This window comes from Staphylococcus sp. HMSC34C02 (genome assembly GCF_001838705.1).
GTDB classification, from domain to species: domain Bacteria; phylum Bacillota; class Bacilli; order Staphylococcales; family Staphylococcaceae; genus Staphylococcus; species Staphylococcus borealis.
Genome location: NZ_KV838592.1, coordinates 141,732 through 199,402, shown reverse-complemented (window position 1 = coordinate 199,402; position 57,671 = coordinate 141,732). Strand labels below are relative to the sequence as shown.

Annotated in this window: 57 protein-coding genes and 1 tRNA gene (1 of these 58 only partly in view); 5 read left to right on the top strand and 53 right to left on the bottom strand. The window is 33.9% G+C overall.

Going from position 1 to position 57,671, the window contains the following annotated elements:
* Positions 1–1,091, bottom strand: partial view of a fatty acid kinase catalytic subunit FakA gene (fakA, locus tag HMPREF3239_RS09665; protein ID WP_070855494.1) — the 5' portion only. Its footprint begins 568 nt before the window's first position; only the first 1,091 of its 1,659 coding nucleotides appear in the window; the start codon lies at positions 1,089–1,091; its stop codon lies off the left edge, out of view.
* 20 nt (positions 1,092–1,111) lie between these two features.
* Entirely contained in the window at positions 1,112–1,480 is a 369-nt protein-coding gene (locus tag HMPREF3239_RS09660; RefSeq protein ID WP_011275975.1) for an Asp23/Gls24 family envelope stress response protein, read from the bottom strand.
* A gap of 282 nt (positions 1,481–1,762) precedes the next feature.
* On the opposite strand from HMPREF3239_RS09660, the gene rpmB reads away from it, so the two are divergent.
* Positions 1,763–1,951 (top strand): 50S ribosomal protein L28, encoded by a 189-nt coding sequence (gene rpmB, locus HMPREF3239_RS09655; RefSeq protein WP_011275976.1) that lies wholly within the window; start codon positions 1,763–1,765, stop codon positions 1,949–1,951.
* Positions 1,952–2,012: 61 nt separating this feature from the next.
* Here the strand turns inward: rpmB and HMPREF3239_RS09650 are convergent, their stop codons facing one another.
* The 9 genes from HMPREF3239_RS09650 to HMPREF3239_RS09610 form a co-directional block, all read right to left on the bottom strand.
* Positions 2,013–2,654, bottom strand: coding sequence for a thiamine diphosphokinase (locus tag HMPREF3239_RS09650; protein WP_070855492.1), 642 nt, complete (start codon positions 2,652–2,654; stop codon positions 2,013–2,015).
* Between the two features lie 7 nt (positions 2,655–2,661).
* Positions 2,662–3,306 carry a ribulose-phosphate 3-epimerase gene (rpe, locus tag HMPREF3239_RS09645; RefSeq protein ID WP_070855490.1) on the bottom strand — a complete coding sequence of 215 codons (645 nt, stop codon included), beginning with the start codon at positions 3,304–3,306 and terminating at the stop codon, positions 2,662–2,664.
* A complete protein-coding gene (gene rsgA / locus HMPREF3239_RS09640; RefSeq protein WP_070855488.1) occupies positions 3,306–4,181 on the bottom strand; it encodes a ribosome small subunit-dependent GTPase A in 876 nt (291 codons plus the stop codon). Before rsgA ends, rpe begins: the two co-directional genes overlap by 1 nt.
* Positions 4,182–4,385: 204 nt before the next feature.
* A complete protein-coding gene (gene pknB / locus HMPREF3239_RS09635) occupies positions 4,386–6,413 on the bottom strand; it encodes a Stk1 family PASTA domain-containing Ser/Thr kinase (protein WP_070855486.1) in 2,028 nt (675 codons plus the stop codon).
* The gene (locus tag HMPREF3239_RS09630) at positions 6,410–7,153 is read right to left on the bottom strand and encodes a Stp1/IreP family PP2C-type Ser/Thr phosphatase (protein WP_053029229.1); all 744 of its coding nucleotides are present in this window, start codon (positions 7,151–7,153) and stop codon (positions 6,410–6,412) included. The genes pknB and HMPREF3239_RS09630 overlap by 4 nt, the downstream gene beginning before the upstream one ends.
* A gap of 5 nt (positions 7,154–7,158) precedes the next feature.
* On the bottom strand, positions 7,159–8,253 hold the full coding sequence (gene rlmN / locus HMPREF3239_RS09625) for a dual-specificity RNA methyltransferase RlmN (RefSeq protein ID WP_053029227.1): 1,095 nt from the start codon (positions 8,251–8,253) through the stop codon (positions 7,159–7,161).
* A 1-nt stretch (position 8,254) separates the two neighbouring features.
* Positions 8,255–9,562, bottom strand: a complete 1,308-nt coding sequence (gene rsmB, locus HMPREF3239_RS09620) for a 16S rRNA (cytosine(967)-C(5))-methyltransferase RsmB (RefSeq protein ID WP_070855484.1) — start codon at positions 9,560–9,562, stop codon at positions 8,255–8,257.
* Positions 9,559–10,491, bottom strand: coding sequence for a methionyl-tRNA formyltransferase (gene fmt, locus HMPREF3239_RS09615; protein ID WP_070855673.1), 933 nt, complete (start codon positions 10,489–10,491; stop codon positions 9,559–9,561). Before fmt ends, rsmB begins: the two co-directional genes overlap by 4 nt.
* Positions 10,484–10,972 (bottom strand): peptide deformylase, encoded by a 489-nt coding sequence (locus tag HMPREF3239_RS09610; RefSeq protein WP_070855482.1) that lies wholly within the window; start codon positions 10,970–10,972, stop codon positions 10,484–10,486. Before HMPREF3239_RS09610 ends, fmt begins: the two co-directional genes overlap by 8 nt.
* A gap of 177 nt (positions 10,973–11,149) precedes the next feature.
* On the opposite strand from HMPREF3239_RS09610, the gene HMPREF3239_RS09605 reads away from it, so the two are divergent.
* The gene (locus HMPREF3239_RS09605; protein ID WP_053029220.1) at positions 11,150–11,353 is read left to right on the top strand and encodes a TM2 domain-containing protein; all 204 of its coding nucleotides are present in this window, start codon (positions 11,150–11,152) and stop codon (positions 11,351–11,353) included.
* A gap of 73 nt (positions 11,354–11,426) precedes the next feature.
* On the opposite strand, the gene priA is transcribed toward HMPREF3239_RS09605, so the two are convergent.
* From priA to gmk, 4 genes are all read right to left on the bottom strand, one after another.
* Positions 11,427–13,835 carry a primosomal protein N' gene (gene priA / locus HMPREF3239_RS09600; protein WP_053029218.1) on the bottom strand — a complete coding sequence of 803 codons (2,409 nt, stop codon included), beginning with the start codon at positions 13,833–13,835 and terminating at the stop codon, positions 11,427–11,429.
* On the bottom strand, positions 13,835–15,034 hold the full coding sequence (coaBC, locus tag HMPREF3239_RS09595) for a bifunctional phosphopantothenoylcysteine decarboxylase/phosphopantothenate--cysteine ligase CoaBC (protein ID WP_070855480.1): 1,200 nt from the start codon (positions 15,032–15,034) through the stop codon (positions 13,835–13,837). Before coaBC ends, priA begins: the two co-directional genes overlap by 1 nt.
* A 161-nt stretch (positions 15,035–15,195) precedes the next feature.
* Positions 15,196–15,408, bottom strand: coding sequence for a DNA-directed RNA polymerase subunit omega (rpoZ, locus tag HMPREF3239_RS09590; RefSeq protein ID WP_011275989.1), 213 nt, complete (start codon positions 15,406–15,408; stop codon positions 15,196–15,198).
* Entirely contained in the window at positions 15,408–16,031 is a 624-nt protein-coding gene (gmk, locus tag HMPREF3239_RS09585) for a guanylate kinase (RefSeq protein ID WP_053029214.1), read from the bottom strand. Before gmk ends, rpoZ begins: the two co-directional genes overlap by 1 nt.
* Positions 16,032–16,189: 158 nt before the next feature.
* Between gmk and HMPREF3239_RS09580 the strand changes: the two genes are divergently transcribed.
* Positions 16,190–17,887: an Rqc2 family fibronectin-binding protein gene (locus HMPREF3239_RS09580; protein WP_070855478.1), complete on the top strand. Its 1,698-nt coding sequence runs from the start codon at positions 16,190–16,192 to the stop codon at positions 17,885–17,887.
* A gap of 91 nt (positions 17,888–17,978) precedes the next feature.
* Here the strand turns inward: HMPREF3239_RS09580 and HMPREF3239_RS09575 are convergent, their stop codons facing one another.
* The 32 genes from HMPREF3239_RS09575 to bshC form a co-directional block, all read right to left on the bottom strand.
* Complete coding sequence (locus HMPREF3239_RS09575) at positions 17,979–18,383, bottom strand: VOC family protein (protein ID WP_070855476.1); 405 nt, start codon at positions 18,381–18,383, stop codon at positions 17,979–17,981.
* A gap of 338 nt (positions 18,384–18,721) precedes the next feature.
* Positions 18,722–18,949, bottom strand: coding sequence for a hypothetical protein (locus tag HMPREF3239_RS09570; protein ID WP_070855474.1), 228 nt, complete (start codon positions 18,947–18,949; stop codon positions 18,722–18,724).
* A gap of 30 nt (positions 18,950–18,979) precedes the next feature.
* Positions 18,980–19,588, bottom strand: a complete 609-nt coding sequence (gene pyrE, locus HMPREF3239_RS09565) for an orotate phosphoribosyltransferase (protein ID WP_070855472.1) — start codon at positions 19,586–19,588, stop codon at positions 18,980–18,982.
* Between the two features lies 1 nt (position 19,589).
* Positions 19,590–20,282, bottom strand: a complete 693-nt coding sequence (pyrF, locus tag HMPREF3239_RS09560; protein WP_070855470.1) for an orotidine-5'-phosphate decarboxylase — start codon at positions 20,280–20,282, stop codon at positions 19,590–19,592.
* Between the two features lie 94 nt (positions 20,283–20,376).
* Positions 20,377–23,550, bottom strand: coding sequence for a carbamoyl-phosphate synthase large subunit (gene carB, locus HMPREF3239_RS09555; protein ID WP_070855468.1), 3,174 nt, complete (start codon positions 23,548–23,550; stop codon positions 20,377–20,379).
* A complete protein-coding gene (locus tag HMPREF3239_RS09550; protein WP_070855466.1) occupies positions 23,543–24,643 on the bottom strand; it encodes a carbamoyl phosphate synthase small subunit in 1,101 nt (366 codons plus the stop codon). The genes carB and HMPREF3239_RS09550 overlap by 8 nt, the downstream gene beginning before the upstream one ends.
* Positions 24,644–25,918 carry a dihydroorotase gene (locus tag HMPREF3239_RS09545; protein WP_070855463.1) on the bottom strand — a complete coding sequence of 425 codons (1,275 nt, stop codon included), beginning with the start codon at positions 25,916–25,918 and terminating at the stop codon, positions 24,644–24,646.
* Between the two features lie 3 nt (positions 25,919–25,921).
* Positions 25,922–26,815, bottom strand: coding sequence for an aspartate carbamoyltransferase catalytic subunit (locus tag HMPREF3239_RS09540; protein WP_053029205.1), 894 nt, complete (start codon positions 26,813–26,815; stop codon positions 25,922–25,924).
* Positions 26,816–26,847: 32 nt separating this feature from the next.
* Positions 26,848–28,158 (bottom strand): uracil-xanthine permease family protein, encoded by a 1,311-nt coding sequence (locus HMPREF3239_RS09535; protein ID WP_053029204.1) that lies wholly within the window; start codon positions 28,156–28,158, stop codon positions 26,848–26,850.
* A 227-nt stretch (positions 28,159–28,385) separates the two neighbouring features.
* A complete protein-coding gene (pyrR, locus tag HMPREF3239_RS09530) occupies positions 28,386–28,913 on the bottom strand; it encodes a bifunctional pyr operon transcriptional regulator/uracil phosphoribosyltransferase PyrR (protein ID WP_053029203.1) in 528 nt (175 codons plus the stop codon).
* A gap of 338 nt (positions 28,914–29,251) precedes the next feature.
* Positions 29,252–30,169: an RluA family pseudouridine synthase gene (locus HMPREF3239_RS09525; protein WP_070855461.1), complete on the bottom strand. Its 918-nt coding sequence runs from the start codon at positions 30,167–30,169 to the stop codon at positions 29,252–29,254.
* An 11-nt stretch (positions 30,170–30,180) separates the two neighbouring features.
* The gene (gene lspA, locus HMPREF3239_RS09520; protein ID WP_053029201.1) at positions 30,181–30,657 is read right to left on the bottom strand and encodes a signal peptidase II; all 477 of its coding nucleotides are present in this window, start codon (positions 30,655–30,657) and stop codon (positions 30,181–30,183) included.
* Positions 30,658–30,772: 115 nt separating this feature from the next.
* A complete protein-coding gene (locus tag HMPREF3239_RS09515) occupies positions 30,773–31,252 on the bottom strand; it encodes a CHAP domain-containing protein (protein ID WP_070855459.1) in 480 nt (159 codons plus the stop codon).
* A gap of 4 nt (positions 31,253–31,256) precedes the next feature.
* Positions 31,257–32,051: a VOC family protein gene (locus tag HMPREF3239_RS09510; protein WP_070855458.1), complete on the bottom strand. Its 795-nt coding sequence runs from the start codon at positions 32,049–32,051 to the stop codon at positions 31,257–31,259.
* A gap of 579 nt (positions 32,052–32,630) precedes the next feature.
* Positions 32,631–34,136 (bottom strand): NmrA family NAD(P)-binding protein, encoded by a 1,506-nt coding sequence (locus HMPREF3239_RS09505; protein ID WP_070855456.1) that lies wholly within the window; start codon positions 34,134–34,136, stop codon positions 32,631–32,633.
* A 205-nt stretch (positions 34,137–34,341) separates the two neighbouring features.
* Positions 34,342–37,092 carry an isoleucine--tRNA ligase gene (gene ileS, locus HMPREF3239_RS09500; RefSeq protein WP_070855454.1) on the bottom strand — a complete coding sequence of 917 codons (2,751 nt, stop codon included), beginning with the start codon at positions 37,090–37,092 and terminating at the stop codon, positions 34,342–34,344.
* Between the two features lie 228 nt (positions 37,093–37,320).
* Positions 37,321–38,019, bottom strand: a complete 699-nt coding sequence (locus tag HMPREF3239_RS09495; RefSeq protein WP_053029197.1) for a DivIVA domain-containing protein — start codon at positions 38,017–38,019, stop codon at positions 37,321–37,323.
* A 42-nt stretch (positions 38,020–38,061) separates the two neighbouring features.
* Entirely contained in the window at positions 38,062–38,859 is a 798-nt protein-coding gene (locus HMPREF3239_RS09490) for a YlmH family RNA-binding protein (protein WP_256323753.1), read from the bottom strand.
* A gap of 65 nt (positions 38,860–38,924) precedes the next feature.
* A complete protein-coding gene (locus HMPREF3239_RS09485; RefSeq protein WP_070855450.1) occupies positions 38,925–39,215 on the bottom strand; it encodes a YggT family protein in 291 nt (96 codons plus the stop codon).
* An 11-nt stretch (positions 39,216–39,226) separates the two neighbouring features.
* Positions 39,227–39,820 carry a cell division protein SepF gene (locus HMPREF3239_RS09480; protein ID WP_053029194.1) on the bottom strand — a complete coding sequence of 198 codons (594 nt, stop codon included), beginning with the start codon at positions 39,818–39,820 and terminating at the stop codon, positions 39,227–39,229.
* Positions 39,821–39,831: 11 nt separating this feature from the next.
* A complete protein-coding gene (locus HMPREF3239_RS09475; RefSeq protein WP_070855449.1) occupies positions 39,832–40,500 on the bottom strand; it encodes a YggS family pyridoxal phosphate-dependent enzyme in 669 nt (222 codons plus the stop codon).
* 97 nt (positions 40,501–40,597) lie between these two features.
* Entirely contained in the window at positions 40,598–41,389 is a 792-nt protein-coding gene (pgeF, locus tag HMPREF3239_RS09470; protein WP_053029192.1) for a peptidoglycan editing factor PgeF, read from the bottom strand.
* Between the two features lie 229 nt (positions 41,390–41,618).
* Positions 41,619–42,800, bottom strand: a complete 1,182-nt coding sequence (gene ftsZ / locus HMPREF3239_RS09465; RefSeq protein WP_053029191.1) for a cell division protein FtsZ — start codon at positions 42,798–42,800, stop codon at positions 41,619–41,621.
* Positions 42,801–42,829: 29 nt separating this feature from the next.
* Positions 42,830–44,266, bottom strand: a complete 1,437-nt coding sequence (gene ftsA, locus HMPREF3239_RS09460) for a cell division protein FtsA (RefSeq protein ID WP_070855447.1) — start codon at positions 44,264–44,266, stop codon at positions 42,830–42,832.
* 103 nt (positions 44,267–44,369) lie between these two features.
* A complete protein-coding gene (locus HMPREF3239_RS09455) occupies positions 44,370–45,701 on the bottom strand; it encodes an FtsQ-type POTRA domain-containing protein (protein WP_070855445.1) in 1,332 nt (443 codons plus the stop codon).
* A gap of 15 nt (positions 45,702–45,716) precedes the next feature.
* Positions 45,717–47,066: a UDP-N-acetylmuramoyl-L-alanine--D-glutamate ligase gene (gene murD / locus HMPREF3239_RS09450; protein WP_070855443.1), complete on the bottom strand. Its 1,350-nt coding sequence runs from the start codon at positions 47,064–47,066 to the stop codon at positions 45,717–45,719.
* 1 nt (position 47,067) lies between these two features.
* Positions 47,068–48,033 carry a phospho-N-acetylmuramoyl-pentapeptide-transferase gene (gene mraY / locus HMPREF3239_RS09445; protein ID WP_053029187.1) on the bottom strand — a complete coding sequence of 322 codons (966 nt, stop codon included), beginning with the start codon at positions 48,031–48,033 and terminating at the stop codon, positions 47,068–47,070.
* A 243-nt stretch (positions 48,034–48,276) separates the two neighbouring features.
* Complete coding sequence (locus HMPREF3239_RS09440) at positions 48,277–50,595, bottom strand: penicillin-binding protein (protein ID WP_070855441.1); 2,319 nt, start codon at positions 50,593–50,595, stop codon at positions 48,277–48,279.
* Entirely contained in the window at positions 50,576–50,977 is a 402-nt protein-coding gene (gene ftsL, locus HMPREF3239_RS09435; RefSeq protein WP_070855439.1) for a cell division protein FtsL, read from the bottom strand. The genes HMPREF3239_RS09440 and ftsL overlap by 20 nt, the downstream gene beginning before the upstream one ends.
* Positions 50,978–50,990: 13 nt before the next feature.
* Positions 50,991–51,926 (bottom strand): 16S rRNA (cytosine(1402)-N(4))-methyltransferase RsmH, encoded by a 936-nt coding sequence (rsmH, locus tag HMPREF3239_RS09430; RefSeq protein ID WP_070855437.1) that lies wholly within the window; start codon positions 51,924–51,926, stop codon positions 50,991–50,993.
* 14 nt (positions 51,927–51,940) lie between these two features.
* Positions 51,941–52,372 (bottom strand): division/cell wall cluster transcriptional repressor MraZ, encoded by a 432-nt coding sequence (gene mraZ / locus HMPREF3239_RS09425; RefSeq protein ID WP_053029183.1) that lies wholly within the window; start codon positions 52,370–52,372, stop codon positions 51,941–51,943.
* A gap of 142 nt (positions 52,373–52,514) precedes the next feature.
* Positions 52,515–54,128 (bottom strand): bacillithiol biosynthesis cysteine-adding enzyme BshC, encoded by a 1,614-nt coding sequence (gene bshC / locus HMPREF3239_RS09420; protein WP_070855435.1) that lies wholly within the window; start codon positions 54,126–54,128, stop codon positions 52,515–52,517.
* A 189-nt stretch (positions 54,129–54,317) separates the two neighbouring features.
* On the opposite strand from bshC, the gene HMPREF3239_RS09415 reads away from it, so the two are divergent.
* A complete protein-coding gene (locus HMPREF3239_RS09415) occupies positions 54,318–54,761 on the top strand; it encodes an N-acetyltransferase (protein WP_053029181.1) in 444 nt (147 codons plus the stop codon).
* Positions 54,762–54,972: 211 nt separating this feature from the next.
* Here the strand turns inward: HMPREF3239_RS09415 and HMPREF3239_RS09410 are convergent, their stop codons facing one another.
* The 6 genes from HMPREF3239_RS09410 to HMPREF3239_RS09385 all read right to left on the bottom strand — a co-directional run bounded on the left by HMPREF3239_RS09410 (position 54,973) and on the right by HMPREF3239_RS09385 (position 56,693).
* Positions 54,973–55,674: a YjjG family noncanonical pyrimidine nucleotidase gene (locus tag HMPREF3239_RS09410; protein ID WP_053029180.1), complete on the bottom strand. Its 702-nt coding sequence runs from the start codon at positions 55,672–55,674 to the stop codon at positions 54,973–54,975.
* Positions 55,675–55,783: 109 nt separating this feature from the next.
* Positions 55,784–55,918, bottom strand: coding sequence for a beta-class phenol-soluble modulin (locus tag HMPREF3239_RS09405; RefSeq protein WP_070855434.1), 135 nt, complete (start codon positions 55,916–55,918; stop codon positions 55,784–55,786).
* Between the two features lie 63 nt (positions 55,919–55,981).
* Positions 55,982–56,116 carry a beta-class phenol-soluble modulin gene (locus HMPREF3239_RS09400; protein ID WP_070855432.1) on the bottom strand — a complete coding sequence of 45 codons (135 nt, stop codon included), beginning with the start codon at positions 56,114–56,116 and terminating at the stop codon, positions 55,982–55,984.
* 59 nt (positions 56,117–56,175) lie between these two features.
* Complete coding sequence (locus HMPREF3239_RS09395; RefSeq protein WP_011276028.1) at positions 56,176–56,310, bottom strand: phenol-soluble modulin PSM-beta-3; 135 nt, start codon at positions 56,308–56,310, stop codon at positions 56,176–56,178.
* Between the two features lie 53 nt (positions 56,311–56,363).
* Complete coding sequence (locus tag HMPREF3239_RS09390; protein ID WP_070855429.1) at positions 56,364–56,498, bottom strand: beta-class phenol-soluble modulin; 135 nt, start codon at positions 56,496–56,498, stop codon at positions 56,364–56,366.
* A 60-nt stretch (positions 56,499–56,558) separates the two neighbouring features.
* The gene (locus HMPREF3239_RS09385; protein ID WP_011276028.1) at positions 56,559–56,693 is read right to left on the bottom strand and encodes a phenol-soluble modulin PSM-beta-3; all 135 of its coding nucleotides are present in this window, start codon (positions 56,691–56,693) and stop codon (positions 56,559–56,561) included.
* Between the two features lie 683 nt (positions 56,694–57,376).
* Between HMPREF3239_RS09385 and HMPREF3239_RS09380 the strand changes: the two genes are divergently transcribed.
* Positions 57,377–57,450 (top strand) — tRNA-Arg (locus tag HMPREF3239_RS09380).
* Positions 57,451–57,671 lie beyond the last annotated feature (221 nt).

Sequence of the window (57,671 nt, the reverse complement as noted above, 5' to 3'; positions counted from 1 at the left end):
CCACCGCTTATAATATGTGTCGCACCCATAGATGTAAATAATTCTGAAATACCATCACCCATAGAAATAGCAATAATTGCTGTTTCAACTGTTTTTGATTCTTCTTGTTGGTCTGATTGATGATTTTGCTTTTCTTTTCTAATGACTTCACGATGTTGTTCACGCATATTTTCAACTTTTAATTTAATAAGCTCACCATACTCTTGACCATAGTTAAACACATCACCTGGTGTTTCAGTATGTACATGGACTTTTACAATTTCATCGTCATTAATAACGAGTAATGAATCACCAAAATGACTCATATCTGTTCTAAATGTTTGCTCATCAAATTCTCTTTTATCTTTTCCAAAACGTACCATCATTTCAGTACAATAGCCATACTTAATGTCTTCAGTGTTAATTACGCCATGAAAGTCATGCTCTTCATGCACTAACTCTTCTGTGTTTAATTTTTCTTTTTTCACTTCAATCGTTTGGCCTGTTAAACCTTTTAAGAAACCTTCATAAACACATAATAGCCCTTTACCACCACTATCAACTACGCCAACTTCTTTTAATACAGCAAGTAAATTGGGTGTATTATTTAATGACTTTTCAGCTTCTGCAATTGTATATTCCATAACTTCAACACAGTCATCTGTTTCTTCAGCTTTATTAACCGCTGCCTTGGCTGCATCTTTAGCAACAGTTAAGATTGTCCCTTCGACTGGTTTCATTACAGCTTTATAAGCAGTATCAACACCTGCTTGGAAACTACTAGCAAGTTGTTGTGCATTAATTTCATTTTCAGTTTCAATATTTTTACAGAATCCTCTAAATAATTGAGAAAGAATTACACCTGAGTTACCTCGTGCACCCATAAGTAATCCTTTAGAGAATGTCTTCCCTAATTCACCAATACTTTGAGATAAATTATTTTCAACTTCCTCACGTCCAGAAGTAATTGTAAGATTCATATTAGTACCTGTATCACCATCTGGCACAGGGTATACATTTAAAGAATCTACTAAATCTGCATTATTAGATAAATTTTGTGCCCCTTGTATTATCATATCGGCAAATAATTTACCATTAATTTTGCTAATCATCCTGCTAAGTCCTCCTATACCTACTTGCCCTTATTATTAAGTCTTACACCTTGTACAAATATATTAATTGAATTCACTTTTACATTGAGTGAGTTTTCTAGTGTGTATTTTACTGATGATTGTACATTATTAGCTACCTCTGAGATTTTAACACCGTAGCTAACGATAATATACATATCTATATCAATGACACCATTGTTTTCTTTGACTTCAATGCCTCTAGCATAATTTTCATGTCCTAAAATTTCGGCAATACCATCTCGCACTTGTTGTCTAGATGCCATACCAACAATACCATAACTTTCAACAGCTTTACTGCCTACTACTGAAGCAATGACTTCATTTGAGATATCGATTTTACCATAATCATTTGAGATTTCTATTGTCATCTTTATATTCCTCCTGAATTTTGTTTAAAAATGACGAAACTATAAACATTTACAATTAAATTCATTGTAGAAATTAACCGATTCTTCCATAAATAAGTCTTTATAACCTAATTAAATGTACTACATAACTCCTCAGCTTACAATTATACCATAAATTATAAAATTCAAAACATTTTTAGAGAAATACCTTTTAATTTCATTGCTTTAAAAATTCATATATGGTATCTTATTTAAGTATATAAGTAGTCAAGTGTATTTATATTTATTAAAGGAGGTACTTTGATGGGTAAACAATGTTACGTAACAGGTCGTAAAGCATCGACTGGTAATAATCGTTCACACGCTTTAAATGCGAATAAACGCAGATTTAATGCTAACCTTCAAAAAGTTAGAATTTTAGTTGACGGAAAACCTAAAAAAGTTTGGGTTTCTGCTCGTGCTTTAAAATCTGGTAAAGTTACTAGAGTTTAATAAATATAATGCACTAAAAAATGCCTTCATATGTGGTGAAGGCATTTTTTTATGTTCTTTTTTAACTTGCATCCTTACTTCTCATTTGAAGTACTTGTCCGTCATGTAAAATGATTTCCGCGACAGCTTCTTTTACTTCATTAGATAAAGTAAGTGTCGATCCTTTTTCTAGAAGTTGCTTATTCAAATTATATTTAAAGCCCTTTAATGATAAAACAACATTTTCAGTAACTGGAATAAATGATACATATGGGAAATGAAGTGATTTTTGAATTTTATGGGTACCTTGTTTCAATAATTTAATTTCATTTTGATCATCTTCCACAATAATTGATATATTTCGTTCTATATACTTTGGTTTTTGCAATATTTGCATGACACCCATAAAATGATCTAATCTACCACCAGTTGCGCCATAAATATGTATTTGCGTAAAGCCTCTATGAACAGCTTCTTCTACACCTAATGCTAAATCCGTATCATCTTTTTCAGCTTTGACCGGCTTAATATTCAACTGATGTTTGAGTTGTTGACGTTCTTCTTCTGAAACAGAATCAAAGTCACCAATTGAGAACGTCGGTGTGATGGCATGGTTAACTAGAATCAGTGTTCCGCTATCAATGCCACCCCAATGTTCATGCTTTTGAGTGCTCAATACTTGTGGTGGTAAATGTCGGTCACTACATAATAAATTGATTCGCATATTAAAATCAGCCTTTCAGTAATTGTGTCACCTTGTTATAATCCTTTTGATTAAAGAAATAAGAACCTGTAACAAACATAGTTGCTCCATTATCAGCACACAATTGGATAGTTTCATCATTGATGCCACCATCAACTTCAATATCAAAATTTAAATTTAAAGATTGTCTTAGATCTCTAAGTGACTTCACTTTTGATGCGCATGCTTCAATAAATGATTGACCACCGAAACCTGGATTGACTGTCATCACTAATACATAATCTACAATCTCAAGAACTGGTAATAATACTTCAACTGGTGTACCAGGATTAATGACAACGCCTGCTTTTTTACCAGCATTCTTAATCATTTGAAGCGCTCTATGAATATGTTGCGTAGACTCGACGTGCACCGATATCATGTCAGCACCGTGTTCAGCAAAGGTGTTAATATACTGCTCAGGTTGCTCAATCATTAAGTGAACATCAATTGGTAATTGTGTAGCAGTTCGAATTGAATCAAGAATCGGCAAACCAATCGATATATTTGGTACAAATTGACCGTCCATCACATCAAAGTGTAAACCATCAACTTGTGCTTTTTCTAAAGCTTTAATTTCATCTTCTAAATTTAAAAAATCAGCGGATAAAAGTGATGGATAGATTTTTTTCATTAATATCTTACCTTTCTATTTGAAATTTCATTAAATAATTGAATGTAATGATCATAGCGAAATTGTGCTAAATGACCACTCTCCAATTGTTGCTTAACATGACAATGAGGTTCTTTAATATGATTACAGTTTCTAAATTTGCATGCCTCGCCATAGTGATGAATATCTATAAAATAGTGTTTCAATTCATCTTTTTCAATATGATCAAAATCTAATGCACTAAAGCCTGGTGTATCTGCAATAAAACCAGATTCCCTTTCGAATAATTCTACATGTCTCGTCGTATGTTTACCACGGTTAAGGGATTTTGATATATCATTGGTTTCTAAATTTAATTCTGGTTTAAAAGCATTTATAAATGTCGACTTACCAACACCTGATTGACCACTTAGTACAATAAGTCCTTTCGGCCAAGAAGCGACTACTTCCTGTTTAGACGTATCTTTGCCAACAAATTGAGTATTGTAGCCAATAGTTTCATAAATATTTAACCATTCATTAATTTTTTTAATGTCATCATCAGACGCTAAATCCTTTTTAGTCACTAGTATACTCGGTTCTAAATCATATGAATGCGCAATAACTAGAAAACGATCTAACAATTGTGTTGAGAAATCTGGTTCTACAGCGCTCATCACGATGATTAAGCCGTCAATATTACTAACTGGTGGTCGTTTCAATGCATTATGACGATCGTGAACATGATGAATATAACCTTCATTGGTATTTTGAATTTCAAAATCAACAATGTCCCCTACAATTGGTGAAAACTTCTTTTTTCTGAAAAGACCACGTGGTTTAGTATCATATAAAGTTCCATCTACATCTACTTGATATACACCACTAATTAATTTAATAATACGTCCAGTTTCCAAAATGACACCTCTTAATCATTATTTATATTTCATTATTATAGCAAAACCTTAGAGAATATTATATCCAGAACATATTTGTTTAAAGTCAAAGTTATCAAAGCGGAGTACGTTTAAAGTTTACATAATATTTTTATAGTTTTTATAAAGATTTAAAAAACCTTTTAGTGAATGTTTGATTGCTTTCATTCACTAAAAGGTTGAATTTTAATAATCTATATCTTTATCTGCAATAATATCGCCATCTACTCTAATGGTGTAGCCTGCGTCAGATCCTTCTTCAATTTTAAGCGGAATCGTGATCGTTCTATCACCTTTTATACTAAACGTTTGACTCGCAGATGCGCCACTATTGTCTTTATCTCTTATATAAACTTGAACTTTTTGACTTTCATCGTCTCCCGTATATGGGATATGATATGTTTCGGTGTAATTTTTAACTTTCTTTGCGTCGTCGTCCTTATCTTTACTAGAATCATTAGACTTCTCGTCTTCTTTATCTTCGTCTTTAGAAGTTGCTTTTCCTTTCGAAACAATCAGTTGAACTGTGCTTCCTTCATCAATTTCTGAATTTTTCGGACTTTGTGAAATAATATTATCTTTTTTTTCATTATTACTTGATTCAGTCGTTATTTGTACTTTTAGACCATTTTTTTCAAGTTCTTTCTGAGCAGTTTTATAATTTTTATGTTCATAATTTTTTACGTATACTTTTTTAACACCTAACGACTCAGTTAACGTGATTTGGTGATCATTCACACGTACATAACTATCCGGATTAACACTTTGTTTGGCGATAGCACCTTTAGGTATTTGATTATTGTATTCTTGATTCACTGTTACATGATCAAGTTTAAATTGTTTTAATTTATCAAGTGCATCAGCTTTTTTCATTCCTATAACATTCGGCATTTTAGCACGTTCTGGTCCTTTTGAAAGCACGATATCAACTTTTTCATGTTGATTCACTCTTTCACCTTGTTTCGGTTTTGTCTCGATGATTTTATTTTCTGGATAGTCATCACTATAGTCTCTAGAAATATTGCCAATTTCTAAATGAGATTGACGTAATATTTTTTCTGCTTCTTTTTCAGTTTTACCCTTAAGATCTGGCATTTCTGAATACTTACTGCCAAACATGCCCATCGCAATAAACCCAAATAAACTTACGACTAATAACAGTAAAATCAACGCAATGGCAAATTTTTTCTTTTTAGAACGCTTTTTCTTTGGTGGCTCGTAAATTTGCGCCTCGTTAGTTTGGAAATGGTGCTCATTGACAATAGGTATTTGCATGGTTTGAGCGATTTGTTTTTGCTCATTTTCTTCCTTTATTTTACTTCTGATATCTTGTCTATCAATGGCAACGGTATTTGTATCATCTTCTTCAATTGAATGCTTTTTTTCATTAGCACGACTAGATACAAGTACACTACTTAAGTCTTCTTTCATATCATTGACACTTTGATAACGATCCGTTGCTTTCTTTTCTGTTGCTCTAAGGACAACGTTACTTAAGGATTGAGGTATATCAGATCTTATCTCGGTTACATTAGGTATGGAATCCTGAATATGTTTTATCGCTATACTAACAGCTGTTTCGCCATTAAAAGGTGGTTCCCCAACTAACATTTCAAAAAGTACAATACCTATGGAATAAATATCTGTCGCTTCATTCGTAGTTTCACCTTTAGCTTGTTCTGGTGAAAGGTATTGTACAGTACCGAGCACGTGGTTTGTTTGCGTCATAGATGTTTCACTTAAAGCTTTGGCAATTCCAAAATCGAAAATTTTAAGTGTCTTATTCTTATCAATTAAGATATTTTGAGGTTTAATATCTCTATGTATGATAAGTTTGTCATGCGCTTGCGCCACACCTTTTAAAATTTGATTGGTAAAGTCAATTGCTGTATCAATACTTAAAGGACCATGACTATGTATGTATTCAGATAAAGTAGGTCCATCTATATATTCCATAATTAAAAAGAAGCACTCTTCATCTTCTTGAACATCATACACTTCAACAATGTTTTCATGTGAGAGTTGCGTTGCATTATTGACTTCTCGCTCGAAACGTTTCATTGTTTCTTCTTTTTCATTCTGAGGAATTGAGATTGCTTTAATCGCCACTTCACGATTTAAAATGGTATCTTCTGCTAAGTAAACGGTACTCATTCCTCCGCCACCAAGCTTATCCACTATCTTATATCGTTCACTAACTAACTTTCCAATCATAGATGATCACCTTCAATAGCTGCTATTAAAACACTAATATTGTCTTTAGAATCATGGTTTAGTGCTAATTGAATAAGCTGTTCACCATGTTCTTCTAATGATAACGACGTATTAAACGCTTCAAGAATACGTTCACTTCTGACATAATCTGTTAAACCATCAGAATTCAACATTAAAAAGTCATAATAATTAAATCGTTTCGTAAATATATCTGGACTTACACGTTTATCTGTTCCCATCACTTTAGTAATAATATTACGTTGTGGGTGTGTGAATGCTTCCTCTTCAGTAATTTGACCTGACATAACTAAATGGTTAACAAATGAATGATCATACGTAATTTGTTCGATTTCTCTAGAATTAATAAGATATGCTCTAGAGTCCCCTATATTTGCCACAACCAAGTGCTTATCGAATACAAGGGCACAAACACATGTTGTACCCATACCTTTATACGATTCATTTGTTTGAGCGTATTCAAATAGCTCACGATTAATCTCTTTTAAATTGAAACGCAACCAAGTTTCGGCTTGTTCATACTCAATAAAATTTTCAGCTTCAAAACGTTTTTGAAGCTCATACGTAACAAACTGACTTGCAATTTCCCCCGCTTTATGACCACCCATACCATCGCATAGTACTAATAATTGTTGGTGAGTTTGGTTATAAAAAATACCTCCTGCATCTTCATTTTTATTTCTATGTTGTCCAGTATCTGTGAAAAATTGTGCGTTTAGCATTGTGATTACCTCGTTTCTACTTGTCGTTCCTTCGCTCTTAATTGTCCACATGCCGCGTCAATATCTGATCCTTGTTCTCTTCTAATTGTAGCATTTATGCCCAATCGTTTTAATTCTTTTTCAAATTTGAAAATATCATCTTTAGGTGTTTTAACGTAATTACGTTCTGGAACATGGTTTACTGGTATTAAATTAACATGACAGTTTAGATCTTTAATAAGATGCGCTAAATCACGTGCATGCTCTAATTGATCATTGACGCCACCAAATAATCCATATTCAAATGTCACACGACGATTTGTTTTTTCTTGATAATATTGAATTGCTTCCATTAATTTATCTACGTGGTAAGCTCTGTTAATTGGCATTAATTTAGAACGAATGTCATCTTTGGCTGCATGCAAACTTACGGCAAAGTTAATTTGAATATCTTCTTCAGCAAAATCATAAATACGTGGAATAATACCTGATGTTGACACTGTTATATGACGTGCACCGATATTTAAACTATTGTCATCATTAACGATACGTAAGAAATCCATCATTTCATCATAATTCTCAAAAGGTTCACCAATTCCCATAATTACAATTTGAGATACACGTTCATCTGTCGCATCTAATGCTTTTTGAACTGTTAAAACTTGTGAAACAATTTCTCCTGCTTCTAAGTTACGTTTTAAGCCACCTAATGTAGAAGCACAGAACGTACAACCGATACGACATCCAACCTGAGTCGTTACGCAAACTGAATTACCATAGTCATGGCGCATTAATACGGTTTCAATTGTATAACCATCTTGTAATTCAAATAGGAATTTTATGGTCCCATCTTTACTTTCTTGTTTTACAACAGTCGTTAAAGTGGTCATAGCAAAGTTATCTTTTAGCACTTGACGAAGATCTTTGGATAAATTCGTCATTTCATCAATACTATCTACACGTTTTTGATATAGCCATTCAAATATTTGCTTAGCTCTAAATTTTTGTTGGCCATGGTCTACTAACCATTCTTGCATTTCATCATATCTAAGTGAATAAATCGACTGTTTATCAAAGTCAGGCAAGAATTTATTTTTCTTCTTTTTTTCAGTAGTTATCATCTTAACTTTCCTTTCTTTTTATTTTTGTGATGAAAAAGCCATCTGAATTAAAATCTTGGGGTAAAATCTGTATTGTTTTTACTTGTTCACCGCTAACAGGATGTGTCATTAATTCAAATTCAAAGTCTTTATTATTTTTTAAGAAGGTATAAATCACATTTTCATTTTCGAGTTGTTCAATCGTACACGTTGAATAGACTAGAGTTCCACCAGGTTTCAAGTTTTCTTTAACATTGTCTAATATCTGTAACTGTAATTCAACCAAGTCTTGAATATCTTGCTTTGTTTGAACATATTTAATTTCTGGCTTATGTCGTAATACGCCTAAACCACTACATGGTGCATCAACAAGTATTTTGTCATATACATCTTTGTATGGTTGTGTTGCATCATGATCAAATGCTTTAATGTTCTTAAGTTGTAATTTTCCAATATTTTCTTTAATTAAACCAATTTTATGCTTATGAATATCTGTCGCATCCACATGACCACTTGATGCTAATAATTCTGCAATATGACACGCTTTGCCACCTGGTGCACTACATGCATCCAAAATAACATCATTGTCTTCGACACCCATTAAATATCCTACAAACATTGAACTCTTATCTTGAATTGAAATATTTCCATTTTTAAAATTGTCGGATTCAATTATTGGACGTCCTTTTAAATGTAAACAATAAGGAATCAGTTCATCCACTTCAACGTCATATCCCTCTGCTTGTAACCCTGCTACGACATCTTCAACTTTATTTTTACTTGTGTTAACACGCACAGTACTTGCAGTTTGTTCCATAAATGAATATGCTATTTCACGTGTAGTCTCAACACCATAATGCGTAATCCAATGCTCTATAATCCACTTTGGAATACTATACTCAATAGCCATACGTTGTTTATCATTTTTAATTGAATCTAAGCTTGGCAATTCACTTCTAAAGATTGTTCTCAATATAGCGTTAACAACATTACCATTATGAGGACCACCACGACGTTTCGCAATATTAACTGCCTCATTTATAATGGCGTGATTAGGAACTTTATCTAAATAAATATACTGATACAAACTCATCCATAATAATTGTCTGACCCAACTTTTAATTTTCGTTTTTACAAAAGGTCTAAGATAAAAATCCAGCGTCATTTTCCGTTTTACAGTTCCATACACGAGTTCAGTGTACAAAGGTTTATCAATACTAGATACGTCCCCGGTAGAAAGTACCTCATTGATTCTTAAGTTACTGTAAGCATAATCATTAAAGATTTCTTGAATTGTTTGAAATGCTAATTCTCTTACTGTTTGTGTCATTTTAATAATTTCCCAACTAGCGATTCTTGAACACCGCTTAAATAATTTGCTGCTAGCATACGTTTTTTACCAGCTAATTGAATATCAGTTAAGGCAATTGCATCATCAGAGCCTGTAGCAACTATAATCGCTTTTTTAGTCGTTTCGACGATCTCCCCTGGTTGCCCTTTTTTGTTATGCACGATATGTGCAGCATACAATTTCAAGTTTGTATCATCCATCGTAGTATAGCCAACAGGCCATGGTGATAATCCACGTATATGATTATGAATATCTTCAGCGGTCATCGTCCAATCAATACGTTCATCTTCTCTACTAATATTTGAAGCGAATGTGGCTTGCGTATCATCTTGAGGCGTACTATCATTTGTACCATCGATAATTGCTGGTAATGTTTCTTTCAATAAATCTGCGCCTAATATACTAAGCTTATCATGCATCGTACCTACATTATCATCATTTTCTATATCAATTGCTTTTTGTGAAATAATATTGCCAGCATCTAACTTTTTAACCATATACATAATTGTTATACCAGTTTGTGCCTCACCATCAATAATTGCTTGATGTATGGGCGCACCACCACGGTATTTAGGTAACAATGATGCATGGACATTAATTGCACCTAATTTAGGTAATTGTAGTAATGTCTCAGGCAATAATTGACCAAATGCAGCAGTAACAATTAAATCAGGTTCTAATTGTAACAGTTGTGCCAATTCGTCAGATTGCGCTAATTTTTCTGGTTGATAAACAGGTAAATTGTGTTCTTCAGCCACTCGTTTAACAGGTGGTGGTGTCAATACACGTTTACGTCCCACTGGTCTATCAGGTTGCGTTACGACTGCGATAACGTCGTGTTCTTCTATTAACATTTCCAATACCTTAGTTGAAAAATCAGGTGTTCCCATAAATATCACTTTAGTCATTTTCAAAATACGCCTCCACTTCTTCATCAGTTAATAAATGCTGTGCACGCTTAGTAAATGATATACCGTTTAATTGGTCAACGATGTGTAACATCATTCTCGCTATATCATCATAAGCGGTTAATTCTATCGTATTACCTTCTAAATCATTGGCTTCTACAGTTATCATTTTACTTCGTTCGACTTCCCCGTAGATACCTGGTGTGTTTACTGAACCTTCAAGGTCTGTGACTTTATCTTTAGACTCCGTTTTAATTATAGGATTGATTAGTTGTAGCAATCCTTCAAGTTCCATATCAATGATAGCTACTTGCTTACTAATACCAATTTGAGGTGCGCAAAGCGCTGATGCCTCATTAGCATATAATGTATCTTCTATATCTAATAATAAATCTTTTAATGTAGCATCAAATGTTGTTATGCGTTCCGCTTGTTTCGTTAATACAGGATGCGTTGACTGGACTAATTTTTGTATCGCCATTTATTTTGCTCCTCCTGAAAAAATTCATCATACAATTATAACTTAATTCACTTTGAATTGCGACCTTAGTCTGAAATTTATCCATTCTAGCTACTATTAATTGCTTTTATTTTTCAGTCTATTAAAATAAAAGTAACTTAACTTATCATCACTTGCACAATTAAAGGAGGTGCCAAAATGGAAGTAAATAAAATTATTTATATTGTTTTAGCTATATTTTTAGGTGGTTTCGGTGTTCATAAATTCTATGCCGGTAAAACAATGTCTGGTCTTTTACACTTATTATTCTGTTGGACAGGTATTCCACATATCATTGCAATCATTAGTGCTATTCTTACATTATTTAGACCAGCCGATGAAAACGGTAATGTTGTCATGTAAAAACTAATATTTACGAAAGAAAGAGTTACGTAAGTTAGGTCTTTAAACCTAATAACTACGTAACTCTTTTTGTTTACATTAATACTTGCGGATTGATATCTATTTTTAATGCAAGTTTGTCTTTAAGATATGCCTCATGATAATAATCATCTAAATATTGAAGTGCTTTTAACAATTCCGGTTCACGCTTATATTTCACTAAGATTTGGAATCGATGTTCGTTGTTAATACGAGCAATTGCAGCTGGTGATGGTCCTAACACTAACGCACGATCTGTGAGATGCTGCAGTAAGATTTGATGTATATGTTTGGATGCTTCCATCACTTTCTTCATATTTTTATGCGAAATCGTAAAATTGATTAGAAAATAATAAGGTGGATACTTGCCCATTTTTCTGTATTCCATTTCTTTATGATAGAAAGTTAAATAATCATTTTTTTGAACATCTTCGATTGCATAATGGTCAGGATTATAAGTTTGAATAATGACGTTACCCGGCTTTTCATGTCGTCCTGCTCTTCCAGCCACTTGTGTTAACAGTTGATATGTCCGCTCACTCGCACGAAAATCAGGTAGATTCAACATAGTATCAGCATTTAAAACGCCTACTAAGGTGATATTTGGATAATCTAACCCTTTTGCAATCATTTGTGTGCCTAATAAAATATCGCCTTTACCTTGTTCAAATTCGGATAGTAATTTTTCATGCGCGCCTTTTCTAGAAGTAGTATCTACATCCATTCGTATAATACGTGCACCTTCAAATTCTTGTTGTAATATTTCTTCCACACGTTGTGTACCTGTACCTACTTGGCGAATATGAGAACTTTCACAATTAGGACATTTATTTGGAGGTACTTCATGGTAACCGCAATAATGACACTTCAATTGATCTGTTGACTTGTGGTACGTTAATGAAATATCACAATGTGGGCATTGAGGCACATAACCGCAATCTCGGCATAACATAAATGATGCATAGCCACGACGATTAAGAAATAAAACGATTTGTTCATTTTTACGTAAGCGCTCTTCAATTGCTTCTCTTAATTCGTTAGAAAACATTGATCGATTTCCTGCACTCAATTCTTCGCGCATATCAACGATATCTATCGAAGGTAATGCTTGTTGATTCACTCTGGTAGGTAATGATAGTAACTGATACACGCCTTTTTCAGCTCGTGCGTATGATTCAAGGCTTGGTGTTGCACTTCCTAATACTAAAGGACATTGATGATATTGACTTCTCCATTCAGCGATATCTCTAGCATGATACCGTGGATAATCTTCTTGCTTGTATGTTGATTCATGTTCCTCGTCAATAATAATTATGCCTAAATTTTTGAATGGTGCGAAGATACTTGATCGTGCACCAACACTGACACGTGCTCTACCGTCTCTAATCTTTTGCCATTCATCGTAGCGTTCTCCATTAGATAGACCAGAGTGTAGCACCGCTACGTCATCACCAAATCGGCGTTTAAATCGTAAGACCATTTGTGGAGTTAAAGCAATTTCAGGCACTAACATCATTGCTTCTTTACCTTCATTGAGTACTTCTTCGATTGTCTGTAAGTAAACTTCTGTTTTACCTGAACCTGTCACACCATGTAATAAGAATGTACGTTGCGCTTTATTATCGATTTTGTCTTTAATCTGTTGAAAAGCAACACGCTGTTCTGAAGTAAGTTCCCGCTTCTCTTCACGTTCAAATATACGATGTGCAAACGGATCACGTTCTACTTCGGCATCATATTTCTCAATATAACCCTTCTTAACTAACCCATCTATACTTGATTTTGAGAATCCCATCTCTTCCATATCTTTCAGAAATACTGTATTATGTTGTTCATCTAATAGATAAGCATACACGTCATACTGCTTTATTTTCTTCTCAAGTTTAGCTAAGACCTCATCTGGATGATAACCTTCTACGATACGTACCGCTCTCTGTGTTTTCTTTTTTACATTTTGAGATAATATTGTAACTTCTTTCACTGCGCCTGTTTTTAACAATTTATTTAAAACAGGAAGATGATTATTCTTTTGCGCTTCTTTATATTTATATTGCCCCGTAGCATCAAAGTATTCAATCAATTGGTCATCGATATCATTATATTTCACAACTTCAAAGACTTTCGTATACTTTGCTTTAATTGCACTGGGCAACATTACTTCAAGTACTGAAATGCGCTTAGATACATGATAGTGGCTAATCCATTCACTCAATTGAATCAATTCAGAGGTTAATTCAGGTTTCATATCTTGAATTTCTTTGATTACTTTCAATTTCTCAATATTAATATCATCACTTGGTTCATTTTCAATAGCCATGACATATCCTTGAATTGTACGCGGACCGAATGGAACAACCACCCTAACCCCTACCTGAATAAAAGCCTCTAAATGCTCTGGTATCAAATAATCAAATTTAAAGTCCACACTCTTAGAAGGAATATCTACGATTACCTTCGCAATCATTATTGCCACCTAGTTTCTAATTCATCTAAAATTTGTTCAGCTAATTGAACCTTTTTGCCTCTCTTAATATTAATCATTTCATTAGTTTTAAAATGCATGGTTAATTCATTATCATCTGATTTAAAACCAATCGTTTTGTCACCTACATTATTCGAAATAATCACATCAGCATTTTTTCGTTTTAATTTATCTTGCGCATAGGCTTCGATATTTTGCGTTTCAGCAGCGAAACCTACTAAATATTGATGTGCTTTATGTTCACCTAAATATTTTAGAATATCTTTAGTTCGTTTAAAGGTAACGGCTAAGTCGCCATCTTGTTTCTTCATTTTATGATCTAATACTTCCATCGGCGTATAATCAGATACAGCTGCCGCTTTAAATACAATGTCTTGCTGATCAAAACGTGTCGTTACTGCCTCAAACATGTCTTCCGCACTTTCAATATGTACAATGTCCATACCAATAGGATCTACTAATTGCGTTGGCCCTGTCACTAACGTAACGTGTGCGCCTCTTTTTTGTAGCGCTTCAGCTAGAGCGTAACCCATTTTCCCTGAAGAACGATTGGATACATAACGAACAGGATCAATCACTTCTACAGTTGGCCCAGCTGTAACTAATGCATGTTTACCTTTAAATGAACTATGCGCCTTTACCTTTTGTGATTTGAAAAAGTCGTTGATGACTTTAACAATTTGTAATGGTTCTTCCATTCTTCCTTTTGCTACATAACCACACGCTAAATAACCATCCCCAGGTTCAATAAAGCGATAGCCATCTTGTGCTAATACGTTAATATTGTGCTGTGTACGCTTATTCTCATACATATGTACATTCATTGCCGGAGCAATAAAGGTAGGTGTCTCAGTTGCTAACAACGTAGATGTCAGCATATCATCTGCAATACCCACACTCAATTTCGCAATCACATTTGCAGTTGCAGGCGCAATGATAATCGCATCTGCCCAATCACCCAATGCGACATGTTGAATTTCTTGCGGGTTCTCTTCTTTAAATGTATTGGTATAGACTGGGTTTCTACTAATTGCTTGAAAAGCAAGTGGTGTAACAAATTCTTGCGCATGTTCAGATAACATTACGCGTACATCGTAACCAGCTTGTGTTAATTTACTCGTTAAATCTATAGCTTTATATGCTGCAATACCACCTGTAACAGCTAGCAAAATGTGTTTCATAATCGTATTTCTCCCTTTTACTATATCGATTATTAATCATAATTTATATTAAATTTATTATACACAAATTAAAGGTGTAATTAAAAAGACACATCTTATTGAAGAAGCGTAATACTCAAATCAATAAGATGTGCATATGGATAAATTAATTTCATTTGGTTTTACATAGTGAATTCGTCAGAAACGACTGGTGTGATTTTACCGCTAGCAATTTCTTCTAATGCTTCACCAACTGGTTTAGCTGAATGATATCCACTTAATAAAGCTGTTTCAGGTCTTTCATCTAATTCACGTGCACGCTTAGCTGCAGTCGTAGCAATTAAATACTTAGAATTGATTTTCGATTGTAACTGGTTTAATGGTGGGTTTAACATTATTTTTTGGCCTCCAATAACATTTTTCTATATATAGCTTCAACACGTTCGCGTTTTAAGTGTTCTGCTTCAACAATTGATTGAATACGATCTTTCGCTAAATGGACTTCATCGTTGACTACAACGTAATCATAAAGATTCATCATCTCTACTTCTTTACGTGCTTCATTTACTCTACTTTGAATCTTCTCATCTGACTCAGTGCCACGTCCAACTAATCGTTCTTTCAAATGGTCTAAGCTAGGTGGTGCAAGGAAGATAAATAATGCATCTGGAAATTTCTTTCTTACTTGTTTAGCACCTTCTACTTCAATTTCTAAAAATACATCATGTCCAGCAGCCATAGTATCTTTAACATATTGAACAGGCGTACCATAGTAATTTCCAACGTATTCAGCATATTCAATAAATTGATCTTCCTGAATTAAAGCTTCAAATTCTTCTTTCGTCTTAAAAAAGTAATCTACACCATCAACTTCACCTTCACGCATATTACGTGTCGTCATTGAAATAGAGTACTTATATGATGTAGTTGGATCATCAAATATCTCTTTGCGTACAGTTCCTTTACCTACTCCTGAAGGACCTGAAAGAACAATTAGTAATCCTTTTTCATTATCCATGCCTTACGACCTCTCTAAGCTATTCTTCTATTCTTTAAATATAATATCATATTGTAGTGAAAATTGTATAGAGTATGTAACATAAACTTAAATCATGACGCTTTCTTTTTACCATGTTACAATATACTGAATGATTAAATTGAAGGTGGAAATTATTTATGGCATATGATGGCTTATTCACTAGAAAAATAGTTGAATCACTACAGTTTTTAGTATCTGGACGAATCCATAAGATTAATCAACCAGAAAATGATACGATTCTTATGGTTGTACGCCAAAATCGCAAAAATCATCAACTATTACTATCCATACACCCTAGTTTTTCAAGAATGCATATCACAACGAAGAAGTATGATAACCCATTTGAACCACCAATGTTCGCACGCGTATTTAGGAAACATTTAGAAGGTGGCATTATTAAATCAGTACGTCAAATCGGTAATGACCGCCGTATTGAAATCGATGTTGAAAGTAAAGATGAAATTGGGGATACCATTTATCGCACCGTTATTTTAGAAATTATGGGTAAACATAGCAATTTATTACTTGTTGATGAAAATTATAAAATTATTGAAGGATTTAAACATTTAACCCCGAATACAAATCAGTATCGTACGGTTATGCCGGGTTTTAAATATGAAGCACCACCAACACAAAATAAATTAAATCCATTTGACGTTTCTGGGGACGAAGCTTTAAAATATGTAGATTTTAATAGTGGTAAACTTGCAAAGCAGTTATTGAACACGTTTGAAGGTTTTAGTCCACTGATTACTAATGAAATAGTCAATCGCTATCAATTTATGACAACAGACACTCTACCTAAAGCTTATGATGAGGTTATCGCTCAAACGTTACAAACACCTGTACCTGTTTTCCATAAAAATCATGAAACTGGAAAAGAAGATTTTTATTTCATGAAATTAGAACAGTTTCATGATGATATGGTTGAATATGCATCCTTACATGAATTACTAGACCGGTATTATGATGCCCGTGAAGAACGCGAACGTGTCAAACAACGCGCAAATGATTTAGTACGCTTTGTTCAACAGCAATCTCAAAAATATCAACATAAATTGAGCAAACTGATTACGGAGTATGAAAGTGCTAAAGATAAAGATAAACAGCAACTATACGGTGAACTCATTACTGCTAATATTTACCGCATTAAGCAAGGCGATGATGCTGTAACTGTTCTCAATTACTATACGAATGAAGACATTACGATTCCATTAAACCCTACTAAATCACCGTCAGTTAATGCACAATATTATTACAAGCAATATAATCGAATGAAAACACGTGAACGCGAATTAGATCATCAAATTCAATTAACGCGCGAGAACATCGATTACTTTGCAAATATTGAACAGCAACTCGACCATATTACGGTTGATGAGATAGATGATATTCGTGATGAACTAGCAGAACAAGGATTTATGAAACAACGTAAAAACGTTAAAAAGAAAAAGAATGATACACTTCAACTTCAAACCTATCTTTCTACAGATGGGGATACGATACTAGTAGGCAAAAATAATAAACAAAATGATTATTTAACAAATCGTAAAGCTCAAAAGTCACATATTTGGTTCCATACAAAAGATATTCCAGGTTCTCATGTCGTTATTCTTAATGATGCACCAAGTGAACAAACGATTAAAGAAGCTGCTATGTTAGCTGGTTATTTCTCAAAAGCCGGAAATTCTGGACAAATTCCTGTAGACTATACAGAAATTAGAAATGTTCACAAACCATCTGGTGCTAAACCAGGATTTGTAACGTATGATAATCAAAAAACATTATTCGCAACGCCAGATTATGACAAAATTCAAAGTATGAAAGTTAAATAAGCTGCATCGCACAGACACTAAAATGATGAAAGTATATTTAAAAAGGGATTAGAACCGAACGCACAACTACATCCAGTTCTAATCCCATGTTTTATTTTTCAGGTAATGCCAGTTGAAAACTAACACCAAATTTATCTTGTACCCATGCAAATTCACGGAATGGCGGCATCGCAGTTTTAGGCATTAATATTGCGCCTTCTTTCTTCAAACCACTGAATAGTCGTTCCATTTCCATCGCATTATCAACCGTAATATATAAAGAAATTGACGGATTCATGGGCAAATTCTCACCATTATCCGCATCAATTGCCATAAATACTTGCCCATTTAGCGTAAATATAGAATGTTGTACTGTGCCTGGCACACCCGGTCCATCCTCTCCATATTTAACCATAGTTAAAATTTCACTATTATCGAACAGACTCGTATATAAATTAACTGCTTCTTCTGCTTGATTATTAAACATTAGAAATGTTGTTATTTTAGGTATTTCCACATTGATTCCCCTCTCTTTATCTTTAATACTTATTTTAAACTAATCTATATCATTTTAAAAAAATTTAACTATATAATTTCGTTAATCTAAATTTTTGACTTATTCTATTTTCAAGTTAAAATTAGAATAAAGTTCAATTGGAGGCTTTCAATTATGATGCATCTTGTTATTCCTATTTTATGTATGCTTATTGTTTTACTTATCGGATGGGTACTTATTAAAATTTTTATTCGCTAAGCGTTATGTATTATATTTCTAAACATATAAAACGTGGTATAGATATGACAACATGTCATCTATTACTTTAGATGATTGTGTGCGCCTATACCACGTTTTTTTTAATCGATTTTACCCTTTTGTCTAAGCGATTGCTTAGCCTTTTTAAAGAGGTCACTTGTATGTACAAATGAGTCCATGTTTACTTTAGATTGATTTTTACTTATTTCTTTAATGCTATTATCAATCGACATTGCGTTGTCTGGGGATTTGAAGTCTTCATCTCTATATAAGAATTCATTAACGTGCTTCATATTATTATAGAAACGATTCGCTTCACTATCTGTCATATTAATCAATCCCCCTTTTGACATAGCATATTACAAGTTGTCTCTCCATTCAACTAAAGTTTGTATATCATGCTCAGAAATTTTACCTTCTTCACGTGCAACTTCAATTAACTCATTATAGTTACTTAATGTGTAGTAAGGGACATTGATATCATTAAACATGTCATCTGCTTTCTTTAAGCCATAAGTGAAAATGGCTACTACGCCTACGACATTGGCCCCCGCTTCTTTTAATGCTTCAACTGCAGTAATTGAAGATCCACCTGTTGAGATTAAATCTTCGACAACGACGACATTCTTGCCTTTGCTTAAAGCGCCTTCAATTTGGTTTTGTTTGCCATGGCTTTTACTTTTCGAACGAACATAATTCATTGGTAAATTTAATTTCTCAGAGATATACGCTGCATGCGGAATACCTGCTGTTGCTGTACCAGATATAATATCTACATCACCGAATTGTTCAATAATCAACTGGCTCAATCCATCACGGATGGCACTTCGTACTTCTGGATAGCCTAATGTTACACGATTATCACAGTATATCGGAGATTTAATTCCTGAACTCCATGTATATAGGTCGTTTGGAGATAATGTTACTGCTTCGATATCTAATAAAGATTTTGCTATTTCTTTTGCCATATTAACTTAACCAACTTTCTTTAATAGTGTGATAACTTTCTACAGGATTCTCACTTTGCGTGATTGGTCGTCCAACTACAATATGTGTTGCCCCTAATTGTTTAGCGTCTTCAGGTGTAGTGATTCGCTTTTGATCATCTACAGCTGCCCCTTTTGGTCTAATTCCAGGTGTTACTTTTAAAAAGTCTGAACCTAATTCATTTGTTAATAATTCTGCTTCTAATGGAGAGCATACAACACCATCTAAACCTGCTTGTTGCGTTAATGTCGCATAGTTTAATACGGCTTCCTCGATTGTTGTTTGAATGTTTTGCTCATTACGCAACATTTCTTCAGTTGTAGATGTTAATTGTGTAACAGCAATAATCTTTGTATCATTACTAAATTTGTGCAATCCCCTTACTGCAGCTTTCATCATGGCTGTACCTCCAGCTGCATGCACATTAACTAAATCGACATCTAACTTTCCTAAGCCTTCCATTGCTTTTTCAACTGTGTTTGGAATATCATGTAGCTTCAAATCTAAGAAAATATCATGACCACGTGATTTAATAGATTTAATGAACTCTGGCCCTGCTTGATAGAAGAGTTCCATTCCGATTTTCACGAAAAGTGGTTCATCAAATTTATCTAAAAATGTATTCACTTTTTCTGCGGATTCGAAATCTAGTGCTATGATAGGTAAATCTTTCATATTATAACTCCTTTGAAAATGAACGACGCGGTCGCAGTCGTCTGACTAAGAAAATCCTGACTCAATACAACCTTGTCGTTCTTGAATTGTCATATTACATCGTTCTCATTGAAAATGTCATACTTTCAATCACATTTGTTAAAGCATTCGCAGTATCTAATGATGTTAAACATGGCACACCATTTTCAACTGTTGTGCGACGAATTTGGAAACCGTCTCTCTCTACTTCTTTACCCTTAGTCATGGTATTAATGACAATTTGTACTTCACCATTTTGGATACGTGTTAATAAATCATCATCGCCACCAATTTTGCCTACAACTTCAACTGGAATATGATGTTCTTCTAATTTTTGTGCCGTTCCTTGAGTAGCTAGAATCTTATACCCTACCTCATTTAAACGGTGAGCAATTTTTACAATTTCGTCTTTATCTTTATCACTTACTGTCATAAGTACAGTACCATGATCTTTAACTTCTACACCACTACCCGTTAATCCTTTGTAAAGTGCTTTTTCTAAAGTTAGATCTTTACCCATCACTTCACCGGTAGATTTCATTTCTGGTCCTAAAGTCACATCGACATTTTTCAATTTATTAAAACTGAAGACAGGTGCTTTTACATAGACACCTTCTGAATATGGTTGGATGCCTTGCTTATAGCCTAACACTTTAAGCTGCGTTCCCATTATAGCTTGCATCGCAAGTTGTGCCATTTGAATGTCTGTGATTTTACTTAAGAATGGTACAGTTCGACTTGCACGAGGGTTTACTTCTAGTACGTAAACACCATCATGTGCGATCACAAATTGGATATTAATCAAGCCTACGATATTAAGCCCTTTAGCTAATTTAATTGTGTAGTCTTCTAACGTATTAATATCTTCCTGGCTTAAAGTTTGTGGTGGATAAACAGCGATTGAGTCACCACTATGAACACCTGCACGTTCGATGTGCTCCATGATACCAGGAATGATGACTGTTTCACCGTCTGATATCGCATCAACCTCTATCTCCTTACCAGTTAAATATCTATCTACCAATACTGGATGTTCTGGGCTCGCTTTAACAGCTTGTTCCATGTAGTTTTCTAATTCAGCGTCGCTATTCACTATTTCCATAGCACGACCACCGAGTACATATGATGGTCTCACCACAACCGGGTAGCCAATTTCACGGGCATTTTCAAGTGCTTCTTTTGGAGAAGTCGCAGTTTTACCTTTAGGTTGAGGTACATTAATGGTATGCAGTAAGGCTTCGAATTCTTTTCTATCTTCGGCACGATTTAAATCGTCTAAAGACGTTCCTAATATTTGAACCCCATGTTTAGCTAATTTATCCGCTAAGTTAATAGCCGTCTGACCTCCAAATTGCACGACTACGCCTTTAGGTTGTTCTAAATTGATGATATTCATTACATCTTCTTCAGTTAATGGTTCGAAGTATAATTTATCTGATATTGAAAAGTCAGTCGATACTGTTTCAGGATTATTATTCACGATAATTGCTTCGTATCCGGCATTTTGAATTGCCCATACTGCATGTACAGTAGCATAGTCAAATTCCACCCCTTGCCCAATTCGAATTGGACCTGATCCAAGTACCAAGATTTTTTCTTTATCTGTCACGATGGATTCATTCTCAGTCTCATAGGTGCCATAGTAATAGGGTGTTGTTGACTCAAATTCAGCAGCACAAGTGTCAACCATTTTGTATACAGGTTTAATGCCATTTTCTTGGCGCAATTGATAAACTTCTGCTTCAGTCATACCGAATCGATGTGCAATCACTCTGTCACTAAAGCCATAGTCTTTAGCATATTTAAGGTAGTCTAAATCTCCAGGGTGTGCTTTCAACTCATGTTCGATATTAATAATATTTTGGAATTTATTTAAGAAGAAATAATCAATTTGCGTCATATTATGTATTTCTTCAAGCGTCGTACCACGTCTAATTGCTTCACCTATAAAGAAGAGTCTTTCATCATCTTGATGACTGATGCGTTCCTTAATATAATCTAAATCAAAACTTTCTCCATTTGGTAAGCCTAAATGGTGTACACCATATTCAAGTGAACGTATTGCTTTCAATAATGATTCTTCATATGTACGACCGATAGCCATTACTTCACCAGTGGCTTTCATTTGAGTACCTAATTCACGTTCGCCTTTTTCAAATTTATCAAATGGGAATCTCGGTATCTTTGAAATAACATAATCTAACGTTGGTTCAAAGGCAGCATATGATGTGCCTGTGACAGGGTTAAGCATCTCATCTAATGTTAATCCTACTGCTATTTTTGCTGCTAATTTTGCAATTGGGTAGCCAGTTGCTTTAGATGCAAGCGCTGATGATCGTGATACACGTGGATTTACTTCTATAATATAGTAATTGAATGAGTGTGGGTCTAATGCAAGTTGGACGTTACATCCACCTTCAATACCTAATGCTCGAATTACTTTTAAAGATACATCACGTAACATTTGATATTCAACATCTGATAACGTTTGACTCGGCGCTACTACGATAGAGTCTCCAGTATGAATACCAACTGGGTCAATATTTTCCATATTACAAACAACAATTGCATTGTCATTTTTATCTCGCATGACTTCATATTCAATTTCTTTGTAGCCCGCAATAGATTTTTCAATTAAACATTGTGTCGCTGGACTGTAATGTAGCCCATTGCTCACTACTTCTTTTAATTCATCATCATTGTAGCAAATACCACCACCAGTACCTCCCATTGTAAAGGCAGGACGAACAATGAGTGGATAGCCTACTTCGTCTTTAAACGCAAATGCTTGTTCAACAGTATTTACAATATCACTTTCAGGGACAGGTACATTTAAATCATTCATTAATGATCTAAATAATTCTCTATCTTCTGCTTGTTGAATTGACTTTAATTCCGTACCTAGTAATTTCACATTATTTGCTTCAAGTACACCACTATCATGTAATTGAATTGCCATATTCAAACCTGTTTGACCACCTAATGTTGGTAACAGTGCATCAGGCTGTTCTTTACGAATAATACGTGCAATAAAGTCATGTGTTAACGGTTCGATATAAACTTTATCTGCAATTTCTTTATCTGTCATAATCGTTGCTGGGTTAGAGTTGACTAATATGACACGGTAGCCTTCTTCTTTTAAAGCAAGGCACGCTTGAGTACCTGCGTAATCAAATTCTGCAGCTTGTCCAATGATAATTGGACCTGATCCAATAACTAGAATCGTTTGTATATCGTCACGTTTAGGCATTTGCTGTTTGCTCCTTTTCTTTAAATTCTTTCATCATAGCCATAAATTCATCGAATAAATAATTTGAATCGCTTGGGCCTGGTCGTGCTTCAGGATGATATTGCACCGAAAATGCTGGTAATGTCTTATGTCTTAATCCTTCAACCGTACCATCATTTAACGCAATATGTGTCACTTCTAAGTCAGTATGTGCCAATGAATCTTTATCAATAGCGTAACCATGGTTTTGACTTGTGATATCTACTTTTCCAGTTCGTAAATCTTTTACAGGGTGATTTGCACCACGATGACCGAACTTCATTTTAAATGACGTCGCACCTTGAGATAGCGCGAATAATTGATGTCCTAGGCATATACCGAAGAATGGAATTTTGCCTAAAATACCGTTAATCATATCCAATGCAACTTCTACCACATCTGGGTCACCAGGGCCATTAGATAACATCACGCCATCAGGTGACATAGCTAATATCTCTTCAGCCGATGTGTCATAAGGTACTACTGTCACATTGCACCCACGCAAATTTAATTCTCTTACAATGTTTTGCTTTTTACCAAAGTCTAACAAGACGACACTCAAATCAGATCCTGTAGAGACGTATGGTGTTTTAGTAGATATTGTTTCCACTTCATTTCGAGGTAACGTTGTACCTTGTAATGTACTGATTAGTGTGTCAATGTCCTCTCGATTATCAGTGAACCCTGCCTTAAGTACACCATGCTGTCTAATCTTACGAGTAATACTACGTGTATCTACGCCTGAGATACCAGGTATCTTGTATTGTACAAGCACATCGTGTAATGTTTTTTGATTTCTAAAGTTACTTGGATGAGTGCTTGCTTCTTTCACTACTACACCATTTAATGTTGGTGTTAGTGCTTCAAAGTCGTCTCGGTTAATACCGTAATTACCAATTAATGGGTATGTGAATGTAATGATTTGACCAGTATATGAAGGGTCTGAGATTGTTTCTTGGTATCCTGTCATCGCTGTGTTGAATACGATTTCTCCAACTGATAAGTTGTTAGATCCCAATTGATATCCTTCATAATAAGTCCCATCTTCTAATACAAGATAGCGTCGCTCAAGCATTTATTTATCCTCCTTATATTTAACTTCGCCTTCTACCATAGTTAAAATTGGGTTACCATAAACTTTGTAACCAATAAATGGTGTATTATCTGCTTTAGATAAGAAATCTTCACCTTTGATTTCGCGCTCTTCTTCCAGATTAATCATTGTTAAATCAGCTAAGTGTCCTTCTTCCAATTTGCCATATGGTAAATCAAATACTTGTGCTGGTTTAACAGTTAAGTAATCCACTAATTGTTGCAATGACCAATCTCCATTTTTTACAAAATGCGTATATAGTAATGGGAATGCAGTTTCACTTCCTACAATACCGAAAGGCGCTTTAGTCATCGGTTGTGCTTTCTCTTCTTTCGCATGTGGTGCATGGTCAGTTGCAATACAATCTATCGTTCCATCTAATAACCCCTCTAATAAGGCCTCTCTATCTTCTTTACTTCTTAAAGGTGGATTCATTTTATAAATTGCATTATCACCTGGTACATCATCTTCAGTTAGTAATAAGTGATGTGGTGTAACTTCGGCTGTCACATGAATACCAGCTGCTTTAGCATCACGAATAGCTCTAACACTTTCTTTCGTTGAAACATGACATACATGATAATGACAATTTGCTGCTTCAGCTAGTAGCACATCTCTCGCGATTTGTACCGCTTCACAAATATTCGGAATGCCAGGTATACCTAACGCTTCGCTTCGTTTACCTTGGTGCATTGCACCACCATAAATTAAACTATTATCTTCGCAGTGTGCTACCACAGCTTTATTAACTTTAGCTGCTTGTTGCATTGCTTCATACATCATTGCTGATTCTTGAACACCTACGCCATCGTCTGTGAACGCAAAAGCACCTTGCTTAGCTAGTGCTTCAAAATCAACATGTTCTTTTCCAGCTTGGCGTACGGTTATAGATGCATATGGTAATACATGTACTTGTGCGTTCTCTTGAATTAATTGTTGTAAACGCTCCATATGTTCCACAATGTCCGGTACTGGACGTGTATTTGGCATTGGACATACAGTTGTAAACCCACCACGAGCTGCAGCTTTCGTACCTGTCTCAATCGTTTCTTTATGTTCTCCACCTGGTTCACGTAAATGAACGTGAACATCAATTAAACCAGGTGCTACAAAATGTCCTTGTGCATCAATTACTTCAACACTTTCATCAACTTCAATATTATTGCTTATTTCTTTAATATGTTGACCGTCAATTAAAATAGATGTTTGCTTAAGTTCACCGTTATCTAAAATTTGAGCATTTTTGATTAATTTCAACGTTTACGCCTCTTTTCCTGATAATAGTTTATTGATTACTGACATTCTTAAATACATGCCATTTGTCATTTGTTTGAAAATTCGTGCCTTAGGCGCTTCCACTAATTCAGAATCAATTTCAACACCTCTATTAACTGGTGCAGGGTGCATAACAATTGCTTTATCTTTCAACTTATTATATCTATCCATTGTTAAACCGTATTGTTCATGGTAATCATTTGCCTCGAAGTTAGCTTCACCCGTTATACCATGACGTTCATGTTGAACACGTAATAACATAACAATGTCTACTTGGTCGATAACATCATCAATTTGCACATATGGTGCATCTAAAGATTCATCAACCCATTCATCTGGACTTGAGAACATCACATTTGCACCTAGTGATGTTAAGCTTATGAAATTACTTCTTGCTACACGTGAATTTTTAATATCACCACAGATCAAGATATTTAATCCTTCAAATGACCCATACTCTTCATAAATTGTCATGATATCTAATAAACTTTGTGTAGGGTGTTGACCACTACCATCACCAGCATTTGCAATTGGGATATTAAGATTTTCCAGTTCTTCATAATATGCATTTTGAGAATGTCTTATGACAAGTAAATCAACGCCGATGCTCTCAAGCGTTTTACATGTGTCGTACAGTGATTCTCCTTTTTGTACTGATGATGTACTTGTTTCAAAGTTAACTTCTTTAAGACCTAATTTTTGCTCTGCTACTTCAAAGCTACATTTAGTACGTGTTGAGTTTTCGAAGAATAAATTTGAAACAAACTTTCCTTCGAATTGTGGTAATGGTTGTTTTCCTGATTTGTAATCACAAGCTGTTTGAATTAAATCGTAAATGTCCTCGTTAGATAAATGTTCCATAGATAATAAGTTATTCATAAAGCGCCTCCTGATAAATAATCCTTGTTAAATTAGTTTTTTGATTCCTGTTTTTCTTTTGGCAAAATTAAATTTAAGATAATACCTGAAAGTGCTGCGAGTGCCATACCTTCGATTTGAAGGTTTACACCTAAACCTTTTAAATTGATAAGTAAGTTACCAATACCTACAACTAAGATGACTGAAGCAATGACTAGGTTACGGTTGCTTGCGAAATCGATATTGCTCTCAACTAACATTCTGAGTCCGCTTGCTGCAATAATACCGAAGAGCAAGATGGATACGCCGCCCATTACCGGGGTAGGTATTGATGAAATCAACGCTGAGAACTTTCCAATGAATGATAAGACAATCGCGATAACCGCTGCGCCACCAATAACATAAATACTATAAATTTTTGTTATTGCTAGAACACCGATGTTTTCGCCGTATGTTGTACTTGGTGGACCACCAATAATACTTGCGAACATGGTTGACACACCGTCACCGATAATTGAGCGATGTAAACCTGGATCCTCGAAGAAGTTTCTACCTACAATTTTATTGATTACCATTTGGTGACCGATATGCTCACTCACTGTTACGAACACAATTGGTAACATGACGAGTATTAAACCAAGGTGTATCGACGGTACATAATCTTTAAACGGTAAATAGATGTGAGGGAAGTCAATCCAATTTGCTTTCGCAATATTTGAAAAGTTTACTAATCCCATAAAGATTGAAACAATGTAGCCGACGATGATACCAATAAGTACCGGTATCAGTGATAAGAATCCTTTGAAGAACCCTTGGACAATAATGGTTACAAGTAATGTGATAAGTGCTACAACTAAATAGCTTAAGTTGTACCCTTTCATATCACCTGAATTCTCAAACATTGCCATATTGACTGCTGTTGGTGCTAGGCTTAAACCAATCACCATGATTACTGGCCCCACTACTACTGGTGGAAGTAAATGCATTAACCATCCAGTACCACTTATTTTGATTAGAATACCGATGATGACGTACATGACGCCACTAGCGAATAATGCGACCAACATATCACCTAGACTGTGTGTGCTCAAGCCAGTAATAATCGGTGTGATGAATGCGAAGCTTGAGCCTAAATATGCTGGAATCTTTGCTTTAGTAATTAGGATGTAAAGCAATGTTCCTATTCCTGATGCAAGTAAAGCTGCTGATATAGGTAAACCAGTAAGGAAAGGTACTAATACAGTAGAACCAAACATTGCAAATAAATGTTGCAAACTCAGTAATGCCCACTGTGCCGGTTGCGGTTTATCCTGTACGTCTAACACCGGCTTAACGGTGCGTTCAAACATTTGTTCATTTTCCATTTTTTTCTTCCTTTCATAAAAAAAGTCTCTTTAACATATAAATGTAAAGAGACTAAAAAATCGTATTTAGTAAGCAGATACGTTTTCATATCCAACGCAATCTGTACATACGTGACAAAGTATTCTGTTTTAGTGAGCGCATTATTACTTATATTGAAACTTTAATACTGACACTCACTATTGAATACTTTACCTTTTTCAGTCTCTCGTACTGATTTAAAAGGCCTTTATTCAATTATAACTGCGTTCTGTGAATCCTTTTCATTTAAGAACACAGAAACGGATTCTTCTTTAGCAGTTGGAATATTTTTTCCTACAAAATCTGCTCTGATAGGCAACTCACGATGTCCTCGATCTACAAGTGCAGCCAATCCAATTTTAATTGGTCGAGAATGTAATAGAATCGCATCTAGTGAAGCTCTAACAGTTCTACCAGTGTAAAGCACATCATCAATAATGATGACGACCTTGTTATTAATATCAGCATCAATATCTATTGCGTCTTGAGTGATTTTCTTGTTAGTAATTTCAATATCATCTCTAAAATGCGTAATATCAATTGTGCCTGTCGGAACTGCTTTTTGTTCAATTTGATTGATTTTGTCTTGAATACGTCGTGCTAAGTATTCGCCTCTCGTTTTGATACCGAGTAACACAAGATTTTCTGTACCTTTATTGTATTCTAGAATTTCGTGCGCCATACGCGTTACAGTACGTTGTATTGCAGCTTCATCCATGATGATACGCTCAGACATTATCTCACCTCTTAATATTAAAAAACCTCATGTCTTTAATCAAAGACATGAGGTTTAATTTATATACGGACATGTATGTTTATACGATACATGATAAAGTCATTCTCATTAAACAATTCATCAATGTGCTCAATGAATGATTTTAAGAAAGTGTATAGAATTATACTCATTGTCTTTGAAGCCTCTCTGGACTTTCGTTTAAAGACATCGTTTTCTTTTTGAACTGTTATTAGCTTAATGCTTTTTGACTTATAAGTCAATGCAAATTTTAAAATTCTCTGTGTTAAATAATCCTTTTTTATTAGATTAAATTCCATTTAGACCATTGAATGATTAACTTATGCTTCTCTTAAACGGATATCTTCTAATAATGTTTCAAATGCTTCAGGTAACTCCGCTTGTCGTTCAATGTATTCATGTGTGACTGGATGTTCAAACCCAATAACCCCTGCGTGTAAAGCTTGACCACCAATATCAAGTGTCTTTCTCGGACCATATTTAGGGTCTCCAACAAGAGGAAATCCTATATATTTCATATGCACACGGATTTGGTGTGTACGCCCTGTCTCTAATTGACACTCAATTAATGTATAATCTTTAAAATGTTCCAACACATTGAAATGCGTCACGGCTTCTTTACCATTATCAACAACATCCATGGATTGTCTATCTTTCTCATTTCTTCCTATTGGCGCATCGATTGTACCGTAATCATGTGGAATGTTTCCATGTACTAATGCAGTATATTTTCGCTTAACAGATTTATCCATTAACTGTTCAACTAAACCACGATGCGCGATATCATTTTTCGCAACCATTAATAACCCTGATGTATCTTTATCAATACGATGTACGATACCAGGACGAATCTCACCATTAATACCAGATAAATCTTTAATTTGATACATTAATCCATTAACCAGTGTACCTGAATAATGACCTGGTGAAGGGTGAACTACCATACCTTTAGGTTTATATACAATCGCAACATCTTCATCTTCATAATAAATATCTAAGTTTAAATTTTCAGGCTGAATATCAGCTTCAACGACTTCCTTTTCAGTAACAATAATACTGTCATTTAATTTAACTTTATAATTAGATTTAATCACTTTGTCATTTACTGTTACTAAATCTTCTTTAATCCAATCTTGTATTTGACTTCTTGACCAATCATTGTTGTATTCGGGTAATAATTTATCAATACGCTGTCCAACATAAGCTTGGTCTTCTATTTTAAATTCATGTGTTTTCAAATTACAGCCTCCTATTCTTTCGAATTTGCATCTTTAAGTAAGGCAATGATGATGAATAATACACCTATTGTTAGACTAGAATCCGCAACATTAAATATTGGAAAATCATATCCGAAAATAGTCGTATCAACAAAATCAACTACTTCACCATTTACTAATCGATCAATAAAGTTACCTAATGCGCCTGCAAATAATAAACTAATTGCAACTTGCATAAACAGATTATACTTTGCTTCTTTAATATAAAATAATACAAGTACGACGAGAATTATAAGCGTAATAATATAAAAGAATCCCATTTTACCACTTAATATTCCCCACGCCGCACCGTCATTTCTATGTGATGTTATATTTAAAAAATTGGGAATAACTTCATACGAATCACCAATATTCATTGTTGTAGCTATTATGCGTTTAGTTACTTGATCAATGATTAATATTGTAATTGCTACGATTAAAGATATCGTTATATAATATTTCTTTTTCATTCACGTGCCTCCATTCACACACTACACTTTGACAACACTCTACATTATAGCTTACTCCCATACATAAAAAAAGCTACAGTTACAAATAACTCATGAGAGGTGTAACTGTAGTTCACTATGCTGTTTCATTTTTATTTTCCTTTGGGTGAATATAATTAAATTCGTCTACTTGATTGTCATGAACTGTTCTTTTAGTCACTTCATACGGTTTATTATAGTTCATATCAAATACTGTTAGCGACCCATCCTGGTGAACTTTATCTATATATGCTACATGACCATATTGACCTTTAGGATATTGCAAAATTGCGCCAACACTAGGTTCATTATTTACTGTATATCCTTCTTCATCAGCTTTTGCAGCCCAATACTTAGCATCGCCCCATTTATTGCTAATCATATTACCATCTTGTCGTATTCTGTCAAACACGTAATACGTACACTGCCCCTTAGCATATAAATTGAATTTCATTGGATTCTTTTCCCAAAAATGAATTGTAGGTTGTGTCATATCTTGATTATCAATACCATCATATATTGCTCCAACAGTGAAAAGTGCACTACCTAATAACATTATAGCTATAAATTTCTTCATTTAATCACACTACTTCTATAAAATTAAATCTAAATTGAAGTCCGTCTGGACCATTTACATCGATATGCGTTGTTTCAGGATAATAATAATCAATTAATGCGAGACCATATGTGATAGGATTCATAACGCGCTTCGTACTTGATAACCATTGATTAATTGCTAAATGATGATGATATTGATTTGAAGACATATAGAGTGAAAATTTATCTAAATATGCAGATGTTTCAAGTCCAAAATAGTTTAAATAATATGATTTGACTTCAGACATACGTATCGATTTAAGAGATACATTTCCAATTTTAGTTCCTTTAGGAATGCCTTGCCAAGTTTGATCTGTTACATGCGTTAATAATCGTGGAACATTAATTGCTTCAACATCCAATTTCACATATTTATTATCGTACACCCAGTCATCTATATCGTGATTGACATAAAACTTAAATGCATTTCCCTCTGGATCTTCAATAAAAAGAGAGGTACAGACACTTTGTTCTCCACCATTTACTGGAATTTCAAAATCTGTCATTTGTACAAGTAAATCTGCTAAATCTTCTATATTAGGAAGCAAAATACCTATATAAAATAATCCGGCTTCAGATAATAGCGGTTCCCTACCATTTACAATTTCTTTTAAAGTTATAAAATGATTAGATTGACCAATCTCATATTGGACAGATTGGTGTGTTTCGGTAATCACTTCAAATCCTAATACCGTTTCATAAAATGGTCTTAAATTAGCTAAATTTCTCACATTTAATGTTATACCATTTACGAAATGTGCATGCTTGGAATGAAACATTGTGGCCTCCTAATATGACTGTAAATCAACTGCATCATTTTTATCGGATGCATTAAACACTTTGATGAAAATAATACTTTTTATTTTACCTTAAAATCTATCAAATTTTATCAGTCTTTGTATGTATATTACAATTTATGTTTTTTAGTTCGCCCTTCTAAATATGGACTTCAAGATAAAGTATTTACATTTTACTTAGTTTACTTTTTTAAATTATGCTAATGAATTAAAAAGAGGCTAGGACATAAATAATATAATGAAGCTATTTTGCGAATTCGCAGTAGCGGACTGAACTGAGAAGGCACTTAAATCAAGCTTTTCTCAATTCCAGTCATCCTTGCGGAGGTGAGCGGGGCCCCAACACAAAGAAATCACGAAAGTGATTTTACAAGCTAAGCAAGTTGGGGTCGGTGCCCAGCAGAGAGAATTTCATTAAGAAATTCCACAAGCAAAGCAAGCTGGGAGCGGACGACGAATTTAAAAGAATTCTGTTCCACTCCCTTTTCAACTATATCAACACTATAACTCGGACGTTCTTTTAAAATAAATTAACGTATGCATTATATCATTATGGATGATTTATGCTTTAATCAGATGATATATTTTTGATCCAACATAAGCACCCACAATCGCACCTGTAGTCATCGCAATAGTACTGAATAGCTGATTATTGTGTGATGACGCTTGTTTATCTTCTTCAGCAAGTTTATTCATATGATTAACAAATAATTCCATAACTGTTTTATGAATATTGGCTTGTGTATATTTATAAACTACCCAAGGCAATGTCGGCTCATATTCTTGTAACGCAACGATTGCTTCATTCGTATCTAAAATACGTCTAAATTCAAATCGAGCATTTCCACCATTGTTGGATAATGCTAAATTACCACCTACGATTTTGTAAACAATCATATCCTCAGAAGAATCTTCCATATCACGTTCCATTTTTAAGATAAATTGATTCATAAACGGCAGTGTAATATCAAATTTATTTTCATTTATAGTGCCATTGATCAAATGTAACGTAATATTGTTAATAAACGTTGCATATGTTTTAGCCACATCTTCCATTGAATAATTGGCCGGAATACTAAAACGTGATATTGCTCTTACATCTTTGATGCTTTCTTTTTTACTTTTACTTGATGATTTTTTGTTTTTATTTTGTTTTTGATTCATTTTATTTTCTTCATTTAGCGCTTGTTCTACACTTTCCTCATATGACATCTTACCAATAGATATATCAGGATGTGTGCGTTCTGGTTGTGGAATCATATCATGAACTAAACTATTCATAAGTGGGTAAACCATCTCTTTAGGCACCTGTGAAATAAGTTGTACCCAATATCGACTAACCCAAATAGGGATAATTGGTAAGTCAACGATTGGTAAACGTTTATTTAACACTACTGCCGTGCGTTGTATTAATTCCTTATAATTCATAATTTCTGGACCTGTAATATCAAAAGCCTCATTATGTTGTGGTGTACGTTCGACTAATAGTGCGAGTTTATCAATAACATCGTTGATTGAAACGGGCGCAATCATATTATATGCCCAACTAGGTAAGACCATTCCGGGTAAACGTTCAACCAAACGTTTTAAAATCGGGTAAGAACTTCCCTTTGCCCCAATAATTAAACCTGCTCGCAATGTGCTAACCGGTATGCCATAAGACCCAAGAATTTTCTCACATTCTAAACGACTACGTAAATGCGCCGACAGCTTGTCTTCATTGGGAATTAAACCACTCATAAAAACAATATGTTTTACGCCTTGTTTTTTAGCAGCTCTCGCAAAATTATCCGCTAATAAGGCATCCATATCTTCAAAATTTGCTTGCGTCAATTTTGCATTAGGCATCATAGAATGAACAAGGTAAATTGCAGTATCTACCCCTTCCATTACCTCTGTGATTTCATCTAAATCAAATAAATCAGCAGCTTTCCAAGTGACATTCTGTTCATTTTCTTTATTTTTAATATTTCGTGAAATTGCGATAATTTCGTAATTCTCTTTTAATTGCGCTTGCAAGTGTCCACCAATATAGCCAGATGCACCTGTTAATAAAATTTTACTCATCGTTCCACCTCTATTTATTAGAAATTCGCTCTGTCATTTAACTATGAATATATCTTTCTAAATAACCTTAAATCATAAAGTGAAACATTGTATATTAATATTCTTTTTATGTATAAATTATATTGTAATTATTAAAAAGGAGCAGGACAATGAAATAAATTTTAGAAAAAATATTTCTGTCCAGCTCCTTTTTGTTCACATACTATTAAATTAACGTTTTAACTACTTGTTGGCATCGTGGGCATAAGTGTTCTAATTCACCTACTGCGCCTAATGCTTCAGTGTAGTTCCAACATCTTTCACATTTTTCGCCTTCAGCGTGGTCAATTCTGATATCACCATGTTTGTAAGTCTCTGCATTGTCCACAGCATCTGTAACTTCAACTTGTGAAACTATGAATAATTGTTGTAAATCATCAAATTGTTGTAAGAACTCTGCAGCGTTAAAGTTGTCGTTATTACCAATAACAACTTTTGCTTCGAGTGATTTACCGATTACTTTATTGTTACGTGCTACTTCTAATGCTCGGTTAACATCATCACGTAATGCCATTAATTGATTCCATTTATCAAGTAATGCTTGATCAACTTCAACTACTTTAGGCATATCAGCTAAATGAACACTTTCTTCTTTCACATGTGGTGTGTGTGTCCAAACTTCTTCAGCTGTATGGACTAAAATAGGTGCTAATAATTTCGTCATATCAACTAAGATTTGGTATAACACTGTTTGCATACTGCGACGTTTATGCGCATTTTTCTCTTCGATATAAAGGATATCTTTACCATAATCTAAATAGAAGTTACTTAATTCAACATTAATAAAGTTTTGAACTTCTTGATAAATATTTAAATAATCAAAGTTATCATAATGGTTAATTGTGCTTGCAGTGAATTCACGTAAACGGTTTAATAAGTAACGGTCTACTTCTAATAATTCAGATTCAGGAATTGCATCTGTTTCCGGATTGAAATCGTTAATATTACCTAACATGAATCTTAATGTATTTCTTATTTTACGATAAACATCAGATGTTTGTTTTAAGATTTCATCAGAAATACGAACGTCAGCTAAGTAATCCGTACTACTAACCCATAATCGTGCGATATCAGCACCTTTTTGTTTTACAACTTGGTCTGGAACAATAACATTACCAAGTGATTTACTCATTTTCTTACCTTCACCGTCCATTACAAAACCGTGAGATAATAAGAATTTATATGGTGCTTGCCCTCTTGTTGCCACAGCAGTAGTAATTGAAGAGTTAAACCAACCACGATATTGGTCACTACCTTCAAAGTATAAATCTGCAGGGAAACTTAATTCTGGACGATTTTCTAATACACCACGGTGTGATGAACCTGAGTCAAACCAAACATCCATGATATCCATTTCTTTTGTAAACGTACCATTTGGACTACCAGGATGTGTAAATCCTTCAGGTAATAAGTCTTTCGCTTCTTTTTCAAACCAAATATTTGAGCCATGTTCTTCAAATAAATCTGCTACATGGTTAACCGTTTCTTTAGTCATGATAATATCGCCGTTTTCAGCATAAAATACTGGTAATGGTACACCCCATACACGTTGACGAGAAATAACCCATTCTCCGCGATCACGAATCATATTATAGATACGTGTTTTACCCCAATCTACTTTGAATTCTGTATCTTCAATTGCATCTAAGATATCTTGTCTTACCTTATTGATTGAAGCAAACCATTGTGGTGTTGCACGGAAAATAACTGGTTTCTTAGTACGCCAATCATGAGGATAACTATGTGTAATAAAGTTAAGTTTTAATAAAGCATCTTTTTCAGTTAATAAATCAGTAACTGCTTTGTTAGCTTTATCGTAAAACATACCTTCAAATTGTCCGCCTTCTTCAGTGAACACACCTTTATCATTTAAAGGACTAATTACTGGTAAATCATATTTTTGTCCAACGATATAGTCATCTTCCCCGTGACCAGGAGCGGTATGAACACAACCTGTACCTGCATCAGTTGTAACATGGTTACCGTTAATTACAAGTGATACACGATCTAAGAATGGGTGTTGGGCTTCAACGTACTCTAATTCTTTACCTGTAAATTCTTTTTCTAATTGAATTGCTTCTTTATCCCATTCTAATGCTTCTGCTACATTTTCAGATAAAGCTTGTGCAATGATATATTTCTTACCATTCACGTTATATTGACCATATTTAAGTTCAGGGTGAACAGTAATCGCAACGTTTGATGGAATAGTCCATGGTGTAGTTGTCCAAATAATAAATTGTGCATCTTCATCTACAATACCTTTTGAATCTTTTACATCAAACGCAACATAAATTGATGCTGAACGTTTATCATGGTATTCAATTTCCGCTTCAGCTAAAGATGATTCACTTGAAGGTGACCAATAAACAGGTTTTTTACCTTTATAAATTAATCCTTTATCAGCCATTTCACCGAATAAACGAATTTGTGCCGCTTCATATTCTGGTTTCAAAGTGATGTATGGATCATTGAAGTCACCACGCACACCAAGACGTTTAAAATCTTTCTTTTGTAATTCAATTTGTTCTAATGCAAATTCTTTACATTTTTCTCTAAATTCGGCAATTGACATTTTTTTACGATCAACGCCTTTTTTAGTTAAAGCTTGTTCAATTGGTAAACCGTGCGTATCCCAACCTGGAACGTATGGTGCATAAAATCCTTGCATCGTTTTATAGCGGACGATGATATCTTTAATGATTTTATTTAATGCATGTCCCATGTGTAAATTACCATTTGCATACGGTGGACCATCATGTAGGATATAAGATTGGTTACCTTTATTTTTTTCTAGTGCTTTTTGGTATTGGTTGTTAGCTTCCCATTGTTCTTGGATTTGAGGTTCTTTATTTGGCAATCCACCACGCATTGGAAAGTCAGTCTTTGGCATTAATAAAGTATCTTTATAGTTCATAATTGTTTTCACTCCTTAAATGTAAAAAAGAACTCTAAGTTCAATTAAAAAGGGACGGAATGACCGCGGTACCACCCTTGTTAACTCAACTTAGAGTTCTCTCATATATATCGTATTACTTTGTCTAAGTCAGTGATATAAGAGATAGACTTTTATTAGGCTTTCACCGACCCTAATTCGCTGTAAAAAGTTGATTATCTCCTACGTGTCTGTCTTATTTGATAACATTTATTTATTTGTATTTGATGTTGATTCGCTTTGACTCACACTTGCCTCTGAAGCAACAGGTTCACTTGTACTAGTAGCGTCACTTGTACTTAGTGAATCGGTTGATTGGCTATCACTTTCGCTCGTAACCGTACTTTCAGATTGCTGAGCCTGAGCGTTAAGTTGTTCCTCAGGTGTAATATCTTGACTATTTAAATGTTGAAAATTTTCTTGCGTAACTTGTTCTGCATCGATATCGTAGTTTAGTAAATAATCCCAATCGTCATTTTTTAATAAGTCTAATTGAGCTTCCACTAACATACGGAAACGAGATCTAAAGATTTTAGATTGACGTTTCATATCTTCCGTTTGGAATGATAAATGACGCGCTTTCTCAATAGCATCATTTACGATTAAATCTGCTTGTGCCTGTGCTTTACTAATCACAGCTTCCGCTTCTTTATTTGCTGCTTGTTTTGTTTCTTCACCAGCTTGTTGTGCTTGAACAAGTGCATCGCTAACTGATTGATGTACTTGTTGGTAAGATTTAATATTAGTATCTCTCTCTTCAATTACTTTTTCAAGTTGTTTTTTTTCATCTTTTAATCGTTCAATTTCATGACTTAATTGATTTAAATAATCACTTACTTCAGCTGGTTCAAGACCATTTTTCACTTTTGTAAATTCTTTATTTTTTATTTCACTAGGTGTAAAAGGCATCCTACATCCTCCTTAAATCAATTTTAAATTGACTTCTATTTATTACTTAAACAATGTTCGATAATTAATGTGTATTTTGTCTTTTTTAGTTCTACCACCTATATCAGTAATTTGGGCTCTTCCAAATCCTTGAATAGATAATAAATCATTGGTTTGTATTTGAAAATCTGGTGAATCAATAATAGTATGATTTACTTTGACACGTTTCTTTTCAATTAATTGTTTCGCAATTGATCTAGATTTGTGAATCATTTCTTTTACGACGACATCTAATCTCAATGCGCTTACAGTACTTCCTTGAATTTTCCAATTCTCTACTGATTGTATCATATCTTTAAATGGAATAGAATTAAGTTTAACTGTAGCACCTTTTATCTTTGTTAATTCCAACATAATATATGATTCTAGTTGCTTTGTCAAAACAAATTGAATACGTTCTCCTACAATGATATCTCCGACTTGTTCTCTTTCAATTCCTAATGACATGAGTGTGCCTAACACATGCTGGTGTTGAAGATGAACAAACTTTTCAGGGTAATTAATCTGAATTAATACTTCTTCAAAATCGTCTTCCTCCGGATCAAAGTAACTCGGTGCTATTATTCCTCTTCTTCTTTCAGCGTGATTTCCACCAAAAAATGTCACATGCATATCTTCATAACTGCCTGTGATAATTTCAAGAATATATTGCCCTCTCGGATCAAGAAAGTTTGTCAAAATAGGTGCATACTGCTGTTCGACCTGATCACACTTATCTATTAATTGATCGATTAGCACTTGCTCCTCATCTCTAAAATGTTGATAAATATCGATTACTGTTACACCTCTCTTATATCTAATTCAAATGATAAAAGAGGTTGAAACAAACATTTGTATTGTCTCAGCCTCTTTAACTTCGTTAATTATTACACTAAATAAATAAGTATCATATTAAAAATACTTCTTAACCCAGCTTGGAATAATACAAGTACAAACAAAGCTACAAGTGAAGAAATGTCAATCATTCCAATTGGTGGGATAATCTTTCTAAATGGTTCTAAAAATGGTTCATATAATTTACCTAGTATTTGGCCTAATTTAGATTCTCTAACACTTGGTACCCAAGATGTAAAGAAATATATAATCATTCCAAAATAATATATTTGTACTAGAAATATTATAAAATTAAAAATAGTAGCTAATAAACCTACATCCATATAATGTCTCCTTATTCGTAGTGCTGCGTTTCCATTTGTTCAATGTGGTCTGTGATACTTCCCGCAACTTCCACGTTATCAGGTGTACAAAGGAATATGTCAGTACCTACACGTTGAATATCCCCACCAATCGCATAAACTGTACCACTTAAGAAATCAATAATACGTTTAGCTGAAATTTTGTCAATGCGTTGTAAATTAACTAATGTAGCGCGACGGTTTTTTAATTCATCTGCGATATCTTGCGTATCAGAAAATACACGTGGCTCAAATAAGCACATTTTTGAACTTTCATTGCCACTATAGCTTTGTGACGATTGATTCATCGTCACAACATTTTTACTGTTTGACTTTGATGGTGGTTGATTCATACGCACATTCCTTTCTTCTGAGTTATAATTTCTTGATGTTTTCTTTTGCGGTACGCTCTTTAATTTACTTTGATTGCTATATGAACGTTCAGATTGTTGTGGTTGATTCTGCTGAACATGATTTGTTTCTGTTTCTTCATTCTGAACTACACGACGTTGTCGCTCTTCAGGGCTTTCTACTTCCTCTTCATCATCCATTAGAAAAAAATTATTAAATAAATCTTTAATAGCCACGGGGCTCACTCCTATTCTCCAACAAGTTTAGTCCCTATTCTTATAAATGAAGCACCTTCTTCTACAGCAATTGCATAGTCATTACTCATTCCCATAGATAAATAATCACATGGTGCATAATCTAATTTAAGGTTTTTAATTTCATCTCGTTTTAATCGTAATTGTTTAAATAACTGACGAATATAAGCTGTATCATCTGTATAGGGTGCCATAGTCATTAATCCGACAATTTTAATGTTGTCATATTGTTTCATTTGTTCTATGAAGTGATTAACTTCATTCAAAGCAATACCATGTTTAGATTCTTCACCTGAGACATTAACTTGTACGAAGCAGGCAATCTCATGATCAGCTCGTTTATTAATTTCCTTAGCTAGACTAAGTCGATCTAATGCATGCAGGTAATCAATGTCGTTAATTACTTCTTTTACTTTTCTAGATTGTAAAGAACCTATAAAATGCATCGTAACATCGTCAGGTAACGCAGATTTCTTCTGTAAAAAGCCTTCTAATCTGTTTTCACCAAAATGTCTTAGCCCAGCATCATAAGCTTCTTTAGCACGGTCTATTGTAACATATTTTGTCACTGCAATCACGTTTGGCAAGGAACTTGCTTCACTATTTTCATAGTGTGCTTGAATTTCACTTTCAATATTTTTTAAATTATCTTTTACGTCCATATTCTACCCAACCTCTTCAACATTTGTTAAGTACAATGATTATTAATATTGACTTTCACATATCTATTGTATTACGACAATCAATACTTTAAATAGCTTATTTTTGTCCTATAAATGCCAACATTCTTCCTGTTTGGCCCTTTTCAATACGATATGAAAAGAAAAGAGACAAATCTTCTGATGTAGCATAGTCAGTAATATATATATTGTCCATTGGCACACCATAATGATGAAGTAATAATGCATTAGCACGCTTTAAGTCAATGCCATGTCGATTTTCTCCACGTGTCTCAATATATGACTCTACATTAATTGGTAACGTTTCAAACTTCGATTTAATATCATCATTAATTTCATACGTCGTTGATGTCGATGGTCCTATCACTATATTTAAATCTTTTAGATCAAAATCAATTTGTTTTAACATTTCATTAACGATTTGGCCATAAGTACCTCGCCATCCTGCATGTGCTAAACCTATATAGTGGTGTTTCTCACTGTAAAAGTAAACGGGTACACAGTCTGCATAACACATAGTTAATAACGTATCAGATTCATATGTATACATCCCGTCAATACCATATAGTTCATCTGTTAAACTATCAATGTTAGTCCCACGATGACTTTGTGTAATCTCAATCACACGATTTTCATGTGTTTGAATCGGGAATACCCAATGCGCGCTTTCAAATCCAATTGCATCCGCCAATATTTCTTGATGTTTCGTAATATTTTCAGGTTCATCATCCACATATCTAGCCATATTAAATGACGCTTCAGGATATAGGCTATAGCCACCCTCTCTTGTAGTGAATCCCAAATTTACACGCATCAAGTCTTTAGATTCATAATTTAAGTAATGGGGATACTTCACAAACTTCTCTGACACGAAATCAAACCACCTTAATTTAATGTTTTATATTTATCGATTTAAAAAGCCTTACTCTAAAATTGAATATAATTATATTATATAACAATCTTCACTTTACTTGAAAGTAAATAAAAAGGGAGCGAACATGAATCCACAAGTGAATTCGTCGTTCTACTCCCTTTTAGGAATGATTAAGACGATAAAAACACTTAATCATACAACGAAATATAGTCTAAACTTATTTGAATTAACGTCTAGTTCTTCTAGAACGTCTTTCTTCTCTATTTCTGATGAAGCTAGGAATGTCGTCATCTTTAGTAGTATGACTTCTTTCAGATACGCTTTCAGAAGAACGCGTGCTTGATGAACTTTGAGAGAATGATTCTTCTCTAGGTGTACTTGCTTGAGATGACGTACCTGAAGTTGCACTTGATCCGAAACCTGTGCTTGAAGCTTTACGTCCTTGTGAAGTTGGTTTATCTTCAAAGCCTGTTGCAATTACAGTAACTACGATTTCATCTTGTAATTCAGGATTGATAACTGTACCAAAGATCATATTCACATCTTCATCTGCTGCATCTTGTACGATGTCAGCTGCTTCTTGCGCTTCGAATAATGAAAGTGATTCTCCACCAGTGATGTTCATTAACACACCTTGAGCACCAACGATTGAAGTTTCAAGTAATGGTGATGAAATAGCTTTTTTAGCTGCTTCAACTGCTCTGTTTTCACCAGAAGATACACCAATACCCATTAATGCTGAACCTTGGTTAGACATGATTGTCTTAACGTCAGCAAAGTCTAAGTTTACTTCACCTGATACAGCAATTAAGTCAGAGATACCTTGAACACCTTGGCGTAATACGTTATCTGCTTCTTTAAATGCTTCCATCATAGGTGTTGATTTGTCAACGATGTCTAATAAACGGTCGTTAGGGATAACGATTAATGTATCTACAGCTGCTTTCATAGCTTCAACACCAGCAGCTGCTTGTGTTGAACGTTTACGTCCTTCAAATCCGAATGGACGCGTTACAACACCTACAGTTAATGCTCCCATTTCTTTAGCAATCTTAGCTACTACTGGTGCAGCACCTGTACCAGTACCGCCACCCATACCAGCAGTTACGAATACCATATCTGCACCTTGGATAGCATCTTCAATTTGTTCACGAGATTCTTCAGCTGCTTTTTTACCAATTTCTGGGTTAGCACCTGCACCAAGTCCACGTGTTAATTTCTCACCAATTTGGATTTTAGATTCTGCTTTAGATAAGTTTAAAGCTTGTCCATCTGTGTTAATTGCAATAAATTCCACATTATTCATACCATGGTCGATCATACGGTTAACAGCGTTGTTACCGCCACCACCTACACCGATGACTTTTAATGTCGCTAAATGATTAAATCCTTGTTCAAATTCTAACATTTATATTTCCTCCTAGTCTTAATGGCCCATCATTCAAATAGAGATTTCATAAGTTTTTTAAATTTACCCTCTTCTTTTTGAGGTTTTTCTTGATCATCATCATAATGTTCTGTCGTATCGTGATGAGTTTCATGGCTTTCATACTCATCATCATTGTCTACTTTTTCTGCTCTTTCATGTGGTTCGTTGTAGTCTTCTTCATAAGTATCTTCATTTTTATTTGACTTACGTTTAAACCAGTCAAATCCACCAGATTTAGAAGTATGTTCTTTTTCGTTATCTTCAATAACTTCTTCTTCAAATTCATCATTACCTTGATAACTCATTGTAACATAATCTAGCAGTTCATCAAAAGTGATGCTACTAGATATAGTAGAAATCGCTGATGTGAATTCTGGTTTTCTAATACCCATTTGTGATGGTGTATGAATTCTGATTTTTTCATTTACCATCGTATTGAGTAATTCTTTAACGCCTAATAAGTTTGAAGAACCACCTGTTACAATGAAACCACCGTTTACTCGTGTTAAACCTAAGTCGACTAATACATCAAATACCTCATTAAAGATATCTTGCATTGTTCTCTCAATTACTGCACTTAAGTCTTTTTGAGTATATTCTACTAATTCATCACTATCTACTTGGTCAACGCTGAATACATCTTGTTCTGATGCTGAATTAGCAAAAGCATGACCATACTGATGTTTAATCTTTTCAGCTGTTTCATATGTAGTATTTAATTCTTCAGCAATATCATCAGTAATATCGCGCCCTGCTAATTCAATTGAATCAGCATCTACTAATTCGCCACGTTCATAAAAGGCTATTTGTGTTAAATCTTCACCAATGTCAATAACACACGCGCCTAATTCTTTTTCAGTGGCAGTAAGAATTGAACCATAGTTATATGCATCTGAATAAACATCTAAAACGTCTACACCACATGATTCTACACATTTAATCATGTTGATTAAAATAGATTTGTGAATTGCAATAACCCCAGCTTCAACTCTTAATGAGTGTCTAGCAATTAATTCTTTAGGGTCTGATACTTCGTTATCCCCATCTACTATAAAACGAATCGGGAAAACATCAATGACATCAGTATCCGCTACATCATTTTTTTGACGAATACCTTCTAGCACTTCTTCAATATGTGTGCCGTTTATTTCAGTATCTTCATAAAAATCAATTTCATTTGCTTCATCATATACTTCTGTACCTATGATAGGTAATTTTAAGAAAACTTCTTTAATGTCTACACCTGATGCAATAGAAGCTTTTTTAATTGTATCTTTAACTGCTTGTTTAGCAATGTCAAAATCATCAATTAATCCATTCTTAATACCGCTAGTGTAGGTTTGTCCTGTACCTATCACATTGATACCATTGTGAAATTTCTCGCCTACTATTGTTTTTACACTTGATGAACCAATATCTATGCTTACATAGTAATGTTCCTCCATAGATAGGCACCTCCTGACAAATTACTATTAAAATACACTATGTTTAGTTTACAATACGTCGAAAGGCTTGTGAACTATAAACACATATTAATATCGAAATTTTTTAATTATTTGAATCTGATTGTTCGTTAATTTTATTTAAAGCACTTTGTAACTCATCTTTTGCATCTGTTTCTTGTTGTGATTTTTGACGAACATTTTGATCAGATTTAGAATCTCCGCTACTATTTTCATTATACGGGATAAATGATGCACCTACAGATAAATCTATATATCCTTGTGTTTTTAGATTTCCTGAATCATCTTTCGCTAAAGATTGAGACATTTGAGGGTAATATTTAATTTTATTAGCAATTGTTTTGATATTACCTACTACTTGCATATCATCTTGCATATATAAAAGAATTCGATTAGGACTATTTTGTTTGGGTGCGTAACTCACTTCTGAAATCATATTTCTAACTTCTGGAGACATCTTAGACAACGCTTTAATCATGTTATCTTTTTCTTTACCTTTAAATCCATCTATAATTGGACCGCTGCCTGCAATATTACCATCAAAATTTTTCAATTCTTCGTTGCCTTCAATGATTGGCACATATTTATTTTTCTCTTTGACAACACCCACAACTTGATTTTCAGTTATTTGTACTTTCAATGTATTAGGTAATTGTTTTTTAATTTTAACGTCTTTGATTAAATCGTTTTTCTTCAGATTTTGAATCCCTTTACGTTTACTATACGTATACATTCTTGAATTGTCTTTAACATCTAAAGCTTTTTTAACTTGACTATCGGTTACGTTGTTATTTCCACTAATTTTAATATTTGAAATTCTACTTAGTGGTGTAAACATATAAAGTAAAAATAAGATAATTAACAGTATTAAAACGGTTAGGATAATATACTGAACTCTTTTTTGACGTTTCCTTCGCTGAATTCTTAGTTGTTCTTTTCTTTCTTGAGGTGATAAATGATCGAATCGAGCATCCTTTTCACGCTTTCGTCTCTTACGATTATCGTTAAATTCTTTCAACCTATCTTTGACTGTAAATTTGTGCGTAGGTTCTTCTGACTGAGTAGAAAGCGTACGCCTTTTTTCTAGTTTTTCACTATCATGACGATGATCATTCTTTGCTTTTTTTCCTATGTTTTTATGCGATGGATCACTAAATGCATTTTGTTCTAATGATTCAGAGTCCTTGATTTGGCTTTCCGTTTTCTGTTTGTCTGCTGAATTGTTCTCATTGTCTTGTTCTTGATTTGATTCAACGGTTTGCTTTTTTATTTTGTACAATTGGTCATCATCAGTGGGTAAGTCATTATTATTTACATGATTTGAAAGGTGGTCTTCATTATTTAGTTCTCGATTTCTCTTTTCGATAAGACTTTGAATCGAGCTCACCTTATTATGTTTACGTCGTTTATCTTTCACTTGATTTCACAACCTTTAATAAGATGGTAAGTGGGCACGGAAGCTCTCTATAAATCTTTCTCCACGTTCTTCAAATGTATTATATTGATCCCAACTTGCACAAGCTGGAGATAATAAGACAACATCATTCGGTTCAACTACATCTTGTACTTTTTTGACTGCATCTTCAATATCTGTAGCTTTGACGACGATTTTGCCTTGACTATTGCCAAGTTTAGCAAATTTTTCTTGCGTTTGACCAAAAACAACCATAACACGAACATTTTTCATATAAGGGATTAATTCATCAAATTCATTCCCACGATCTAAACCACCACATAACCATACTATAGGTTGTTTAAAGGAATTTAATGCAAACTGTGTTGCTAATGTATTCGTAGCTTTAGAATCATTATAATATTTATTCGTGCGATTGGCGCCAATATATTGCAATCTATGATCTATACCGGAGAATGTCGTTAAACTATCAACGATGGCCTTTATTGGGACACCAGCTAGAATAGAGGCCAATACTGCAGCGAGAATATTCTCTAAATTGTGCTCACCTGGTAGAACTAAATCATCAATATTGATGATTCTTATGCCCTTATAGATAATAAAGCCATCTTTAATGTAAATACCGTCAACTTCCTGATGTGTAGAGAAATACAGTGTCTTAGCTTTTAAACTCTCTGACTCAATTAATTGTCTTTGATGATAATTACATATTAAATAATCATCTTCAGTTTGGTTTTTATAGATTTGTTTCTTAGCATTTTGATAATTTTCAAGCGTTTCGTGATAATCAAGATGCGCTGAATATATGTTTGTAATAATTGCAATATGAGGACGATATTGTTCTACACCTAATAATTGAAAAGATGACAATTCAGTTATGAGAAATTCATCTGGTGACGTTTCTTGTGCTACTTTAGATGCCACATAACCTATATTTCCAGATAAACGACCAGTCAATCTACTTTTCTTGAACATATCCCCTATTAAAGAAGTGGTAGTTGTTTTACCATTGGTACCAGTAACTGCAATAATAGGTGCTTCAGATATTAAATAGCTTAATTCGACCTCAGTTAAAATCTTTAAATGACGTTGATAAGCCTCTTTAATAATAGAAACAGTGTATGGGATACCAGGGTTCTTGACAATAATAGGATTATTATCAAGTAACGATAAAGGATGCCCACCATCAACAATTTTAACACCTAATGCTTCTAAATCCTTGGCATGTGGATCTTGAGATAAATCTTTGCCATCATTGACTGTTACATTTGCACCTAGTTTAATTAGTAACTTAGCCGCTTCATATCCGCTTTTTGCTAATCCTACCACAAGGACATCTTTATTTTCTAATCCTTTATAATCGAGCATGCTAATGCACTCCTATCCATAATCCGATTAATCCTGAAATTAAACCAACTGTCCAAAATACTGTTACAACTTTCCATTCTCCCCAACCACTTAATTCAAAGTGATGATGGATTGGGCTCATTTTAAAGATACGTTTTTTTGTAAGTTTGTAAGAAGCAACTTGTAACATAACTGAAGCTGTTTCGATTACAAATACTAATCCAACTAGTAATAATGATAATTCTTGATTTAACATAATTGAGATTGTAGCAAAAATACCACCCAAAGCTAAACTACCTGTATCACCCATAAATACTTTTGCAGGATTAAGGTTATATGGAAGAAATCCTAATAAAGCAAAAATCATTATGATACAAAATGCACCAATTGCTGGTGAATCTAAAACAAAGCTCATAATGGCATACATTGTAAAGCCAATGATTGATAGTCCTGTTGCTAAGCCATCTAAACCATCTGTTAAATTCACAGCATTTGAGAATCCAACTTGCCAAAATACGATAAAAATAACATAAGCAAATGATAATGGAATGCTAATATTTGTAAAAGGTATATTTAAATCAGTTGAAAACGCTATAAGATGAAATACGTCACTAAGTACAAAGAATACTATTGCAATAGCGATTTGTGCTAAAAATTTCTGTTTGCTTGTTAAACCTTGATTGTTTTTCTTAACTACGATGATGTAATCATCGATAAAGCCAATCAAACCAAAACCAATTGTTACAAATAATAATAATATGATTGGATTTGAATTATCTACAAAGAAAATTGCAATAATTGATGTGATGATAATACTAATTAAAAAGGTCAAACCACCCATTGTAGGTGTTCCTGTCTTCTTCATGTGACTTTGCGGACCTTCTTCACGAATACTTTGTCCAAATTTCATTCGCTTAAGTGTCGGGATTAATATTGGTACTAAAATAAAAGTAATTAGTAGTGCGATAAACGCGAGTATAAAAAGCATAATGGTCTCCTTTATATATTTAATTTTTAAACGTTGTACTCTGAGTTAACTTCGTTATAATATCTTATTTATTTTATCAATATTTGTAAGTAAATTCATTTAAATATGAGTACAGTATTGAATGAAACACTTTGATGATACGTAATTTATAAAAACATCAGTGTTCATCCAATACCTGTACCTCATCATCTACCTTTTCAAGACAAGATCTGATTACTCATTAGCATCGTGTGTCGTACTGGACTACTCGTCTTGGCTAGATGAACGAGATGAATCTTCTTTGTTGTCTTCCCCACTAGTGTCAGAAGACGAATTTGATTTGTCTTTATCTGACGAATCATCACTTGATTGTTCTTTATTAGAAGCATCATTTGATGTTGAATCATTAGCACTAGCATTCGTCGACGTGTCATCAGGGTCTTCAGTAGATAATTCAATTTCAACTTTACTATTATCTTTTAATGTTGTTCCACTCGTAACCGATTGTTTTGTGACGTAACCACTACCTTTTGTTGTAACGTTAATGCCCGTTAATTCTTGGAAGGCAAGCACATCGTCTTTTGTCCAACCCTTCATATTTGGCATTGTAATATCACCATCAGTTAATAAAAGCACTTTACTGTTAGGCAATAGTTTTTTGTTTGGTTTAATCGATTGCGATTTAACATTATCTCCATTACCAATAACTACTGCTTGTAAATCTTCAGATTGCAGACTTTCTTTCGCTTTATCTGTAGACTGTCCTGATACATTCGGAACTTTTGAATATTGTGCTGATTTTGTTTCATCTGTTTTAGAACCTACATTTAAATATTTAAGTGTATTTTCCATGATTGGTTTAAATGCTTTACTTACACCCATTTCATAGGCTTCTTGGTCGTTTTTCTGAGCTAAGCTCATTCCAGCATAAACGATAACCTTAGGATTTTTCTTAGGTGCGTCGCCTATGAAACTTACAAAGTAAGGGTTCTCACCTTTAACATAACCGCCGCCTTTTTCATCTGCTACTTGGGCGGTACCAGTTTTACCTTCAATATCATAGCCGTCTACTCTATAGTTCATCGCATGACTTTTCTTACTATTAACTACTTTATCTAGTTCAGTTTCTACTTTACTTGCAGTTGAAGCAGTGATGGGTTTGCCTGCAAATTCTTTTTTGCCTTGATAGAATGTTTTCTTAGAAACTGGATTGTTAATACTTTCAACAAACCAAGGTTTCAACATATTGCCATCATTAAAGAAAGCAGATTGTGCCTGAATCATTTGTACTGGCGTTACAGTTGTAGATTGTCCAAATGCTGATGTTTTTTGCTGTAATTCATTTGACCAGGCAATATGACCTTCAGCTTCACCATCAAATAGACCGCCTGTTTTTTTACCAAAGCCAAATCGTTCATACCAAGATTTCATTTTGTCAGCACCTACAAGGTCTTGTAAATGCATCATCAATGTATTTGAAGAGTAAGTGAATCCAAGAGACATTGGGATTTCTCCCCAACCAGTTCTATTCCAGTCAGAAATTCGAGACCCCATAATATCACGGTGTCCAGACTCATATTTCTTATCAGGATCAAACTTACCTTCTTGTATAGCTGCTGCTAAACCGAATGATTTAAACGTTGAACCAGGTTCATACGTATTTTGATATAAGTCGTTCGCCCATTTTTTCCCAAAGTTTTCGCCAGTTTCTGGATTAAACGTAGGTCGTTGACTAAAAGCTAAAATCTCACCCGTTTGTGCATCCATCACAACAGCAAATAAATCCTTTGGTTGATATCGCTTAACCATATCATCCAGTGCTTCCTCTACGAACACTTGAATATTAGAGTCAATCGTTAAATGAACATCGTCGCCACGTTTAGGTGATTTTTCATTTTTAGTATTTGGAGCTATATATCCCCAAATATCTTGAATATACGACAACGCACCTTTAGTACCACTTAAATAACTGTCAAAGATTTTTTCTACACCAAGTGCACCTTTTAATTCGCCTGTATCCGGATTTTTCTGAGCCATCCCAATTAAATGAGACGCGAAATTACCATTTGGATAAAATCGTTCAGTTTCTGGATATAATGTGATGCCAGGTAAATCCATTTTTTCGAGTTTTTGTTTATCTTGATACGTTAAATTGGTTCCTTTTTGCCCAAATTCTACTTGGAATGCTTTTTTCTGATTAAGCCTTTTTTCAATTTCTTCAGGTTTCATATCTATAATTTTAGATAATGCTTTAGCAGTTTTTTTCTTATCTTCGACATAGCGTGGTTTATCACCACTTTTACCTGCACTTTTATCAACAACAGCCACAACTTTGTATCTTTCTACATCTTCTGCGAGAATTTTACCGTTTCTATCGTAGATCTTACCTCGTTCCGCCTGTTCATTGGTTTGAACAAGATACTTTTCATTTGCTCGCATAACTAAATCCTGTCCATCTGAATGACCTGTAATCATTATGTACGCATATCTTAAAACCAATATAAAAAAGAGCAGTCCGAATATACCAACAAGGAGGACTGCTCCTAATTTATTTTTTCTAATTTTAATTTTTCGCTTCGCCATTTATACGCACTACCTTTACATTGTCGTTATTTAGGCTCATACCTTGTGCTTTAGCCTTGTCGTAAATGCGTTGGTAAGAAGAACTTTTCTTTATTTCAGATTGAATCGCGCTATTTTCACTTGATTGTTGTTCAATTTTAGAATCTAAATCTGCAATTTTTCCATTAGTATCATACGCATCCATTTTTAAAGATAGCATATAGATAGCAATAACTGCAATTGCAGTAACAAGTGTTATGTATAAGTATTTCTCAAACCTTGTGAGTTGAACTACAACCTTTTTTGTGACAGTTCGTGTTTGTGGTTTTGGTTGAGGTTGTTGTTTCGGTATACTATTGTGCTGAACGTCTTCATATGGTTCATATATTTCTTCTACAGCCATCGTCAATTACTCCTTATTTTAAAATTTCTGCAACACGTAATTTTGCACTGCGCGCTCTGTTATTTTCATCCAAATCTGTGTCAGTTGCCGTTATTGGTTTACGATTTACTCTTTTAAGTTTAGGTGTGTAAGCTTCAGGAATAATTGGTAACCCTCGTGGCACTTCAGGACCCTTTTCATACTCTTGGAACATTTGCTTACATAATCTGTCTTCTAAAGAGTGGAAAGTGATTACTGAAATTCTGCCTCCAACTTTCACAAGCTCAATCGCTTGTTCAATTGAACCCTCGAATGCAGATAACTCATCATTGACTGCTATACGTATAGCTTGAAATACACGTTTTGCAGGATGACCACCTTTTCTTCGAGCTTTAGCAGGAATGCCTTCTTTAATAATGTCAACTAGCTCTAATGTAGTTTCGATAGGCTGATGTTCACGATGTGCTTCGATTCGTCTCGCTATTTGTTTAGAAAATTTTTCTTCTCCATAACGATAAAAAATCTTAACAAGCGCTTCATATGGCCATTGATTGACTACTTCATATGCGCTAAGTTGCTGCGTTTGGTCCATTCTCATATCCAGTTTGGCATCATGATGGTAACTAAATCCTCGCTCTGGAACATCTAATTGTGGACTCGAAACGCCTAAGTCATAATAAATTCCGTCTACCTTTTCAATGTTCAAATTTTTTAAAATGTCAGTCAATTCTCTAAAATTACTATGTACGAACGTGACTTTGTGTAGATGATCTTTCAATACTTCTTTAGCATTATCTAATGCTGTTGTGTCTTGATCAATCGCAATTAATCTACCGTCATCGTTTAATTGATTTAATAAATAGAGAGCATGACCCGCGCCACCAAGCGTACAGTCTACATAAATACCATCTTCCTTGATGTCTAGATAATCTATTGTTTCGTTGAGCATGACGCTAATATGATGAAACACGACCTATTCCTCCATTAAAAATCAAAATCTATTAAATCTTCAGCAATATCTTCGAAACTTTCTTCAGATTCATCATAAAAATCTTTCCAAATTTCTCTATCCCAAATTTCAATTCGATTTGAGACGCCTATTACTGTACATTCTTTTGTTAAATTAGCGTATTTCCTTAAATTTTGAGGAATATTAATACGCCCTTGCTTATCCAATTCCACTTCAATCGCACCTGAGAAGAACATACGCATAAACTTACGTGCGTCTTTTTTTGTCATAGGTAAGGTTTTCATTTTGTCTTCTATTTGTTGCCATTCTTCAAGTGTGTAACCGAATAAACATTTATCAAGGCCTCGTGTGATAATAAAACGTTCGTTTAAGTCATATCTAAACTTAGATGGAATTATCATACGTCCTTTAGCATCAAGTTGATGTTCGTATTCTCCCATGAACATTATTATCACCTCACCTTATTTATAATTTACCACATATCCCCACTATCCTCCACTAATTCTGTAAAATATCTTAAAATTCTTTTTTCTATACAAAAAAACCCTATTTTATCATTCCGATAAAATAGGGCTAATGCCTGATTTATTAAGGTTTTACAATAATTTGGTCAAATGTGTATTCAAGTGGTGGATAAGTGGAGGGACTGAACACATCAATCCCAAAATCATTCATAATTTGGAGTGGATTCCAAATTCTTTCTTGCAGTACGTGGTGAGGATGTAATACGAAATCCAATTCTCTAAATTGTCTCATGCTAATATCATTTTCTCGTTCAATATTTAATAAATAGCGCTTAAGTAAATAATCAAATTGTTTATTATGAATGTCTCTATTTTTAGTAACTAAATTTAAATTGTCTTGGTTCCCTTGAACTTCATTTAATAATTGCTCATATACATTGTCATGTTTGGCTTGCAATTCTTCTACTTGTTGAATGAAGGTGTTGGATGCTTTTTCTCGTACAAATTTATTTTTGTCATCATCAATACCAGTTTGAATTACTTTTTCAACATTCAAATTATATTGCTTCAATAGCTTTTCTGTTCTCTCCATCATATAAGTGATTTTCATACGTGGTAAAACAATAGGCATTTCAACATCTAGTAAATGGAACACACCATTTAATTCTGCCCAATACTTAATCTCACTTGGGCCACCTATGAATGCTACAGTATTGAATAACCATTCTTCCATGACTGGTCTTGTGACAACGTTGTTTGAGAATCGCTCTGGCTCAGCTTCTATCAATTCCATGAGTTCCTTTTCTGAGAAAGTGCTCTCTGACTTACTTAATTTAAAATGGTCACCATCTCTTGTTATTAATTGTCGCATCCCATCTTCATGAAGGAATAAATGAACATTCGTGTCAGTCTGAATCATTTGTGTTAACCCAGCCTCAATAGTTTGTTCTTGTGTTTGTCTAAATGCCTGATCAATTTTAGTGTGTTGATTTACAATTTCTTTTAATAATGGTTTCTCCAGTTGTCTTAGGTTATTATTTTGTGCATCAATGAGTAACAAACCGTAATCTTTAAAGACTTCATGTAATAAAGCTTTAAAGATATCTGTCCATGTATCAAACGTATTAATAATATCCACACATAAGTTATATAAAGGTTTAGAATGCTTAGTTTCTTTTAATTCTTTGAAGAAAAGATTTAATGCATTAAGTAGCGCTTCTTTATCAGGTGTATATCTTGAAACATTAGTTTCTGGTGGTGTCATTGTATGATATTTAACTTTCTTTAATTGTGCCTCATTGGCATTATATGCATACGTATGATTGACTTCATCAAAATCATGATCTTCCCCAGCAATCCAAAATACTGGTACAACCGTTTCACCGTATGCTTTAGTTAGTTGATTACTTAACGTAACAATTGAAAGTATTTTGTGGAACGTATATAAAGGTCCACCAAATAGACCGGCTTGTTGACCACCGATGACTACTTTTGCACCTTGTCCAAGCGCCTCTATGTGCTCTAGTTGAGAAGTCGTTAATTTTAAATCTGCCATATGGTCTTTAATGATTTGTGCTAATTGTTGTTCTCTACCATTATTTGGACGTTCCATTCTAGCAGTGAAGCTAGATGATGCAACAGAATCATACTGATAAAACGCTAATAATCGCTTGTCACTTTCTTTTAATTTTGAAATAAATAAATCTTTTTCTTTAAACTGAGTTACTCGACAGTCCATATCCATACTCCTTCAACATAGCTATTACTCATATAGTATAAAGATTATAGCACTATATGACAATTTTACGGCTTAAAAAATTATAAATAGTATTGTAAAAGATGCCTTTGCTAAGGTAAATATAATTGAATGATATTTACATATTATTTAAGTTATAATAAAACAAAAGAAATAAGGGGGATAATGAAAATGAGTGAAGTTAAACATCTTGAAATAAATTATAAAACAGACGAGTTATTTGAAGCTTTTAGAGCGTTTGGAAATAAAGATTTATACATGGTAGAAGAACTACAAGGTCAAATGATAGACGCTAGTTCCGATTCACCATTCTATGGCATTTTCCATGGTGAAAACCTTGTTGCGCGTATGGCGTTGTTAAAAAAAGGTGATGTTGAAGAAATTTATTTTCCAGAATTTGACGACTATTTACTATTATGGAAATTGGAAGTATTAGAGAAGTACCAAAACAAAGGATACGGCCAATCACTCATTGATTACGCCAAATCTTATAATATGCCTATCAAAGCGATTGCACGTCAAAATTCTAAAAACTTTTTAATCAATCAAGATTTTGAGGATGTTCATGCCAAAAATCCTGAAGGCCACGATGTACTTGTTTGGTCTCCTAAATAATCGTTTTATAACGTGAACAAAAAAGTGATTCAAATCGTTTCTATATAAAACCAAAATTCAATTACTAGAAAAAAGCCAGTAAATGTGTTTTGACTTAATTCATTTACTGGCTTCAATTTTTGAATAACTGAGAATTAATAGCTCACTAGCTCAACTTGACATATGTGTGACGTCTCTGTTCGGAGCCTTCTACGTTAAGCCCTGCACTCAGCTATGTTTCATTATCCATTTCAATTAATTTAACTAATTCGTCTAATGATTTAATTTCATAATCCGGCTCTATGTTAGAGGTGTTCTTCTTGTTTCTTATATTAAACCAGCATGTAGCGATATTAGCATTTTTGCCTCCTAATATATCTGAAGTTAACGAATCTCCTACGATAATGGCACTTTCTCGTTTCGCTTCACCTATTTCATCGAACACATAATCAAAAAATTCTATCATAGGCTTTTGATAGCCAGTCTCTTCTGAAATAAACACACCCGCAAATGTATCTTTAAACTGTAATTGCGCAATACGTCTTTTTTGCGTATCCGTAACGCCATTCGTTACGATATACAGTTCATTATTTTGAGCTAAGCGATCTATCGTTTCTAATGTTGAATCAAAGTGCTTAATAGGTGCCTTTGCTAATTCATCTCTAAACATAATATCCGCTTGTTTGCCATCAACCTCTATACCATAATGATTAAAATATTCAATAAAACGGTGGGATAGAACTTCTTCTTTAGTAAGTTTATTTTCTTGAAATGCCTCCCAATGTGCTTGATTAATTTGTTTAAAAAATTGAAAGTCTTCAGCTGTTGGATAATGTTGATAATGCTTTGCCATATTATGAAATGCTTTATCTTCAGCATCATAAAAATCAACTAAAGTATCATCGAAGTCTAATAGAATTGTATTATATTTCATCGTTTCATCCTTACTCATTATTTACTACTATGTATTTTAACAGAAATTGATCTATAAATTAAAAAAAGACCAGAGCGCTTGCCCTGGTCCATATGACTTAAAATGTATATTAGAAACCGAAGATTTTACCTAAAGCACTAATACCGTTTTCTACGATACCTACGATGTCAGTACCCATTTTACCCCAGTCTTTATCTTGACCTGCTTGAATTGCTGCTGCGATAGATTCTGCTAATTTTTGCATATTTATCTCTCCATTTCTGTTTGTATATTTATGATATTAACTAAGTTTAAAAAAAGCGTTGAATTAGAAACCAAAGATTTTACTTAATTCTGTTACACCGTTAGAAATTACATCTAAAATGCTTGTACCTAATTTAGTCCAGTCTTGGTTTTGACCTGCTTCGATTGCACTTTTAATTGCGTTTGCGATTTTTTCCATGATTATAATCTCCTTTGTACTGTTTATTTATATTTAGATGAAATGTTTAAGTCGAAATATTAGAATCCGAATAATTTACCTAAAATGCCAACACCGTTTTCTACGATACCTACAATGCTTGTACCTAATTTAGCCCAATCTTGGTTTTGGCCTGCTTGAACTGCATCTGAGATTGCTTGTACTAATTTTGACATTTAAATCGCTCCATTTCTTTTATTTATATATTTAAACTGTATGTTTTAAGATATTAGAAACCAAAGATTTTACTTAATTCTGTTACACCGTTAGAAATTACATCTAAAATGCTTGTACCTAATTTAGTCCAGTCTTGGTTTTGGCCTGCTTCAATTGCGCCTTTGATTGCGTTTGCGATTTTTTCCATGATAATGATCTCCTTTATAATGTAGATTTATATTTTAATGAAATGTTATTAGTCGAAATATTAGAATCCGAATAATTTACCTAAAATGCCAACACCGTTTTCTACGATACCTACAATGCTTGTACCTAATTTAGCCCAATCTTGGTTTTGGCCTGCTTGAACTGCATCTGAGATTGCTTGTACTAATTTTGACATTTAAATCGCTCCATTTCTTTTTAGTTAGAATATTTGAATCTTAATGCACTCGTTTGTTCGAAATACATTAAGCTATTTCTTAAAACTAAAAACGATGAATTGGTAAGTTTTTGTTTACCTATCGTTTTGATACTTATACTATATACCGATTTGTTCGTTTTGCGTTCTATCTTTCTTAACTCAAACATTAAACATCAAAACTGTAGGCATTTGATTTCTTAGAATACACTTAGGCATTCATATATGTTGTACAAAATCAGACAATTCTGCAAACGTTTACAATACCTTTACATTCGCTTAAAATTAGATTATAAAACCCTCGCTTAAACAGTTTATTTCATCAATTATAGTCCTTGCTAAGTTAATCTGTGTCTATTTTCATCCATAAAACAAAGCATAATCGTAAATAAACGCGTATTAATAAATGATCATACTAATTAAACGACATTACTTTATCAATACCATTTCTGTTCACGCATTTCATCGTACTACTATTGATGACTAACGTTGAAATTCAAAATCGGCAGATAGCCTATAGAAGGTTTAACGTCTAATTTTGGTCAATTCGTTTCGCAAGAGTTACAAATACGCATAATTAGTGAAAAATATAAACTTTTTTTATATCAAAGCTATTGATAAATAAGGTTTCTTTAGCTATAATTATTCTTGTGTTAAAAAATCATGTCCTGGTAGCTCAGCTGGATAGAGCAATGGCCTTCTAAGCCATCGGTCGGGGGTTCGAATCCCTCCCAGGACGTCATATAACTTTTGATAAAAGTCGAAAAGCCTGCTATTATAGGCTTTCGGCTTTTTTATTTCGAACAAAACAGAATAAAACTGAACTATTTTGACACGTGCTTAACACTTTTATATCTGCTTTTTCTAATTTATCAAGCCTCAATATGATTTAAACCGTAAGTACTAAAATAATAATTGAAAGCAACAATGGGAGTGGGACAGAATTCTTTTTAAATTCGT

Bases quoted from the DNA above. Each gene is read 5' to 3' on its own strand.
- priA (WP_053029218.1), bottom strand. From the start codon at position 13,835: ATGATTGCGAAGGTAATCGTAGATATTCCTTCTAAGAGTGTGGACTTT.
- carB (WP_070855468.1), bottom strand. From the start codon at position 23,550: ATGCCTAAACGTGACGATATACAAACGATTCTAGTTATTGGATCAGGT.
- mraY (WP_053029187.1), bottom strand. From the start codon at position 48,033: ATGCTTTTTATACTCGCGTTTATCGCACTACTAATTACTTTTATTTTA.
- HMPREF3239_RS09505 (WP_070855456.1), bottom strand. From the start codon at position 34,136: ATGAGTAAAATTTTATTAACAGGTGCATCTGGCTATATTGGTGGACAC.
- rpmB (WP_011275976.1), top strand. From the start codon at position 1,763: ATGGGTAAACAATGTTACGTAACAGGTCGTAAAGCATCGACTGGTAAT.
- rpe (WP_070855490.1), bottom strand. From the start codon at position 3,306: ATGAAAAAAATCTATCCATCACTTTTATCCGCTGATTTTTTAAATTTA.
- murD (WP_070855443.1), bottom strand. From the start codon at position 47,066: ATGCTCGATTATAAAGGATTAGAAAATAAAGATGTCCTTGTGGTAGGA.
- HMPREF3239_RS09485 (WP_070855450.1), bottom strand. From the start codon at position 39,215: ATGGATGTAGGTTTATTAGCTACTATTTTTAATTTTATAATATTTCTA.
- gmk (WP_053029214.1), bottom strand. From the start codon at position 16,031: ATGGATAATGAAAAAGGATTACTAATTGTTCTTTCAGGTCCTTCAGGA.
- fmt (WP_070855673.1), bottom strand. From the start codon at position 10,491: ATGACTAAAGTGATATTTATGGGAACACCTGATTTTTCAACTAAGGTA.
- HMPREF3239_RS09630 (WP_053029229.1), bottom strand. From the start codon at position 7,153: ATGCTAAACGCACAATTTTTCACAGATACTGGACAACATAGAAATAAA.
- HMPREF3239_RS09650 (WP_070855492.1), bottom strand. From the start codon at position 2,654: ATGCGAATCAATTTATTATGTAGTGACCGACATTTACCACCACAAGTA.
- HMPREF3239_RS09515 (WP_070855459.1), bottom strand. From the start codon at position 31,252: ATGAAGAAATTTATAGCTATAATGTTATTAGGTAGTGCACTTTTCACT.
- ftsA (WP_070855447.1), bottom strand. From the start codon at position 44,266: ATGGAGGAACATTACTATGTAAGCATAGATATTGGTTCATCAAGTGTA.
- HMPREF3239_RS09475 (WP_070855449.1), bottom strand. From the start codon at position 40,500: ATGGACGTAAAAGATAATTTAAAAAATATTGAAAGTGAAATTCAAGCA.
- ileS (WP_070855454.1), bottom strand. From the start codon at position 37,092: ATGAACTATAAAGATACTTTATTAATGCCAAAGACTGACTTTCCAATG.
- rsmB (WP_070855484.1), bottom strand. From the start codon at position 9,562: ATGACACAAACAGTAAGAGAATTAGCATTTCAAACAATTCAAGAAATC.
- HMPREF3239_RS09540 (WP_053029205.1), bottom strand. From the start codon at position 26,815: ATGAATAACTTATTATCTATGGAACATTTATCTAACGAGGACATTTAC.
- HMPREF3239_RS09550 (WP_070855466.1), bottom strand. From the start codon at position 24,643: ATGCTTGAGCGACGCTATCTTGTATTAGAAGATGGGACTTATTATGAA.
- mraZ (WP_053029183.1), bottom strand. From the start codon at position 52,372: ATGTTCATGGGAGAATACGAACATCAACTTGATGCTAAAGGACGTATG.
- HMPREF3239_RS09440 (WP_070855441.1), bottom strand. From the start codon at position 50,595: ATGGCGAAGCGAAAAATTAAAATTAGAAAAAATAAATTAGGAGCAGTC.
- HMPREF3239_RS09400 (WP_070855432.1), bottom strand. From the start codon at position 56,116: ATGGAAAAAATCGCAAACGCAATTAAAAGTGCAATCGAAGCAGGTCAA.
- ftsL (WP_070855439.1), bottom strand. From the start codon at position 50,977: ATGGCTGTAGAAGAAATATATGAACCATATGAAGACGTTCAGCACAAT.
- bshC (WP_070855435.1), bottom strand. From the start codon at position 54,128: ATGGACTGTCGAGTAACTCAGTTTAAAGAAAAAGATTTATTTATTTCA.
- HMPREF3239_RS09395 (WP_011276028.1), bottom strand. From the start codon at position 56,310: ATGTCAAAATTAGTACAAGCAATCTCAGATGCAGTTCAAGCAGGCCAA.
- HMPREF3239_RS09580 (WP_070855478.1), top strand. From the start codon at position 16,190: ATGGCATATGATGGCTTATTCACTAGAAAAATAGTTGAATCACTACAG.
- coaBC (WP_070855480.1), bottom strand. From the start codon at position 15,034: ATGAAACACATTTTGCTAGCTGTTACAGGTGGTATTGCAGCATATAAA.
- HMPREF3239_RS09495 (WP_053029197.1), bottom strand. From the start codon at position 38,019: ATGCCTTTTACACCTAGTGAAATAAAAAATAAAGAATTTACAAAAGTG.
- pknB (WP_070855486.1), bottom strand. From the start codon at position 6,413: ATGATTGGAAAGTTAGTTAGTGAACGATATAAGATAGTGGATAAGCTT.
- ftsZ (WP_053029191.1), bottom strand. From the start codon at position 42,800: ATGTTAGAATTTGAACAAGGATTTAATCATTTAGCGACATTAAAAGTC.
- HMPREF3239_RS09570 (WP_070855474.1), bottom strand. From the start codon at position 18,949: ATGACAGATAGTGAAGCGAATCGTTTCTATAATAATATGAAGCACGTT.
- lspA (WP_053029201.1), bottom strand. From the start codon at position 30,657: ATGAAAAAGAAATATTATATAACGATATCTTTAATCGTAGCAATTACA.
- rlmN (WP_053029227.1), bottom strand. From the start codon at position 8,253: ATGATAACTACTGAAAAAAAGAAGAAAAATAAATTCTTGCCTGACTTT.
- pyrR (WP_053029203.1), bottom strand. From the start codon at position 28,913: ATGTCTGAGCGTATCATCATGGATGAAGCTGCAATACAACGTACTGTA.
- HMPREF3239_RS09415 (WP_053029181.1), top strand. From the start codon at position 54,318: ATGAGTGAAGTTAAACATCTTGAAATAAATTATAAAACAGACGAGTTA.
- HMPREF3239_RS09535 (WP_053029204.1), bottom strand. From the start codon at position 28,158: ATGGAAAATGAACAAATGTTTGAACGCACCGTTAAGCCGGTGTTAGAC.
- HMPREF3239_RS09390 (WP_070855429.1), bottom strand. From the start codon at position 56,498: ATGGAAAAAATCGCAAACGCAATCAAAGGCGCAATTGAAGCAGGCCAA.
- HMPREF3239_RS09605 (WP_053029220.1), top strand. From the start codon at position 11,150: ATGGAAGTAAATAAAATTATTTATATTGTTTTAGCTATATTTTTAGGT.
- HMPREF3239_RS09660 (WP_011275975.1), bottom strand. From the start codon at position 1,480: ATGACAATAGAAATCTCAAATGATTATGGTAAAATCGATATCTCAAAT.
- HMPREF3239_RS09610 (WP_070855482.1), bottom strand. From the start codon at position 10,972: ATGGCGATACAAAAATTAGTCCAGTCAACGCATCCTGTATTAACGAAA.
- pyrE (WP_070855472.1), bottom strand. From the start codon at position 19,588: ATGGCAAAAGAAATAGCAAAATCTTTATTAGATATCGAAGCAGTAACA.
- HMPREF3239_RS09405 (WP_070855434.1), bottom strand. From the start codon at position 55,918: ATGCAAAAATTAGCAGAATCTATCGCAGCAGCAATTCAAGCAGGTCAA.
- HMPREF3239_RS09385 (WP_011276028.1), bottom strand. From the start codon at position 56,693: ATGTCAAAATTAGTACAAGCAATCTCAGATGCAGTTCAAGCAGGCCAA.
- pyrF (WP_070855470.1), bottom strand. From the start codon at position 20,282: ATGAAAGATTTACCTATCATAGCACTAGATTTCGAATCCGCAGAAAAA.
- rpoZ (WP_011275989.1), bottom strand. From the start codon at position 15,408: ATGTTAAACCCACCATTAAACCAGTTACAATCGAAAATCAATTCTAAG.
- HMPREF3239_RS09410 (WP_053029180.1), bottom strand. From the start codon at position 55,674: ATGAAATATAATACAATTCTATTAGACTTCGATGATACTTTAGTTGAT.
- HMPREF3239_RS09510 (WP_070855458.1), bottom strand. From the start codon at position 32,051: ATGTTTCATTCCAAGCATGCACATTTCGTAAATGGTATAACATTAAAT.